This window comes from Phyllobacterium brassicacearum (assembly GCF_003010955.1).
Taxonomy (GTDB): Bacteria; Pseudomonadota; Alphaproteobacteria; order Rhizobiales; family Rhizobiaceae; genus Phyllobacterium; species Phyllobacterium brassicacearum.
The window spans coordinates 1-57,671 of the sequence record NZ_PGGO01000010.1; the positions used below are offsets into that span (position 1 = coordinate 1).

A 57,671-nucleotide genomic window follows, 5' to 3' on the forward strand; every position below is an offset into this window, starting at 1 on the left:
ACGGGATTTCCTCTGGCAAGGAGGCCCTGCCGCTCCAGTCCATCGATCAGGCGCACCGCAGCCGGCTGGCTCACCCCGACAACCTCTGCGACCTCCGTCGTAGTCAATCCTGGCTTGAAATGCAGCATGGAAAGCAGAGCCGCCGCACTGGCTGACAAGCCAGCCAGTGCGGCCTCGCTCCGGTATGCAATCATCGCTCCCAGAGCGCCAAGTTTATTTCCGTCTAACACATGCATAGCTTATGCATGTGTTAGACGGATTTGCAAGAGGCGTTATTGCCCAAGGACGCTCCGACCTGATATTGCCGTTAAGAATGGGCTGAATATATCCTACGTTCGTAGAATGAGGAGCAATCCTAAGATAATGCCCATGCACATCGCCTGGAAACGCACTGTCATCGGCGGCGAGGAGCTGCGCTACGACTTCTGTGCCTATGTCGTTGGCAACATCAATATTGCGCGCATCTACCGGACGAAGGATCCGGACGGCCACTTCGTCTGGTCAGTGAACATGACGATCGGCGATTCCTTCAGCCGATTATGCAACACTCCCTTGTAGCCGGGTGGGTTCTATTTCGAAGCGCGACTTTGTAGCGATAACAATGGCTTATCGCTACAAAGGAATTGCCCATGAACCGCCCGTTTCGCCCCTATTCTCAGATCACGCTCGATGAACGTCGCAAAATCGAGCGCTGGCATGCTGCGAAGATCAGCGTCGATGTCATTGCGGAGAAACTCGGATGGCATCGTTCAACGATCTTTCGCGAGCTGAAGCGCAATCGCTTCGAAGATCCCGAGATGCGTGAACTTTCGGGCTATTACGGTGTGACCGCCGACGCCAGGTCAAAGGATCGGCGGCGCAATCTGCGCAAGTTGATACGGCTACCGCAACTGCGCGAAGCGATCATCGAACGGATCCGCCACGGCTGGTCACCTGAACAGGTCGCGGGCCGCCTCAAACTGGAAGGTGGACGCCATGGCATGACGGTCTGCCATGAGACGATCTACCGCTTGCCTATTCGAAGGACGGTCAGGCGATCAGGCTGTGGCATCACCTGCCGGAGCGGCGCGCCCGGCGCAGGCCACGCCATGCCCGACGTCGCCATGGCCGCAGATTCAGTCCGCAGCTCAGCATTTTGCATCGGCCGGACATCGTGCGCGAACGCCAGCAGTTTGGCCACTGGGAGTGCGATCTGATGCAGTTCAGGAAGAAGTTCGGCGAAGCCAATGTCACCTCGCTGGTCGAACGGGTCAGCCGCTTTACCGTGTTTCTGCGCAACAATGACCGGCAATCGCGACCGATCATGGAGCGCCTGATCCGGACGCTGGAACCCCTGCCCCCTACGGCCCGCCGCTCGATCACGTTTGACCGTGGCACCGAATTCACCGATTGGCCCTATCTGCAGGCCGGACTTGGCGCACAGACCTGGTTTTGCGACCCGCAGTCGCCCTGGCAGAAAGGCACCGTCGAGAACACCAATCGCCGGGCACGAAGATGGCTTTCGAGAGAGGTTGATCCGCTCGCTGTCAGCGACACTGAACTGCGCCGCGTCTGCGACCAGCTCAACACGACGCCGCGCAAATGCCTCGGCTACAAAACCCCCGCCGAAGTGTTCCGGCAAAAGATCATGGCGAGGACGCGATGACTACGCTAGCTTGCCGATGCTCCAAAGTCGCGCTTCAGCGAGAACTCACAGGAATCGTCTGCGATTACCCTGATGGCCGTCTCGAGGTGATACACGCGTGGATCACCCTGCCCTACCGGGCGCAACCATGACCAGCTGCGCCGTTCGGTGGCTGGCGTTGCTCCTCTACGATAAGAATATCTCCAGAAAAATTCCAGTAATGAAGCCAGCAAGATCAGACCGTCTTCGGGACAATCCAGTCTCCCTGACATGAGCGACACGCCAATCCTTTGGATTAACTCCGCCTAGCCCTATTTCGGCATGCTGCCGACCGCAATAATGCTGGCGTCGGTATCCCAGAAACGGCACATTAGGCGCGGGGATGGGAAATCTTGTGATGGACATCGCACTCTACACACATAAGAAGCGCGTCATCGTCTTGGACACGGCGACGACCGGGGTACAACCTAAGGATCGAATAGTCACAGTTGGAGCTGTTCGACTTGAAGGCCATGAACTGCAAAGGCAGTCGCTATACCTGATATTTGACCCCCGCAAGGATAGTCATCCAGAGGCCGCGGAAATCCATGGCTATGATGATTGGATAACGCGCTTCCAGGATTTGTTCTGCCATCTTGCACCGCGAATACGTTCCTGGCTATCGTGGGCAGATGAACTGGTCATGCACGATGCGGCATTTAATTTGCCTTACTTGCAGCGTGAACTTCGCAAAGCCAAGCTGGAGCGTTTAGACCAACCGACTTTCTGTACCATGGAACGCGCTCGGGAAGTGTGGGGAGACGAGGCAAAGAGCCTCGACGATTGCCTCAAGCGAATAGGACGTTCTCGCATATACAGGGTTCACGGGGCGTTGGAAGACGCATATTTGACAGCTGCGTTGTATCTCCAACAAAACGGGTCAACCCGACCCATCGCGCGCGTAAACTCGTGGTATCCGCCGACCAATCTCAAGCCCTGCCCACCTCATCCCATCGGAGAATTACCGCGTAGGCCCCGCAAGAAAACGAGTTGTCGAAAGATATGAGCGGTTCGGAACATTGACTCATATGTTCGCCAGAAGGGATTAAACTACAAGATCAAATAAGGAGGAACCGCCCTCGGAGCATTCTGCAGCGCTCGTGCCTATAACGCTACGCTATTTACCTTCGGAGGTTTCCCAGGCATTGATTGGTGTCTCGGTAAACAGTTTCTGGATGGCTCATTTACTGCATTGCGATACTTTGTGCAAAGTGATGGGAACATAACATGATCTTTGGTAGCGCCGACGCTGAACTTGCTGTGTTGGATGTATGTATCGTCGGCGCTGGTCCGGTCGGTCTTGCCCTCGCTTTGAAATGTGAAGAATTCGGTCTCAAGGTCGCGCTTTTGGAGGCAGGGTCATCCGAAGGCTTTTCGGACGCCACCCAGAAGTTCGGCGAAGTGAAGTTCACCAATAATCGCCACGCCGTGGCCACTGCTGCCACAAGCCGCGGTATAGGCGGAACGACTGCACTCTGGGGCGGGCGGTGCGTTACCTTCGATGACCTCGACTTCGATCGACGAGAACACGTACCATTTTCTGGATGGCCGATTAAACACTCGGAGCTGCACAGGCATTATCGTGAAGCCCTCACATTTCTCAACTGTAGCGAGAGCGAGTTACAGTTAACCGGCACTGAGTTCGAGGATCAAGATGTGCTCACATCATCGATCGAACGCTGGAGTGTCTATCCTGCTGTCGGACCTTTTTATAGAGAACATTTACGTGCCTCCAAGAATGTCACGGTGATTGCTGGTGTGACAGTTACAGACATCGTGCTCGACGCAACGGGCATTCATACTGACCATCTCCGGGTTCTTTCCGGTGGGCGGATATCCGAGATTCGCGCGAAAGCCTACGTGCTAGCAGGCGGTGGCCTGGAAAATGCTCGTCTCCTTTTGGCAACCCAGCAAGGCTGGCCGGAAAAATTCGGTGGAACAGATGGCCCTTTGGGGCGCTTTTATCAGGGCCATCTGACGGGCTACATCGCAGTTATTCAATTCGATAATCGAGAGGCTGAAAGAGCCCTTACTTTCCAGAGGGATGCCAAAGGATATTATTTCCGACGCCGGTTGCAGATAAGCCCGCAAACTCAACGCAAGAACGAATTACTTAACTCTGCCTTCTGGTTGGATCCCATTTCAATTGCCGATCCAGCTCATGGCTCCGGCTCACTTTCTGCACTTTATTTGTTGCTTACCTTTTCAGGGCTTTATGAAATATTCTCCAATGGTTTAGCGCCAAGAACAAAGCCAGGACGCGCCGACCATGTGCGCCATTTGCACAACATCCGACAAAGCCGAATGATGCCAATGGGGCTTGTCAGAGTCGCTGCCAGCCTTTTCCATCGCCGCTTCAAAAGTTGGGTCACTTTGCCGAATCCCGCCGGAAGATACCTATTGCGATATCACGCCGAACAAATGCCTAGCCGGGATAGCCGTGTGTCGTTACTCGAACGACAGGCCGACACACCAATACCCGCGATCTTGGTAGACTACAGGATTCATGAGAAGGATGTAGACTCGGTCGTGCGCTCTCATACGCTTCTCGACCAATGGCTCCGCGACAACGCAATCGGACGGCTGGAATACCTGAACGACGCAAGGGAACGAGCACGGAGAGTGCTTGAGCAGGCCTTTGACGGCTACCACCAGATCGGCCTAACGCGTATGTCCGACAATTCGCGCGATGGAGTTGTGGACATGAACTGCCGCGTGCATGACCTATCCAATCTCTATCTTGCCGGCAGTAGTGTTTTCCCGGCCGGAGGCCAAGCCAATCCTACGCTTCCAGCTGTCGCGCTCGCCTGTCGGCTTGCACATCACCTCGCATTCGGAAGATGAAGAAGCTGCCATTGCGGGTAGTCAAGGAACGAGTACTTCAAAGAGTTCAATCGGTACATTGGAATTGCAGTCAGAGTTTCGGCTCGCAGCACACATAAGAAATGTTACTGGCGACTTAGGGGTTCTTTGTCGGAGCGGCATCTCGGATCATGCAAACCGTAGATTCGGGAAACTGGCAGAGCGAATTCTGCGGAGTAAACGCGAGCCAATCGATTTCCAAATTCAACGGCTTGCCCGGATATTCGAACTTGCCAAGCCAATCAGTAAGCGTGCTGGTTGACCAAACGCTCAAATAGATCTTCTGCGGTTCTTCAGGTACGCTGCCTTCCTTGATTTCTCGAACCATTTTACCGTCGACATACCATCGAATACTGTCCGATCCCCAAACAAATGCATAGGTTCGAAATCGGCTGTCGGCATCGGGGATGTCAATGACAGCCTCGTGCCCACCAACACCATTTACAAAGTAATTTGTCTGCAAGGCACCGGCGTACTTACCAATGAATTCGAAATCAATCTCATTGTGGGGTCTCTCCTGCGGCGCTCCGATATGACTGAAAAAATTTGAGTTAGTCCCTGAGGCGAAAGGAATTTTCATCCGTGCTTCATAGGTGCCGTAGCCAAATCGCGCCTTGGTTTGGATCTCGGCGCAACTGTATGAGAGATTTTTGCCAGGCTTGTCCGTAAGCGACAAACGCAATATCCCTTCATTGATCGATAATTGCTGGGCAAGCCATAGGCAATTCTGATGATCTCCGTTCGTCCAGCCGTCGGAGATAAACCACCGATCCGAGTTCAACAGGTTGAAATCATCCCGAAAAGCTTCAGCGCCAACGTCATTCGCGCGAACGGGAGTTACAAACGCTAATAGCCCGATAGTTGCGTAGACATAATTCATTGATGAAGTTCCTTACGATGTCCTGAAAGTCGTGGGGCCCAGGTTTTCTCAAGATTGGATTGTTGTGTTTACTGGAGAACGTTGCTGTAGAGGGAATCAAGTACAGACGACTGCTTGTAGGAATCAAAGCGCTCAGCAGCAGTCTGGCGTGCATTCGTCTTCATTTCAGTCAGCTGTTGCGGTTGCTCAAGCATGTGGGTGATGGCGTCTACGAGCTGACCAGCGATATCTTCCATGGTTTGGCGATAGATTTTTCGGTATGTTTGACCCGACTGATCGAACTTGAAAAGATGGCGCCATTCACCCATTTCGTCAGTGTCCAAATGCAGTAAAACGCCGGTCTTTCCCTGCTCGAGCAGTTCCGGGAGCGCTGACACCTTTGTTGCAATGACGGGAACTCCCGCTGCAAGCGACTCCAACACACTATAGCCGAATGTGTCACAAAGCGTTGGCAAAACACTGACATCGCATATTTGCAACAGTGCTAGGAGTTCGTCGTTGGGCATCTTGCCATGGAGCTGCACATTGGGAAGCGAAAGCAGCGGTCTGTATTCATCAAAAAAGGCTGCTTCCGGCGGGTCGGTCCAAACCCCGTTTTCTCCGCCAACAATCAATTCCGAAACAATATGAAATTGGACCGGCCATTTCATATCGTGGAGACGTTTGGCCGCAAGGAGCAATGCTGGCCCACCCTTTCTCGAAAAGTGCGCCCCGACGAAGAACACGCTCAATTGCCCTTGGGTTCGATTGTCCTGATGTATCTCGGCCGGTACCTCTACCGAGGGATAAATAACGTCGGACAACCGCTCTTCCAGCTCGCGACGGTACGCACTGGCCTCATGCTGTTGTAGGAAAACCCTGCGCGAGAAATGGGATATGGGAATGATCTTACGGCAGCGATCGTCCTGCAACCTTTCGGAGAAATACCGGAAAGCAGCCGTTTTTTCATAGTTGAAAAGGCGGGGCAAATGGCTTTCGAAGGAAATAACGAACGGTTTTCTTCCGAGGGGTATGCGGTTGAATGTGGCGATTAGATCAGCGCCATGTGCGGGCATGACCAGGGCCACCTCAAATGGCCGCCAAAGCCAATGAGCAGGTACCCACCAGCGTGTGGTGATCCTGTGTTGGGAGTGGCGCGGGGTATTAAAAACAGAAGGATAGCCGATTGGCCTTACGACGTGCATGAGAGAATGGCCTTTCGTGTGCACGAGTATTTTCCAAATGGTCGCTGCCAAAAGGATTGTTCTTAAAGACGGTTTAGATCAACCTAATAATATGTGTTAATCACGCGGGCCGGATAATCAGATCTATGTGGTGCGTTGGATCGACGCAATCCTTTCTGCAGCAGACTTCCAACCCGAAAACATATTGCGCAGACCCATCAGTTGCACTTACTTCAATGCTTCCCAAATTTTTGGCCGACGCCGCCCTACGGCCCTTCTGAAGTATTGGCAGCATCGCCTTGGAATTAAGACTACCTAACTATAATTTAGGAATTTGTCGCAGCGGCGATTAAGTCTACACAACGTAATTGGTCTGCGTTTCACGCTGTGTTAAATAGATCGCGGATCAGCTGTGTTCTGCGCAATCTTATTGAAGGACCGGAATGTATAAAAATGAATTGACCGAACGTTTGGGCCTGATCGCTCTCATCAAAGAGGATTTCAATTGTCACCGGCGGGACTGGACACTTCCCGGGTTCCGCGCCCTGGCACTATATCGCTACGGAACATGGGCGCGCAGCCGGCGCCCTTATCTCGCACGTGCATTCTTTTCGATAATCTACATTGTTCTTAATCGGTTCATCCGAAATACCTACGGAATTGAAATCTACCACACAGCCAGGATTGGCCGCCGCCTGCATATCGGTCATCAAGGGTGCATCGTGATCCATCAATACGCAACGATCGGAGATGACTGCGTCATTCGACAAGGAGTCACGCTTGGGATTGCTGGCATTGAGCGAGGCGAAACTGGAAGCGAACATGCGCCCGTTCTCGGTGACCGCGTTGACATCGGCGTTGGCGCTGTCATCATCGGTAAGGTGAGTATTGGGAATGACGTCAATATCGGACCTAATGCCGTTGTGTTAACCGATGTTCGGGCCAATATGACGGTGATGGCGCCGTCGCCACGCATGATGAGTCGTACCACATTGACCAGACCAAATATTGATGATGAAAAACTGGAAGAGTGATCTTCTAGTTTCTGATATTGTTGTATCGGAGCCGAGATGAACAGGCAGCAAGTACGGGAGAAGATCGTAGAGGCCTACCACGAGGTAATATCAACGTCAAAATCGTTCACCAAGGTTGAGCTTGGTGACGATACAAAGCTTTTCGAAAGCGGTCTCGATTCACTGGGATTTGCTATCCTGTTTGCAAAGCTGCACGATGATTTGGGTTGGGACCCATTCTCGCTGACCGATGCGCCGTTTGAGCCGGAAACTTTTGGTGATTTCGTTGCATTCTATGCGGACAATCAACCTTGATCGCGGACTTGAAGACGCTTTGCCAGCTGTGACCCCGAGAGGTGGGGCGTTGCTGCCGAATTTCGCATCCCGCTTTGAACAGTGCAAATTCGGTATCAGATCACCTCTTCGAGCATCTGTGTAAGTGCCCTGCGATCTACCTTGCCATTCCCGTTAAGAGGCAATGCATCGGTGATGTAGACTTCATTCGGCACCATATATGCGGCAACCTTGGTTTTCATCATCGCCCGGATATCTTCGGCCGTTGACTGGGGACCGACGACAAAAGTGATCAGACCATCTGCAGATCCGTGCGATATGGGCCAGGCGATCGCAGCGACGTGGTCAGAACCGCTGACCGCACGCAAGTGCATTTCGACTTCTTCCAACTCGACGCGATTACCCAGTATCTTTATTTGATTGTCGAGGCGACCAAGATGATGAAATACCCCGTGTTCATCTTCAACGCCCATGTCGCCCGTCAGATACCAACGTCGGCCATCAATCGTCGGGAAGCGGCTGTTCGTCAGTTCCGGTTGCTGAAAATATCCACTGGCAAGCTGGATGCCTGACAATGCAATTTCTCCTGGCGTTCCGGGCGGTACCGCGTGGCCATTCTGATCCAAAATGGCCGCCAGCATGCCTGGGTACGGTTTTCCTATCGCCACAACATCACGGTTGGGCGTGACTAAGACAGGACATTTAACCGGCTGTCTAAGGCAGGCGACGGTTGCCTCTGTTGGCCCGTAAATATTTTCGACGATGCTATTGGGTGCAGCTTCGGCCCAAGCTTGCGCAGCACGAACGGGAAGCGGTTCGCCGCAAAAGAACGACAACCGCAGACTTGGCAGGGTACCGGGTCCGAGCGTCTTGGCCTTGCGCATCAACGCAATAATGGATGGGACAGAGAGCCAGCTGGTAATCTTCCGCTCGCGGATAAAGCGCGCAGGAGCCAGCATCTGCATAGGTGTCATAATCTGAAGCGAAGCGCCCGCGCGCCAAGCTAGAAACATGTTGTGCACGGAAAGATCGAAGGTAATGTCGCAGGTTTCGGCGACCCGATCATCCCGAGTGAGCGGAAACCATTGCTGCATGACATTGAGATAGTTGTTTACGGCTGCAATCGGAACCATCACGCCCTTTGGCATGCCCGTTGTTCCGGAAGTGAATTCGATATAGGCGATGGCGCTGTCAGAGAGCGGCAGAGGCTCGGTGGGTTCAGTGTTGGCGATAAGCGACAACCGAACCATGCTGTGTTGGCCAGTCTGTTCTGGAAGAGTTGCGTCATCTGAAAGAACAATAAAACTGGGTGCGTAGTCGAGGATCTTCCTCGACAACAAAGTAGCGCCGCGCTGATCCACTACAAGCGCGTCCAGATCAAGTGTCTGCAACAGTTGGATCAGACGCTCTTCAGGCAGTTTGAGGCTGAGCGGTACATATGTTATTCCAGACCACGCCGCTGCCAAAATGCCAAGACAGGCAGTAGCGCTTCTCGATCCTAGGATGCCGATACGGCCACTTCTGTTCGATGTCAGGAGTTTTTGGGCCAAACCGCTGACTGTCGTGGCTACCTCGCGATAAGTCCAGTCACGCCCTACCGTCGAGATTGCAATATCATTCGGGCTATTCGCAGCATGCTCAGCTATTGGTCGAGCAAGATTGGCGCCTATAGTGGTTTCTTTCATCCTGTGTACACCGGTTTACACTTCTACCCAACGAGATAAAGAGCGGCAAAGTCGAGAGACGACGCAAGTTATATGCTCGCAAGTGCGGTATATAATATTGTCATACTCAGTCATCTTGGTTTAATTATAAGAACTTCTTAGAGTGTTGTATTTTACACCCGCCCAATCTGATCAAAACTTCTGTTACGACTTCTTCATTCTATTGAATAGCGTATTTCATTTTTTACGCCTCCGGTATCAGTAATAAGAGTTACATGCGATGTATTTCTAAGCGGTGTTTGCGATCGCCAGGCTGTTCGTTCAATCTCGCAAACGCGGACGTCGACATTTTTGGCCCGTTGTAATGCCACCGGCCACTCACAATTGGCGAATGTCAGGATTGAGACTCAAGAATCTGACCTGTTTGGCATGCGTCCAATCCGCGGCTTGCGGTGATGGTTGTTGAATTGCGACCACGCCTTGCGCACTTCGGCCATAGGCATACCTGGATCGATCTGCTCAGCCAGCACAACGAGATCAACAAGCTTTGACGCCTTCGGATTTTCGGCAATCACAAGAGCAACGAGCCGCTCGACACGGCTATAAGATGGTGGCTTATCCATCGCTGCCGCCGCCCGGAAGATCAACTGCCCGGGCAGCTTTCATCTTGCGCCTACATCGAATCCTGACGCAGTTACACACGAGACACTCCTCGTCGCTGCTTCGTAAAAGTCATCATGGAGACACTTAAATAACAAGGTTGGACCGTTGTTGTTGCGCGGCATCGAAATTACTGTGGTCTAGGAACGAATGAAAGAAGACACGCATCCGGCATGACTGCATCGTGGAGGAGTGAGGCCTTGTGCTCAACCTAATCATTTTAATTAGCAATATCAGGACAATTAAATCGCTATGTTGATTACGTTTCTAAAGTCTTCAATGTAGCTTGTAATAGAATAGGGTTGCAGTTCGCCGTGGCGGAGCGTTACCCGAGAAATCCGATCGAATTGGGTGCCGGCGCTTGCAGTTTTTATTGAGAAGCAGGTTCCCGGTCACTGATATTGTTCTCAGATCAAGCGTACTTTTCACGACACCAAGGTAATAGAAATGACCGACACGACCTCTCCTGTTTCACTGCCGGTCCCCGTTGCGACAGAGCAATCCGGCTCCCAGCGACAGAACCGGCGACTGAACAGGATATTGTGCCTCGATGACTTCGAGCCGGCCGCCAGGAAACGTCTGCCACGTCCGCTTTTTGGCTATATAGCTGGGGCGAGCGAGACCAATTCGTCTCTTGCTGATAACCGGCTGGCTTTCTCCGAATACGGCTTCCGCCCGCGGGTTCTTACGGACGTTTCCCGGCGAAGCCAGGTCACAGAACTTTTTGGGATTGAGTACGCAAGCCCGTTTGGTATCGCTCCGATGGGTATCAGCGCGCTTATGGCATATCGCGGCGATATTGTGCTTGCCTCTGCCGCACGGGAAGCCAATATACCTATGATCATGAGTGGGTCGTCTCTTATTCCGCTCGAAAAGATATCAACAGTTGCACCGAATAGTTGGTTTCAGGCGTACCTCCCGGGGGAGCCGGAGCGCATTAACGCGCTGCTTGATCGCGTAGCGGCCGCCGGTTTCAAGACGCTGGTCCTTACCGTAGATGTGGCAACCTTACCCAGCAGGGAGAACAACGTCCGTACGGGGTTTTCTACGCCCCTTCGTCCCAGCGCGCGGCTCCTTTGGGAGGGTGCATCCCATCCGTCGTGGTTACTTGGGACATTTGTTAAGACAATCGTTCGACATGGCATTCCGCATTTCGAGAATTCCTATGCCACACGAGGTGCACCGATTGTATCGCGTTCGCTTACCCGAGATTTCGGCAAGCGCGATCACCTGAACTGGCGCCATCTCGAACAGATACGGCAGCGCTGGAAGGGCCGGCTCATCGTCAAGGGCATTATGAGGGTCGACGATGCCGCGCAAGCTGCCGCGACTGGCGTCGATGGCGTCATCGTTTCTAATCACGGTGGACGACAACTCGATTACACGGCCTCGCCCTTACGTGTGCTATCGGGCATCGTTGAAGCGGTCGGTCATTCCACTGTTGTGATGATAGATGGCGGAATCCGTAGGGGCACTGATGTAATGAAGGCCCTGGCTCTGGGCGCCAAGTTTGTCTTTATCGGGCGCCCTTTCCTTTACGCGGCGGGTATTGGGGGCCAGACCGGCGTGGCAAAAGCGATAGACCTTTTGTCGAAGGAAATTCATCAGGATATGGCGCTTCTCGGCGTCAATACCTTGGGCGAGATCACGCCGGATCTGCTCATCAGAATCTGAAAGTTAGACCTAATGGTTAAGCAACGAGGAGACATGCATGGAGACAGTTTGATGACTAACCTTACCTCCACCCAGTAACGTTTGTAACTGCGCTCAATATCAAACATTCGAGCGCCGGAGGCCGACTACGTGAAAATTCAAGGTATCATCGGTCCTGTAATCCGCTTATGCGGATCTAGGGTCGCGAGGCCGAGCAGGCGTCGTGAGACAATAAGTATCTCTGGACGAGCAGTCTACGTCATCGGAGATGTTCACGGTTGTCTGGACGAATTATTAACTTTGGAACGCATAATTTACGCTGATGCAGAGGCGTTGCCAGGAAAAAAGCTCATCATTTTGCTTGGAGATTATGTCGACAGGGGCCCCGCATCAGCGCAAGTCGTTGACCATCTGATCGAAAGCTGTCCCGAGGGCTTCGAGCGCCTTTGCCTCACTGGCAATCATGAGATGGCGATGCTCGATTATCTGGACGGTAGGCTTGCCCTTTCGACATGGCTGCAAATGGGCGGCGAAGCGACCTTACTTTCTTACGGCATCGATATCGAACATTTGAAACTGATTTACAAGTCCCGCCGAAGGCTGGATGAGATTATCCGGGCCGCGATCCCTGAGCGGCACACACAATTTCTGAGAACCTTACCGATTTTAATCGCGGCCGGAAATTTCCTATTCGTGCACGCCGGTATAAGGCCGTCGCTGAGCGTTTGGGAGCAAAGCGACGAAGATCTTGTCTTCATCCGCAGTGCGTTTTTTGACAACAGCCATTTGTTGGAGCACTGGGTTATTCATGGCCACACACCGATCGACAAGCCAGTCCAGGTTGGAAAGAGATTTAACCTCGACACGGGTGCCTACTTCACAGGAAAGCTCAGTGCCCTTCGACTGTGGAAGCAGAAGGGCCGCGTATTCACAACGTCAATCGATTATGCCGAGTCGACCGGTACTTTGGGCCTCGGGGGCTTTGCAGACGGCGCTTGATCAATATAATAGCTCGTATACCGCTCCATGAAGTGCTCTGAACTTCCGTAAGACGTGTACTTGGCCAGCTCTTTCATATCTGTTTTGTTGAGGATCACACCCAGCACCTTTGGTGTGATATGAGTTTCGGACTGGAGCACGGATTTGACCAGAGCGCGCGGTGTCGCGCCCCATTCCGCCACCATGATGAATCCGTCCGCGAACGGTGCGAAGGCTTTCGCGTCAACGACGGGGCCTAATGGCGGAAGATCCACAACGATGTAGTCATACATCGTGCGGGCTTCTTCAAGAAGCCTGCGCATCGCCTCGCTAGACAATAGCTCGCTTGTGTACTGAAAATGTTTGTGAGGAACCGCTGGAACAATGGCGAGTTTGGTTCTCTTGTCAATCTTGACTGAATTCTGCCACGGCTGGTCTCCAAGTACTGCCTGCACGAGGCCACGGTTAGGCGTGAGCGACAGCGACCTGGTCAGCCCCGGATTGCGCAGATCGGCATCAATGAGAAGCGTTTTGCCACCCATGACCGCCAACAGCGAGGCGAAATTCGCTGCTATCGTTGATTTTCCTTCGTGGGGAAGGACAGATATCACCCCCAAAACCTTGCCTTTCTGACCGTGCAAAACCACATCGGCTGCAATTTTAGCATTGCGCAATGTTTCAGCGAATATCGATGACGGATTTTCAATAGCCAGCCGGGTAATATTAAAGGGGGCCGGAGGTTGCTCCAGTCCAATAGCCGTTCCTCGTGGGGACACGGTATCGGCCGGCCCATGAAAAGCCGATACGTAGCCAAGGAATTTGAGCCCGAGAAGCGACCTGACGTCGTCACCTACCCGGAAAAACCGCTCGCGATATTCGCGCCATGCAGCGATGACCATCCCGGTGAAGGTTCCAAGCAACACAGACAAAACTAAAACCATCGTTCTGTTAGGGCTGGATGGGCTACTGGGCGTGGAGGCAATCGAAATGACCCGGGCCTTGGCGATTGGGAACGACTGTTGTTGTGAGGCTTCCTGATAGCGGGTCAAAAAAGTCCTATAAAGATTGCTTAATGCTTCGGAATTCTGCTCGAGTTCCTTCAGGTGAACGAGCGCTTCATTAGCTGAGGAAGTCTCTCCGGTCACTTTACCCAGGCCCTGGCGCAGTGAAGTTTCCCGTGACTGGGCGACCTCGTACTGATTGCGATAGCTTTCAGTCATTTGCTTCAGCTCCTGGAAAATCTGCTTTCCAAGATCCTGTTGCTCGGTGCGAAGACTGACCGCCTGGGGGTGTTCCTGACCGAAACGTGCCACAATCTCCTGTTCGCGCTTGCTGACTGACAGATACCGTGTTCGGAGTGTTTCGAGGACGGACGTTCCATTGTGGTCCGTCACTACAGATGCATTCTTAACAGCCTCTTCCAGGCCCCCGCCGACGATTGTCTTAAACTGGTTGTATAGGGCAAGTGCGCGAGCTGTGTCCGCTTGAGCCAATATCAGCTGACTGTTGATATCTGAAAGCTGCTGCTCAGAGACGAGGGCTCCTTTTGCGGCCGTCAGACCGTTGGCAGCCCGAAACCGTTCTACCTCGAGTGCCGCTGCCTGAGAGCTTTCCTGCAGGTCCCTCAGCCTAGCCTGAAGCCAAATGGTTGCCCGTTCCGTTGCTTCGAAATTCGCATCCAATTGGTCTGACAAAAAGGCGTCGGCATAAGCCTTGGCAATCTTTCCGGCCAGAATATCATCATTTGAAGTGTAGGTAAGGTCGATAACAAAGCTCCGCCCCTGGCGTTCAACGTAAAGGCCATTCTCAAGCAGCGAAGCAGCATATCCAATTCGGGCGTCCTTGTTGGTCAGGTCCAGTTCGGAGACGCGCCCTCCACCAAACAGCCCGATGACAGTTCTCAGGACAGATTTTATACGGGAGGGCAATGAACGCGGCGGGTTCATAAAGATCTCATTTTCATCGAGCTTTTCCCGTGTGGCAACTTTCGTGGCAAGCTCGGCCGATTTCAATATTGCGATCTGGCTGAGAATGGTGGTGTCGGATTGCATGTTCGATGGCGCCGGCGAAACGTCATCGGCAAATTTGCCCAGACTGTCGTCCAGAAGAATGCTCGTGGAAGCGGTATAGTTGGGCGTTGCGATGATGATGTAGATTGTTCCCAGTAAAAGACCGATCCCGGCCGCCGCGGCAACGACTTTAGCCTGCCGTCGCGCGATTGCGATAAGGCGCTCGAGATCTATGAAATTGTCAGACTCCTGTTCAGGGTCCGGGGTGATCCCAATTCGGCTGCTAAAAGGAAGATTGGCCTGGTTCATCTTACCGCCGCTTCAATGGGTTGGAATGTTGACAGTTTGCCAGCAAATTTCGGGTTTGTTTAGCAATTAGCTCGAAGTGATTAGACATGTTCAATCTTCCGGACTTCACTCAGACGCCTGACTGCTGCTTGGTTCGACCATGTTTCGGAAATGGGTTCCGCGACATGAAACTTGGGATAAGGCGTTTGATGCGGACCCCAATGGGCATGTACAGAAAGCGAAAAGCTGCCGGATCGTCAAACGCCATCTTGACGATGTTGTGAACTGATCCACGCTTGATGTGATCGACGAGGATAAGGAAATTGCGGACTTCCTCAAGATTGCGCGTTCGGCGCGCTTGAGCGGACTTTGCTTGGCTATCGAATTGAAATCGCGAGAGAAAAAGAGCATCGGCCTCGATCATCGATGAAACGTGATGATGCTTCAAAGTCCGCGATATCGACCCGGCATGCACGTGGTACGAGTAGCCGGCAGCCGGTTCGACAATGCATTCGCCGCCGCTAGCAAGCATCGAGGCCAGGAAGAGATAGTCTTCACCGATCCTCAAATTCTCGTCGTAACGCAGATGGCTGTCCTGGACAAAGTCCCGGCGAAAGACGGGCTTCATATAACCGTAATTGAACGTCGAACCGAAAACGAGGTTCGACGCAATAAACATGGGCAACGTAATCTTGCCAAGCTCTTCCAGCCTGGAAGTCGGGAACATCTGGTACGATTTGCCATTTCCGTTATCGATGACTCCTATATTGTCGACAGCAATCACGGCACCAGCATTCTCCGCTCGCTTCAGCATGGTCGAGAGTCTGTCCGGGGACATTTCATCGTCAGCATCGAGAACTGCGATCCACCGACCCCGCGCCGCATCGACTGCAACATTGCGCGCATGTCCAGGACCAGCGTTCTTGGCCAGTTGCAACACCTTGATGTTTGGTTGCGAAAAGGACCTAGCGACGGCTGTCGTGCCGTCTGACGACTTATCGTCAACGACGATGACTTCCACGCTCACGCCATCCTGATCAAGTGCACTGCGGATTGCTCGACCAATGGTATGTTCCGCATTGTAGGCGGCTATGATGACGCTGACATCAGGATACACGTCGGTTATCTCCACCGGTTGCGAGCAAAACGTCTTGACCATATTGCTGTATTTCGCGCATTCCCAACAGGCCGCAAATTACACCGACATGCAGGAGGCCACGTAGGAATGACCTATTGCGATAAACAGCCGAAAAGGAAAGGATGACTGCGGCGCAGAAACAGTAGACTGCCTTGGTAATGGCGAGAAGTACGTGCCCGCAAAGTTGGAGGAAGCTTGCATTTCCTGCAAGCAGATGCCCATGCGTCTGTCCAAAACGAAAACGCCTCTTGCAAAGCCAGGAAAGCGTAGCGCGCTTGGGAGGAACGACCTCACTGACATTTGCATGAGCAGCGAATGCAATTCGCCCGCCTGCCCTGTGAATATCGGAGAAAAATTTCGTGTCTTCACCGCCACTTCGTCCGAGCGAGAGGTCGAAACGACGCCCATTAACAGAAGGGCAAAAGCGCGCCAACAAGACGTTGCAGGTGTAGCCTGTTTGAATTTCTCCGTTGACCCAAACGGGGTCAGTCGAGTGAAAATCCCCTTCTTCCATCCATTTTGGAGCACCTTTGCCGTACAACGCTTGCACTGGTCCGAGTACGGCGGCGGCAGAAGTCGTGCTCGCCACATCCAGAAGCGCAGTGAGCCAGTTTTGCGAAGCTGTTTCATCGTCATCGATGAATGCAACGTAGTCGCCGGTAGCTGCGTCAAGGCAAGCGTTACGGGCAAGCGATATGTTGGCGGCCGGCGCGTGGATATAACAAACGTCGATGGCCAGCCCACTTGCGAGATCGGTCACCACATCTTGCGCCGTTGGTTCAAAGTCATTGTCCGCCACTATGATACGTATGCGACAGTTATTGGGTACATCCATGGCGCCGAGCGAGCGTAACGTCACAGCAAGCTCCGGGCGACGGAATGTGCAAACACAAACGGTGATTGCTATCTCCGGTAAGCCAGTTGGCAATTTGACGATATCTTTGGTCATGACGGAACGTCCTGCCGTCCGCCCAAGCCAAGCAATTGTAACCAGAACCCGGTTGACCATGCCAAATGCATTATCATTGCCGATATTGAAGCCAATGGACCGTACCGGTTCCCCTCACCGACCGCCAACCAGACACCGTAGCCAAAGCAAAATGTTATCCAAAGCACGGCTGGCACGACTGCATACCAGTTGATGGTTGCGAGAAGGGAGACCGCAACGACGGGAAGCACCATGAGTGGAATGGCTTGGCGAGCTCTGGGTATCATGCGATGTTTTAGCAGATTTTTGGCCCTACCGCGCCCATATCCCAGATATTGCTGGAAAAGAGGCCAGGCCGAAGATCGGGGGAAGTAGACCATATGGGTCTGGTCAGTCATCCATATTCGAAATCCTGCAGCCGTGAGCCTGCAATCGAGTTCGGCATCCTCGTTGTGGGTGAAACTTTCGTCATAACCGCCGACCTGCTTGAAAGCTTCGATGCGCATTGCTGCGTGATGACCATGGTCCGTCCAGTGCCCCTTGGCTCCTTTCCGATGTTTTGCTCCGCCGTTACCGAGCTTGGAGTTTTGAGCCAGAGCCGTCGCCTTTTGGAACACTCCCACCCCCTCAGTTGCCATGGCTACAACGATAGAATCAGCGCCGGTTCTATCCATTTCGTGAAGGAGTACGGAACAGTAGTCGTCCGGATAATGACCGTGAGCATCGACCCGAATGAGGTAATTACAATCGCCACCAAATTCTGCAACGGCGAGATTGATCCCAGCACTTTGTATTGTCTTGTCGTTATGAAGCAGGATAAGGCGCGGATTGTTTTGCACCATTTTTGCCACGACGTTTTGGGAACCGTCGGTACTTCCTCCATCCACGACGATGATCCTCAGGCCAAGATGTTCTGCCTCCACATCCAATTTGGTTACAAGATCCTCGATGAAGTCAACTTCATCAAGACACGGCACGACAATAATGGCGCGGCCAAAAAACTTCTTATTAGCTGTTTGCGGCATTAACTGTTCCTGTTTTTGATAACCACCTGCCTGGGAGTCAGGCCGCCAGTTTGCAGATTCCATGTTTGTTTGTTGACCCTACGAGCTGGCGAAGCTGGTCCACAAAGCTGCGACAGTCTTTTTCGGTCCATTCCCAACTCTCACGGGGCAGCGCCGCCACGTTCGATCGCGCCTGGAGATAACTTTGCTGGTCCAGTTCCTTGAACAGACTGACGAGAGCGTCGACGGTTGGCCCAGACAATGAAAAGCCGATATTGCGTTCTTGCAGAAATGAAGAAGTCTGTGTTCCCGCCAGCCCAATCGGAACCGAGCCGTAAAGGCAGCCTTCGTAAAGCCTGTTTGGTAATAGCCAGTCAGAATTCTGTCCGGCCTCGAAAAAATCGATTGCCCAAGAAAAATGCACCTCGCCATAGATCGCTGCCAGTTCCTCAGGGTTTTTATAGGGACCGTAAAAATGCAAGTAAGGCTCGTGAGCAACGAACCTGTCGAAATCATCAAACTCTGAATAAGCCGGGCGCCCCCGGAGTATGACTTCGACTTGGCCATCCAATCTTCGTGTGAAGTCCGCAAGCAGTCCTAAGGATCGGCGACAGCGCAAAGCGCCGAACCAGCCAATTTTCCAAGGTTTTGTCGCCGTCATCGGCAAGGAAATCTCGTCTGGTGACGCAGCTGGCCGAAATACCTTATTCTCAAGCAGCAAGACGGGCATATGCAGCACCTTGAACGGATCGAAGTAATTGTCGACAAATGCTGGGGACGATGTGATCAGAAGTTTGGCGCTGCGCGCCAATGAACGTTCGGCCAAACGCAAGCATTTCCCGATCACATCTTGGCGAAGAAGCAAGCGGTGGATATCGAGGCATTCGTAGACGACGGGTGCATTCCAGTCACCGAGCGTCGATGCGCGATTTGCCAGGGCAAGCATTTCCAGATTTCGCGCGATGATCACGTCAGGTTTGGCAACATATCTCAGCGTTGAGGAAAGCTTCCACCATGCGCGCCCTACGGCCAACAATCGTTGAGCAAATTTACCATCACTTGTGCAGCCAAGTTCCACCGGGTCGAGACTCTCGATCCTGGCTGCTTTCGCCTGGCTCCGGGTGAAGCCGGCCAATGTCACAACGGCGCCACCGGCATGCAGCATACGGACCCTACGACTGACGGCGGGGTCGGCCAAATCGTGCACGAGGTATAAGATATGCGGCACCCGGTACATCCTATCCTAGAGTAAATAATCGGCTTTACGCCACGGAAGCTACTGTGGCGAACAAGTGACGAATTCTGGAAACTGACGGGGATTTCCCTTCAGCTTTGAAGACACTTCGGAGAACCTTTGCAGAAGCGGGTTTTGTCGGACTGGCGAAGGTGTCGGGCCCTTTTCCATCTGATCGGCGAAATATTCGTCGCAAGTGGCAGGCGAGCGGTAGCCTTTACAAACCGATAACCCAGGCGGTTGGCAACCATTGGTATGGTGTCCCCTCATTCCTTGACTGGAGTATTTCATTCGACGCGTCATGTGCGGCCATTGGACATAGAATCGACAGTCGCCAATGTAACGATGCTGCAAACATTGGGCTACCTGATGCACTAATTACATTGATTGGGGTAATGCTGAATAATTGTAGTTATACTTCGATGAAAGTGGCCATGCGGTCATGACAACGAACAATTGAAATCAGAAGAAGCCGACAAATCTTCGCAGTAGAGTGCGGAAGTCCGTCATTCTGTACTTCACACCCGGCTAGGTCTGTTGCGGCCGGACTGGAGGCGTCGCCGGTAAACTCACCTTTTCAATTCTACAGCCAGACGTCCGTCCCTCCCGCCAATGAGGTGCTTTCATCCCGCGATGCAATAACTGTTTTCATGCAGTCGTTAAACGAGTCGCATCTTCGCTGAGTTGTCGTGGTGGTTTATCGAACAGGAATCGTAGTCTACCTTCATCCCCCGACAGCACCGGCTCATTGCGCCAAAAGCGAGTGAACGCCTCATATTTGTCCATTACGATTGCGCTTGTTATAGGTAGCATTGTTGCTGGATCACGGACAAACACAGCCGCAGCGGCAGCAAGTCCCTCCCGGGCGTTCACATCTAGAAACTGGCGATGATAATATTTTGAGCGCACATGCTTTGCATGCGCTTCAACTGCTTTCGCAGCTTGATGTGAAAGTAATCCACTTTTGAGGAGCATTTCCGCAGCGTCTGCAAGGTTTTTGAGATCGTCTGCGGAGTGTCTACCGCTCAAAGAGTCAGACCGGACAACGGCACCGTATCCGCAATTGCTGATCACCTGAAATCGGGCACCAAACGCCAAAGCCCAGGCGTAAAGTTCATAGTCTTCGCCAAGCCGCAGTTTCTCATTGTAACGCAGATTGTTGCGCGTCAGAAACTCGCGCCGAATGAGGGGCTTCAGGAAGCCAAGTTCACCACGCTGTCGGTGACGCTTGGAAATGTTCCGTTGTGCAAATGTCGTGATATCCAGGGTCCAGGGAGCCCCTCCGAAACGCGGAATGGTGCGACTGTCAAAGTCGCGAATTGATTCCTCGCTGACGAATACGATGTTGTCGGCGATGATATCCCAATCGGGAACAGACAGGAGTTGCGAGAACCGGCCTTCGATAAAGAAATCATCCGCGTCAAGCACGCTGATGAGCGGAGCGGACGAGCATTCGATTGCGTAGTTGCGGGCAGCTGCCGGCCCCTTGTTTGTCTCGAAGCGCACAACTTTCAAACGCCCGCTGCCATCGTTCGATTCCCGGGCAGTGTCCGCAGTCGCATCGGTGGAAGCATCGTCGACGACAACAACTTCCGCAACATGTGGGTCGTTCAGGGCCGATGTTATAGCGGCACTGATTGTAGAGGACGCGTTGCGAGCAGCAATAATGGTGCACACGCTGCTCACGAATTCACCGCTGAACCTGCAATGTACGCCGTTGCCGTTGATGTTCGCATAGACCTGTTGCCTCAACGTGTGTGCCGCAGCCGTGATGCAAAAATGGAGCGGCGTTGCTTGTGAAAGTGGGCATCATCCGGATTTTTTTGCGCATCATCGCTGACCTGTGATTTGCGGCGACTTACGAGCCAAAGGATCACGACGAAATATCCAAGCTGGATCAGAAATGCACAGACAAGCGTCTGGCCAAGGGTACGCCAGACATTGCCGGTGATAAGATAGGTCGTAACCCCAAAGACAAGCAGCGCTGCAAGAAGCCCGATCAAGAAACGCGGAAATCTCATGCGTGCCCTCTCCCGCCTCACGGCCGATACTCTCAATACAGTACGCGACGCTATTTGAGCAGAACCTCAAGAACACATGCAAGCACTGAATGCATAAACATGATGTTAACAACATCTGCTACGAATATATTATTGATGCGCCCTTGGTTGCACAAGCGGAAACGCGAACTCTTTTGGCCATCCAAATCGGCTTGATTCGGAGTGCATTTTGCCCCGAACCACCAATTAAAGCGCCCGTTACTATGGGATTAGTTCGAATTGCTTAGCAAGCGCACAACGCCGACCCGACTAGGAATAGTCATTTATATTCCGATTGAATCTAAATAACTCAGTGGCATATTCGATAAATGTCAGTCATTTTTGAATAACGAAATTGAATTACCATGTCACATTCACACATACTTCACTGATAAGTATCGATTAATCAATTTTGATATTGTGTACAAGTTGATTTAGATCGCAACATCTCCAATCATATCAGATTAATTAGTGTGAGAAACGATGTTTTTACATTAGAACAGCCTCATGAAACACAATATCCCTGTCGATAAGTTAGCGTACGGTTCCGGGCATTATGTTGCGTCGCACAGCTTTTCTGGTAACGTTTTGTTAGCATTTGGCATGACTGATTTGGAGCGCAAAAATGAAGCCTTCGGTGAAGTTGGCCGCCTTTCCGTTCGTTCGAGAGACTGAAAGATTGGACACCCCTGCGGTCGGGGGGCCGCTGAAGCGTGCTTTTGATGTTGTCTCAGCGGCTTTAGGGCTATTTATGCTCAGTCCGTTGTTCATCATGATGATAATTTTAATAAAGATGTCGGACGGAGGCCCGGTTTTCTATCGCCACCGCAGAATAGGTCGTGGTGGGAGGCCGTTTTACTGCCTCAAGTTCCGGACGATGAAAACAAACGGAGATGCGATACTGGAATCGTATCTGCGCGAAAATCCGCAGGCGCGAGCTGAGTGGATTTCAACTCGCAAGCTGCAGTCTGATCCACGCGTTACCGATGTCGGTTCAGTGATCAGGAAGTTGAGCCTTGATGAGCTGCCGCAGCTACTCAATATTCTTCGCGGAGAGATGAGTATTGTTGGGCCTCGCCCCATTATCGGGGAGGAGCTTGAGCTGTACGGCCCGGCGGCAGCGTACTACATGAGATCTCGGCCTGGCCTGACGGGTATCTGGCAAATTAGCGGACGTAACGATGTGCCTTATGACAAACGCGTCGCTTACGACCAGGGCTATGTTGAAAACTGGTCGTTTCGTGGTGATGTCGCGATCATTCTCAAAACGATCCCGGTGGTTTGCGCAGCGCGGGGCTCGTATTAGTATCGTCGAAAATGGTGTCGGGTAGATTATGCCATCAACGATCTAATCCGATGTTATCGGTCGATATTCACGAGTTTTGTGCAATATTGATGCTGTTCAAACCGTCGGCGCCACGTAAGCGCGTGCGATGTCAGGCGCTTGGAATTTGCAGGGACTGATCGCTTTACCGGAGGAATTTCGTTGAGTAACTACTATCCGTTCCGTGACGATGCCTTGCCGATCCGGGTGTGGTGCCGCTCGCTGTGCTCAATTGCCGGATTCGTCGTCGGCATCACCATGCTTCAACTGCTCTTTGCGTCCGGCGCTAGTGCGGCGGACTACAAACTCGGTCCGATGGACAAGGTGAACGTCAAGGTTGTGCAGTGGCAAACAGCCGAGGGAACCTTCAGAGAGTGGCCCGCAATTACCAATACTTATATGATCAATGCATCGGGTAGCCTCTCGCTTCCGTTTGCCGGCGAGGTGCAGGCTGCTGGCAAAACTACGCAGCAAGTGGCCGCAGAAATCGCTCATAGTGTTCAACAGAAACTTGGCTTGATTGATCTTCCCGAGGCGTCGGTAGAAGTATTGGAATTCCGTCCTGTTTTTGTGTCCGGCGTCGTCCAAATCCCCGGAAAGTATCCGTTCGAGCCCGAGATGACCGTTCTCAAAGTAGTAAGTCTGGCCGGTGGGATGCGCAGATCCACCGACGAGGGTCAGCGCTTTGAGAGGGATTTTTTTAATGCGGAAGGTAGCTACGTGGTCCTGGTCGCCGAGCGCAACAGACTACTGGCGACACTCGCCCGCATCAAGGCGGAGCTCGAAAACGCGGGCAGTATAATAACGCCGTCAGAGCTCGCCGACGATCCGCAAGCCGATGCATTGATGTCGGCCGAAAAGGAAATCATGTCATCCAGGACAGATTCGGTAAAACTTCAGCTAAGCGCCTTGGACGAGCTGAAAACCCTATACGAGGCCGAGATAGTCTCGCTGGAGAAGAAAATGGTGGTGCAGAACCGCCAGATGGAACTGGCCAAGAACGAACTGGCCAGCATCGGGTCGCTTGCTGACCGGGGTCTGGTGGTGAATTCCCGATTGATGGACCTCAAGACAAGTGTAGCGGATATGCAGGGCAAACTCCTCGACCTTGATACGGCTTCACTGCGCGCCAAACAGGAGGTGAATAAGGCCAGGCGGGACGCGACTGACCTTGAGAACGATCGAAAGGCAGAGCTTGCCATTGAAAATCGGACCACGCAGGCGGCCTTGGATGAGAATAATCTCAAGCTCGCCATGTATAAAAAGCTAATGGCCGAAGCACTCGTGAACGCGCCGGAAGCGGCCGGCCTCGCGGCCGGCGGTGCCGCCGCTCCGGTGATGCGCTTCAGCATTGTACGGTCGGCAAACGGCAAAACACAGGAAATCGCTGCGCAGGAAAATACCGTTCTTGTGCCTGGCGATGTTGTAAAAGTTGCTGTAGCCCGAAATCCTTCGTGATAGTTTGGGCCATAATCAACGCGTGCGGGAGCAGACCTTATTTCCATGAAGATCAACAAATCTGCCTTCGTGGAACCCGGCAGGAACTTTGTGTTCGCCACAATTGCCATTGCGGTGTCGGTGTTTGTATTCGCCTATTCCATTATCTACGGCTTCGTGTCGATCCTGCTATTCTACTCTCTCTGGCTCCCTCTCACATTAATGAATTACCGCAAGGTGCTGGGGAACTATTCCCGATTCTATTGGGTTTTCGCTTTTGCCCTTCTGGCCTGCATGTCGTTTGCATGGTCTGCGGCCCCGTCGGTTACCTTGCGGGGTGGCATTCAGTACGTGACCACCATCGTATGCGCCCTGATTGCGTCCCGTATCGTCGACACTCGCACCTTCGTCAGTGGTGTAAGCATCGGCGTAGCTCTGGTACTGATTTACTCACTGGCTTTCGGTCAGTTTCAATATGATGAACTCGATGGAACGTACAATTTCGCTGGAGCGTTTTCCTCTAAGAACCAGCTCGGTTTTTTTGCTTCCCTCGGAATATATTTTGCGTTCAGCAGCTTTGTTATCCTGCACACAAGCAAGGTGTGGCGCGTTGCGTCATTGATGTTTGGGTTGCTCGCCGCCTATTGCCTGGTCGTTTCCAGTTCAGCTACGTCGATTGTAGCGACGATTGCAACGCTAGCAATTAGCCTGAGCCTCGGGGCCGCCTTGATGTTCTCTCCGAAGAACCGGAGAATCTTCTTTGCCGCCGGTGTGATGCTGCTGCTGGCGGCCGCAGCAATAGCGATAAAGGCCGGCGCCGTGGAATTGCTACTGGGTGCGTTCGGGAAGGACACGACGCTGACCGGCCGAACATATCTTTGGCAGGAGGGACTGAAAGCATATCAGGCGTCGCCTGTAGTCGGCATGGGTTACCAAGCCTATTGGGTTCAGGGATTTTCCGAAGCGGAACGGTTGTGGGACGAGTTTTATATTGACGGCCGCAGCGGGTTTCATTTCCACAATACATACATCGAAGTCCTGGTTGAGCTCGGATACTCCGGCTTAGTATTGATCAGCCTGCTTATCGCAGCTGTGATACTGGGAAACCTGCGCCTGTTGCTGGTCGAAAGTTATACCCCGCAGGCGCATTTGATGTTCGGCGTGGCCGTGCTCCTGCTTATCCGTTCGTTTTTTGAGATTGACTTCATCCAGCCTTATACGATCGGCTCGTTTCTGCTTTATTATTCAGCGGGCCAACTGGCAATTCCCCAACATGTGACGAGACGGCAGGCAAGCATTGGTAGATCACCATAAGATGTGTCATCGAGCCTCACGCGAGGACCTGGCTGGAATTGATATGAGAACACTTTACGGAATAACTGGCGCTGTGGACGGTCGGGCTTCCAAATCCAGCCTGCTGGCTCCCTGGTATGGGACAAGTGAACTATGTTGAAACGCAACGACGAAAGATTCAGAATATATGTGCTGTCCCTGAAAAGCTCGACGGAGCGGCGTGCAAGAATAGCGAACATGTTCTCCCAAATGGGGATCTCAAATTGGGAGTTTTTTACCGCACTTGGTCCGGAACTCATTCAGGTGCCCTATAACGCGCAATCGGCGTTCAAGACGAGGCAATCAGTTCTTTCAGCCGGCGAAATAAGCTGCGCGGCAAGTCACATTGGCATGCTTCAAGCTTTCCTGACCAGCGACGACAAACATGCGCTGATTATGGAGGATGACGTTTTTTTTGATCCATTTTTCAATGTCGGCGGCTTGCCGGATGTTCTGGCAGGACTGGAACTCGATTATCTGAAGCTCTATGCCCGGTACTTCGTACCCTCACGCTATGTTGCGAGTGTGGGAAGGTGGACGTTTTATCGAGGATCATGGCCTCTTCTTGGAACGCAGGCCTATGTTATCTCCCGAAGAGGCGCCAATCAGTTCCTGAAGCATCTGCTTTCGCAACCTGTACTTGATCGACCCATTGATGACTTGATGGACCGGTTCTGGGATACCAAATTGCCAATAACCTTCATCTACCCCTTCCCCATCATGGAACTTGGTTATGGCACTACAATCCATGGCGCTGCCAATCGAAATGCGATCACGGCTGAAAACCGGAAATATCGGGAACTCGGCAGCAGGATCGACGCAGCGCGCAGCTTCATCGCAAAGATTGTGGAAATATACGATAGAAAAAAATGGGACAGGCGGTTCCGCGCTTTCGATAACAGGCTGTCAGCAAGAATTGCCGGAAATGAAAAACAAATTTCCGATTCTTTAATTCGTACGGAACCTACGCGACAACCGCCGTCTGGTACGACCGGCCAGAACGCTATGTTGTCACGCCAGAGTTTCGGGAAGCCTTACTTGGAATGACCTCTGAGAAGCGCAATCCGCTCCAGCAACCAGGGGCGATGGAACACGGTGAGCCAGCCAAAATAGATGGCGACACCAGTGACGACACACACTGCCAGTCTGGCAGCGGAACTCCAGTCGATCATCCGATCGTGGATCCACGCCGTGGTACATCCCATAACAGCAGCTGCCATAATGGCCGGTATAAGCCCACGATAACTTTCCCAATGGGACAATTTCAGGCGCCTGTGAATGATCATGTTGCCCACAATGCCTGTTAAGAGCGCTGGCGCCGACATCAGCAGGAGGGCGGCCTCTGGCGTGGCGTCACGAGCAAGCAGGAGGACGGCAATACATCCCGAGACAGAGATCATGCTGAAGACTAGCGAAGTCCTGTTCATGTTCAATGCGTTCATAGCCAATGTGTTAAACCAGACGAAGGGAATCGTAAGAGAGACTATCGACAGGACACGCATCAGCGATGCAACTCCTGCGTAACGCTCCGGCAACACAAGCATTACAATATCATCAGCAACAACGATCAGGCCGGCGAAGGCGGGCATGGATAGAAACGCGGCGGTGCGGATGATGGCGATATAGATTTCCCGCTCCTTGTCGATCTCGCCACGTACGCGTGTCATTAGCGGGAGCCATAAGGCGTAGAGCGGGCTGACAAGAGGCGCCTGGACTGACTCGTTAATTCGGTCCGCAGCACGCAAGAGCCCGAGAACATTGGCACTGTAACGCAAGCCGAACACGAACGTGGCAACGCGGTGAAGAAGCAGGCTAAATGCTCCGATAGCCCAGAGAGGGAAAAAACGTCGCAAGATACTCATGGATCGATGGCCATCGGCATGCAATCCAGGATGCCAGCGGGTGTGCCAGTATTCGAAGACGAGCGTCACAATGACCGAGACACAGCGCTGGACAATCAGGGCCCAGATTGCCCAGTCGGAAAATGCGCAACCTATTCCAGCAGCGCCGGCCAACAGCGTGCTGACCATGTTGCGCTGTGTCATGACCTTGAATTCCAGGTTCCTCATGATAAGTGCATCCATGACCGATAGCCACGGAATGAAGAGGATGAGGATGCCGAATACTGGCATGAACTGTCCGATGAGCGGCTTGCCTTGCAGCTCTGCAAAATACGGCGCCGAGACAATCATCGCGGCTGAAAATATCGCCACGACGACCATGAGGCTATAGAAAGCTGAGTTGAGGCTTTTGCCGTCGAAGGCATTTTCCTGGATGATGGCATCCATTCCTGCCGTACGGCCTTCATTGGTCAGGACATCGGCAAAAACAGCAGCGAGCGCGACAAGACCAAAAACTTCAGGAGAGATCCTGCCGGCAATGATGATAAAGATTACAAACCCGGACAATTGCGTTGTCAGCAAATTCAAGGCATTCCAGACCATGCTGTTATGCAATGATTTCCCGATGGTCATTTCTGTCATTTTCCGTCTTTCTATTTAGACCAGGTCTCGGACCTTTTATGCTGGTTTTCAGCGTTATTGTATTTAGATTTCTTGGTCTGAGCGGTCCTGACAGTGAGGGGCTTGACAGTTACCGGGGCAATGGATCTCTCAATCTATTGGGCGCTGTGAAGGAGTCTGAATAGTTTCGGATGTGAATCTTTCGAAGAACCCAGTCGGCGATCGCATCGGCTATGAGCGAAATTCCGAAGGGCCTCCCTGCCCTCTCCAGCGCTCGAAAATGGCTTCCCAATTGCACGCCCTGCCGGTCTTCACGCCACCACATAAGAATCTGTCGAACATATATGCGCCGGAACCGGGTGAGTTGCTTGTCATAGTCTGAACCGAGCGCAACTGGTCCGTATTTCAGGAAAAGGTCAAAATGATCCCGGGTGTTTGAATGAGACTTTTCGCCATAGACCAGGTTCGAGACCGAATTGGAATGTGCCCGGGTAAAACCCAGGGTTTCGTGGATAAATCCAAACTTTGAGCGGGTCAAAAGGTCGAAAACCGTGTCCATATCGAAGGCACCACCTTCAATATAGTCGTCAAACAGCGGCTGCCGTTGATCAGCGACCGCTTTTCGCCACATCATCTGTACGGGCATAATGACCCCTTCCCCAAGAAGCGCTTTTGCGAGGGCTTCTCGGCCGTCAAAGATCTGCCGCGACTCGGGCCAGCGAAAATCCTTGAGGTGCCCATCGTCACGGGAGCCGACGACACCGATGGTGGGGTCTGTCCCAGCAAGTTGCACCATTTTCTCGATTGAATGCCGATAGATCGTATCGTCGTCGCACAGAAGGCGAACATACTCTGCCTCCAGAGGGGCAAGTGAAAACGCCTTGTTCCAGTTGTCGCGCTGCGCGAGGGGCGTGTCATTGCGAAAATACATCACAGGCACGCGTTTTTTGGAGTATCGTTTTACGATTTCGGGCGTCTCGTCCCTGCTATTGTTATCGAGCACAACATGGATGATGTTCGGCCATGTTTGCTGCTGGACCGACTCCATCGTGTCGGCCAGATACCGTGCGCCATTGTATGTCGGGGTGATCACAGCAACGAGCGGTTCCGGCATTTTGAGAGCTCCTGTGCTGGTCCCTATGGATTAAACGCTTCTTCACCGCCACCAGAGATGACAAGTATCGGTTGTCATCGGAATTTTCCTGGTATTGGCGCTCAAACCGGTATCACGGCGCAGGTCTGTCATCGCTTCAGCTCCAGACCTTCCAGGGAGCACGGCCACTTGACCATGCTTTCTCCAACACAGCTTTGTCGCGCAATGAATCCATGCTTTGCCAATAACCGTGGTGCCAGTGCGAGCCAAGCTTCCCGCGCTCGATAACGTGCTCCATTGGCTGCTCTTCCCAGACGGTCTCGTCTCCATCAATCAGGTCGAACACCTGTGGCTCGCAAACGAAGAAACCACCATTTATGAGACCGCCATCACCCGCCACCTTTTCGCGGAATGCTCGAACTTTGCGCGCATCCTCCGATAAGCCGAGTGCACCATAGCGCCCGGGCTGGGTGACGGCAGTCAGGGTAACCCAGTTGTCGCCTAGCTCATGCGTCTTGATGGACTCTAGAATGTTTGTGTCAGAGACACCGTCCCCATATGTGAGAAGAAACCGCTCCTCGCCAATCGTGTCCCGAGCACGCTTCAGACGACCGCCTGTCATGGTGTCGAGGCCGGTGTCGAGCACGGTGACTTTCCAATTCTCGGAGCACTTTTGTTTCCAGGCAATTTCGCCCGATCCGAGATCAATCGTAAAATCGCTGTTGATCATGAAGTAGTTCAAAAAATATGACTTGATCACCTCGGCCTTGTAACCGGCAAGTACAATGAATTCGGTGAAACCGTAGTGGGCATAGGTTTTCATAATATGCCATATTATGGGCCGTCCGCCGATCTCCACCATCGGCTTGGGCCGTGCTGTGGTCTCTTCAGTCAGCCGGGTGCCAAATCCGCCGGCGAAAATAACTACTTTCATTTGATCCACCCCTCATACAATAGTCTGAAATGCCAAATCGGCATTTTGTGCATTTGCCCTGGATGCAGCGGGGGGGACGGTGCGGCCAGGGTTAACCGGAAAAAGCATGTCCTGCTCATATCTGAGTGCGTGTACAATGCTACCAGCAGGAGCATCGACATCGTCGTAAGTTAGCGCCTCATCAATCGCTATATCGCGTTTCAGGCGGCAGTTTTCGGCAAGCCCCATTGGCAGCAGATTTTGCTGACGCGATGTTTCATAGTTTTCGCCGACACCATAGGTCATGTAGCCGCCGATGCCGTCGATGATCTCGCCTTGCTTCAAGGGCCGCTTGGCCGCAGCTATCACATCGACCGAGGGAGCATTTGTGGTCCCGATTACGACGTCCCTGCAGAGCGCGACGCGCGCAATGGATATGCCGAATTCAAGCGTTGTGAGATGCCAAGCCGTATAGAAGCTATAGAGCGGTCCCTTGCCGAGTTTGCCGAGGTTCAGGAAAAATGCCTGATTTTCATCCTGCGCTTCTGCCAGAATGTAGATTCCGGGGCTTGGCCGTGTACCGACGACGTAATCGACAATACCGCCGAGTTTGCGCAATTGATCAATGTCATAAAAATCGACGAGGTCATCGACGTGGCCATGATGCTCGCGTCCGATCATGCCTCTCTGCGAAACCTTCAGGCCAACAGCATTGGCAACGATTGCCTGCTCGGCGGTCATTTTCGTTCCATCGGCAAAGCTTGCGACCATGCTTGGTGTCTGGTTCCATTGCTTGGCGAATGATTCCTGCGTTGTGGGATTGCGGTAGCGGTCCTGAAGGCCTTTGATGTTGCCGCAAACGAGAGGCCGCAGCCCCATGGCTTCGATGTGGCGTACCAGATTCATCGTAACGCCAGGTTGGTCGCCATCAGCGCCGGAAAAGATAACCTTGGCCTGTTCGGCCTTGACGCGAAGCAGTTGCCCCACCGTGGCGTCCAGTTCAACGTTGAGCGAGACGATGTCCTTGCCGTTCGCGATGCACTCAAGGGTAATCTTCGCCCCATACTCCACGTGGCCCGTGGTCTCCAGGACAATTTCGATTTGCGCTGATTGGGCGATCAGTGACGGATCGTCTGTCACCACTCGTTTGCCAAGGCCGAGCGCGCGCGACATTGCTGAAGCTGTCGTGACCACGACGATATCATCAGGGTCAATCCCCGCAGCAACGAAAGCGTTGATTGCCCTTTCGATATTTCGGTTGCAGATCGCAGCTATATGCAGAACCTTGGTGTAGCGCTCGACGTTGATAAGCATGCCGCGGCCCATGAAGCCGATGCCATACATGCCAACCACAATGGGGCGCCCGGTCTGCAGGCGTGCCGATATCGCACGATCGACAATGATCATGATGGTGCTCCAATGTTCGTTGGACGTCGCGAAATCGCGGGTGAGCGAAATTTCTCAATGCCATGATATTCGGGATCAAAGCTTGGCCAGGACCTGTCCTTTGCGGAAATTTCGACCGGCTGTCTTGGCCATTCGATGCCAAATCGGGAATCATCCCAGCGCAGGCCGCGCTCGGATTCGGGCGCGTAGCGATCGCTGACCAGATATAGCGCCTCAGCATTGTCACTCAGGGTGACGAAACCGTGCGCAAACCCACGCGGGACATACATCATGGTCCGATTTTCCGCTGACAATGTTGCGCCAAACCAATTGCCAAAGGATGGCGAGTCTGGACGCAAGTCGACGATACAATCCCAGAGCGAACCGCGAATGCAGCGAACAACCTTAACCTCGGCAGAGGGGGACAGTTGGTAGTGCATCCCGCGCAAAGTGCCTGCAACGGCGCTCAATGAAGTATTTATCTGAACAAAGCCGGTCTCGAGGTTCTTTTCGGCAAATTCCTGATCACAGAAGACACGCGCAAAAAAGCCGCGATCGTCCCCCTTCTTGTCAAGGTCGATGAGCCATGCTCCGGGCAATCTGGTCTTATGAAATATCATTATATGATCCCCAAGCAATTGAATGACGCAAGCTTCGCCGAAAATCCGGAAACCAAAACAGACGAGCTTCAAAAAAAGCTCCGGAACCCAAGCAACCGGAACGATCCAAGCCAACCTGGCAGGCGGAAGATCGCATCACGACGCTAGGCAGCGTTGACCGCAATCCTCTCAACATTTTCTGCGTCGTGGTTTTCGGTCACCCAACGAAGATCCGGCTGCAACGCGCCCTCTTCCAGTAGCTCGCCCAGTACATTGAAACGGACCAGTGACGAGGGACGGTCGGCAGGGCTATTGAATTTGACCGCCGTCAGCCCGTCCCGCAAGTTTTCAATAGCTTCCTTGAGCATCACCTGCGGTTGATGGTTAGGCGCGAGTGATTTGAAGAGCGAAAAGTCTACCCGATAAGATCTTTTGTCCGGCTGAGCATTTCTGTTTATTTCGACTTCGACGCCTGGCATGGCCGCCTGCACAGCTGCGGCCAGTTCGGCGACCTGGTAGTTCCACACCTCGGATCCGGCATTCACGGCCAGAAACCTGCCATGGGAAGCAGGTCTGACGATCGCCCATTCAATGGCGCGCGCCATGTCACTTACATGGATGAGAGGTCGCCACGGAGTTCCGTCGCTCAGCACCGATACGCGGCCGGTTGCAAGTGCCGATGCAACAAAGTCGTTGAGAACGAGATCCAGCCTGGTCCGGCTCGAAAAGCCGCATGCAGTGGCAAAACGCAAGGCCGTCACAATCATTTGGCTGTCAGCACTGACTTGCTCCAACCCCTTTTCCGCGCCAACCTTGGAACGGGCATAGGCAGTCAGGGGATTGAGGTCATCACCTTCGGTACGGGCACCACCTTCGGCATATCCATACATCGAACAACTCGAAGCGAAAACGAAGCGGGCCACGTTCTTCTCGGCGGCAAGGGCGGCGACGCGAATGGTTGCTCGCTGGTTGATCTCCTCAGTCACATCTTCAAAACGCGAGCCCATTGGGTCGTTCGAAACAGCCGCGAGATGAACTACAGCATCGACGCCATCGAACATGTCTGCCGTAAGATCTCTTACATCGCGAAAGATCTGGATGTCAGTGATGGTTTCCGGCAAATAGCTGTTAGTAAGGCAATGGGCAAACAGCCCACTATCCACGCCAATGAGCGTTGCTTCTGGAAAGATCTTGCGAAGATGGCTTGTGACAACGGGCCCGATATACCCCATGTTACCCGTAATCATAATCTTCATGTCTGTTCCCCAATTTATGGCACAGGTGAAAGTATTGCGTAGCATGAACGCAATTTACCTGATGCAGATCATAATAGAAAAAGCACTTTCGCGAAAAACCGTACGATGATTTTGTCGCTTAAAACATTCAATACATGGATTTAGTTCATACACCATTTGACGTAGCGGCTCGGACGGCGATATTTCAATCCAACGCACTTCATCGACCTGGTCGGTCGCGGTTGGGTCGGCACATCGGCCCTACAGACCGACATCGCCCCTATTTGAAGGACGCGCTCCAAGGAAAGAGAGGGGTCGTGCTCGCGTTCAATCGGCCGAAGATACTGCGCTTGACGAGGAAGAGGATGCCGCCGACCGCTATGCCGGTGAGCTTGACTGGATCGCCCCCGATCAGGCTTGCGCAACCCCGACCAGCTTGCGCCCGATCAAGCGCTCTCGTCGGCGTCAGGAAGGCGCGAAACCGTCAGCCGCGACATTTCTGCTGTGATTGCCGCCCTGCCCAGACGCGTGATACCTGCCGCCACCGCGGAACCGGTCTGGGGTGAAGCCAGCCGGAACTGATCCATCGTGTCCATCGATGAGGCTGGCGACCACTCTACTAGTGACGGCTGCCAACGTCAGTCCCAAATGACCGTGGCCAAAGGCATAGATAATGTGATTGCTGTACCTGCTTCGCCCAATGACTGGTCGCGAATCTGGCAGCGACGGTCTGAAACCCAACCAACTACCTGAGCTGCGATCCAATTCAGGGAAATACTGCCGAACACCACGATCCAGAAGCTCGAACCTCGAAGCATTGGGGCCGGCGCTCGTCCCTCCAAGTTCCACTGTGCCGGCGACCCGCAGCCTGCCGGCCATCGGCGTCATGTAAAAACCGAGATGGGTGGGACATACCGGACGTTGTAGCAGCGGAACCTGAGTAGCAAATTCCAAATGATAGCCGCGCTCCGTCTCGAGCGGTATCTTGTCCCCTGCCTGCAGTGCCAGGTCCCTGGAAAATGCCCCCGCAGCGATCACCACATTCCTGGCCGTCACAGCTAGATCGGGTCCCTCAAGACGGATCGAACGCTCACCGATGTTGAGCTTGGTTACACGCGATCCGAGAAAGCTTGCGCCTTTTGCTTGACCTGCCGCAACCAGCTTCTCCATCAACGTGGCAGGATCTGTGACATTCATCGAGTCGGGGAAAAAGACACCTGATCCCGCGAAAGGCGGAAGTGTCGGCTCCATTGCGGCCACTTGTTCGGCGCTGAGCAGTTCCTGACGCACGCCGAGTTCGCTTCGCATTCTGTGTGCCCACGATCTGCCAAAGAGAAGATCTGTCTTTTGCAAATAGAGACATCCATTCCTGCGCATGAAACTTTCGGCGCCGGCTTCGACAGCCATTTCCTCCCATGCAGGTAATGCATCGGCCAGCAATCCGGCCAGCACAACGGCATTAGTCCGGGCGGCCGTAGGAAGCGACTGTCGCACAAACTGCACAAGCCACGGCGCGAGTTGAAAAAGCGCGGCCCAACGCAATGAAAACGGACTGTTTGAATCGAATAACAACTTCGGAAGATTCTTCAGTACATCCGGATTGCCAACCGGCACACAAGCATAATCTGCAAACGTCCCGGCGTTGCCAAATGATGCACCGGAGCCAGGCGGACTTGGATCGATCAGCGCAACCTCCCGCCCCGACGATGCCAGCCTTAACGCTATGGAAAGTCCAATGACCCCAGCGCCAACGATCGCGATCTCGACACTCTTCGGCTCGCCTGCCATAACCTAGACAAAGCCCGGAATCTGCAGATGCCCCGCCTCTAACAACTCGCGCATCGTCTTTAATGCACGCCGGAGGTCCTCCCGCGAGCGCGCGGCGCCGATATTGATGCGCACGCCATGCTGGACAGGTTCACGCCCTACCGCAAAGGCGTCTCCCGGCAAAACACCGACTCCACGCTGCAGGCACGTTCTTGCAAAGCCGGCACCTCGCCAGGGCTCGGGCAAACGCAGCCATGCATGAGTTGAGGTCGAGTCGGTTTGCAGATCGAACCCACCCAGCATTTCAGTGAGGATGAGTTGCCTCTGCGAAAGTTCATGCTTTTGAGCCTCGATAATGCCATTTGCGGTGCCCTCCTCCAGCAGGACAGTCGCGATCAGGGCCGCCATGGGATTGACGCTCCAGCAATTGATCCGCAGCGCGGCTGCAACCTGACCCATCATGAATCGGGGTCCAATGACAAATCCAAATCGTAGTCCAGGTGCTACGCATTTGGAAAAGCCACCGATATAAACCGTCAATTCGGGTTCAATGCTGGCGAATGATGGCGGCGGATTGTCGAGGAGCGGCCGGTAGACATCATCCTCGATAATCAACACGTTGTGGCGCCGCGCGATTTCTACAATGTCACGGCGCCGTTCTTCCGTCAGTGTGATCGTTGTGGGATTGTGGAGGCTGGGCACGAGGAAAATCGCCCGGGGCCGCCACTGCGCGCAGGCAGCTTCGAATGCGTCTGGCCTAAGTCCACCTTTGTCCATCGCAAGCCCCCGAAGCTCGATACCATGGGAGCGGCACAGTGCATTGATACCTTGATAAGTCACCTCATCGGCGAGAATGACGTCGCCCTTCTGAGCCACTGCACTAAGAACGCAGTCGAGGGCGTGCTGGGCGCCAATCGTCAGCACCACCCGTCCAGGATCGCCGTCACCGGCCACAGGCTTCAGCCATTCTGCAACCGCTGACCGTGCCCAAACCGGTCCTTCCGCGGGATGATAGTCTTGTATGGCGGCATAATGCCGATTCTTGGCGAGACGCGGCAGGAGCGCCGTGAAAGCATCCAGATAGGCATCCGTCGCCGGACGGTTGATGGAAAGGTCGACTACCCCCGCCTCGTCACTTGGAGCTGATATGAAACCGGATCCGCCATCGGACTTCTGTTCGGCGACGAGCATGCCTCTTCCGGGCCGCGCGTCGATAAGACCGCGTTCCTGAAGCGTGGAGAATGCTCGAGTTACAGTCGTTACGTTAATGCCCAAACTCTGTGCGATCTCGCGCTGCGGCGGCAGCCGGTCACCGACTGAGAGCACGCCGCTGGCGATCCGGGCGGCAATTGCGTCTGCCAGGCGCCGGTATACCGGACCATCACCACCGGAAAGTTGTAAATCTTGTATCATCAACAAGGGGCCATTCTATGCGTTACATCCGGCTTGTACCACACGAAAAACCATCAAACAATGGGTTATATACCAGACAATATCGCAATCAACAGTAAAAACGGCACCATAATGTCACACAATTAGGACTTGACATCAGATTTGTATGGGTCAATATCTCACTCTCGGAAAGTTGTATGGTCATATAAGTATGACGCAGCTCATTGGAGGAGTGGGATGCACCGTAAAGGTTCTTCGAGATGGGTCGCCGCCAATTCACATGGCGGCCGGCCAGACGTTTCCAAAGGTTGGATTGCGCAATGACGGTCACGGTCCAGACAACCCGGCAGATGGATGCAACGGCGGCGAGCCGCCCGAACACAGAAGCCGAACGGTTTGTCGAATTCATTGATGTCGAGAAATCCTATGACGGCCGCACTTTTGCAGTCACACGGCTGAACATGCACGTTGCGAAAGGCGAGTTTCTTACCCTGCTCGGCCCATCAGGATCAGGCAAGACAACAACACTCAATATGCTGGCAGGATTCGAACGGCCCACACATGGCAGCATTACGTTGAATGGACAGCCGGTTGACCGCCTTCCTCCCTATGAGCGCAATATTGGCATGGTCTTTCAGAACTACGCGCTCTTCCCGCACATGACAGTGGAGGAAAATGTCGCGTTTCCCCTATCGGTTCGCAAGTTCTCAAAGACTGAAACGACACAGCGCGTCCACAAGGCGCTCGATATGATCCAGCTTCGCAAGTTCGGTGATCGCCGGCCCGGACAACTTTCGGGTGGTCAGCAGCAGCGCGTGGCGCTGGCGCGAGCGCTGGTGTTTGAGCCAAGCCTTGTCCTGATGGACGAGCCGCTTGGAGCACTCGACAAGAAACTGCGTGAGCACATGCAACTCGAGATCAAGCAGCTTCATTCCATGTTGGGTGTGACCATCGTCTACGTAACACATGACCAGAGCGAAGCATTGACAATGTCGGATCGGGTCGCAGTGTTCAACAACGGCGGCATCGCCCAGATCGGCACACCAGACAGCCTGTACACCCAGCCTGCCAATCCCTTTGTGGCGAGTTTCATCGGAGAGAACAACACTCTGGAGGGGGTTGTCGACCACGTTTCTGGAACTGAATGCCAGGTGTCGTTGACAGGTGGCGGGCGCATTCGCGCCACCCCGATTGATCTGGAGGGTCAGGGAACCGCCTGCCTGGTGGCATTGCGGCCCGAATGTATCCAGATCGCTCGCAGCGGCACAAACGACAACGCATTCGAGGCGACCGTCGAAGGAAGAATTTACCTCGGTGACCATTTGCGGCTCCTGGCCCGACTTCAAAATGGCCAGCTGCTGACTGTCAAAGTCAGTCCCGAAACCATGATGATCACTGGGGAGACAATTTCACTTGGCTGGTCGCAACGAGACTGCCGAGCATTTCCAACACAATAAACGAAGCGTTTAGTCAAAAAACAAGAGAGGAACACATGAAACGCCAATTTATCAAATTCGTCGCCCTGGCGACGGTGGCGGCAATCGCCATAACCAGTCGTCCGGTCCTGGCTGCCGAGGAACTTTCAATCATGGCAAGCGGCGGCGCATGGCAGGACGCCCAGCGCAAGGCCTGGTTTGAGCCATTCACCGAGGAGACCGGGATCAAGATTGTCGAGCAGGAGTATCTCGGCGATCTGGGCAAGGTCAAAGCCATGGTCGATACGGGAAATGTCCCGATCGACCTCGTTACAGTAGAGACTGCCACGGTCCTGCAAGGTTGTGATGCCGGTATCCTCGAACCACTTGATTACTCGAAGATTGCCGATCAATCGAAATTCATCGAAGGCTCTGCACTAAAATGCGGCGTCGGGCTCGACGCCTATGGCGATATTCTTGCCTATGATCCGACCGTTCTCAAGGAGGCCCCTACTTCGGTTCTGGATATCTTCGATACAAAGAAGTTTCCCGGCAAGCGGGCAATGAGAAAATTCCCGGCGCAAAACCTCGAATGGGCACTGATGGCAGATGGTGTTCCATCAGATCAGGTTTACGAGGTCCTTGCTACGCCCGAAGGTGTTGATCGCGCCTTCAAGAAGCTCGATACCATCAAGAGCGATATCGTCTGGTGGGATGCCGGGGCACAACCTGCCCAACTACTTGCCTCACAGGAAGTCGTCATGACGACGGCATGGAATGGTCGCATCCAGAACGCGATCGATACGGATTCCAAGCCGTTCAAGATCGTATGGGACGGCCAGATCCTTGAATACGACATGATCAGCATTCCGAAAGGCGCCAAGAATCCCGATCTGGCTTATAAGTATCTGGCCTATATCAGCAAGCCTGAGAACAATGCCAAGCTTGCAAGCCATATCACCTACGGGCCAGTACGGACGGACGCCACTGAGTTCGTCGCGGCAGACGCGCTACCGAAATTGCCGAATGCTCCTGAGCATATGAAGTCCTATCTCGTTGCGGACACCGAGTTCTGGGGCGACTATGGTGAGGATCTGGTCAAGCGCTTCAACGCCTGGCTGGCCCAATAGAACGCCATGTCCACGATCCAGCCCACCGGCATTGGTCAGGAACAGTTCATGCGAACTGCTCCTGACACAGCCGATGCCAAGTCGATAGCAGCAGCCATCCGGCGATCTCAGACACGCGAGCGGCTGCGGTCGTTCGGGCTTGCTACTCCGCTCCTGGTGTTGTTGCTCCTCAGCTTTGGCATTCCAATCGCCATTCTCCTGTCGAGGGCGATTTACGATCCGACGATCGCCAATGCGTTGCCGAGAACCAGTGTCGCAATGCAAAGCTGGAGCGGAAACGGGATTCCTGACGATGAGACTTTCAACGCACTTGCGGCCGACTTGAAAGCCAATCAACAGCAGGGGAACATTTCGGAGTTTGCCAAGAGCCTCAACGCAAGACTCCCGGGTGCACGCAGCCAGATCCTCAAGACCGCCCGCGCACTCGACAAGGAAGGGGTGTCCGATCCCGCATCGGTCGTTAAATCCGTTCCATTCTGGACCAGTCCCGCCACCTGGTCGACGATTGAGAATGGCCGGCATGCACTGACATCGTTCTATCTTCTAAGCGCCGTCGATCTTCGCTGGACCGCCGACGGCAGTCTCGAGCGGGTGCCCCCGGAACAGGCCATCTTTCTTCGCGTGTTTGCGCGGACCTTCCTTGTGGCTGCAACAGTGACACTGGCAACGCTAATTCTTGGATTTCCCCTCGCCTATCTGATTTCCAGCGTGCCAAAAACGGTAGGAGCGATCCTGATCATTGCCGTTCTGCTACCGTTCTGGACGTCAATCCTGGTGCGCACTGCTGCCTGGACCGTGCTGCTGCAGAAGTTCGGATTAGTCAATGATGTGCTTTTGTGGCTTGGCGTGACCGGCACGAGGCTCGACCTCATGTATAGTCGGGTCGGCCTGATCATCGCTATGACGCATATTCAGCTGCCGTTCACTCTCTTGCCAATCTACAGCGTCATGCGAACGATTCAGCCTTCGCAGATGCGGGCTGCCTATTCCCTCGGAGGCAGGCCTCTGACCTCGTTCCTCCGTGTCTATCTTCCACAGGTCGTTCCGGGGATCATGGCGGGTTGCCTGCTGACCTTCATCCTCTGCCTTGGCTATTATATTACGCCCGCACTCATTGGCGGCGCTGGCGACCAGCTTATCAGCAATTTCATTGCCAATTACGTCAATGTCGAATTGAACTGGGAGATGGCCGCCGCGCTCAGCTTCATTCTGCTCGTCTTCACCATGGCGCTGTATGCGGTATTCGCCCGCGTGCTTGGCCTTGATCGCTTAAAGCCGGTGTAATCATGCTCTTGTCTCCTTATCCAACGATTGGTGAAAGAATACGTGTCACGCTATTGTGGCTCTGGGGGGCTCTGGTCATTGCCTTCCTGATGGTGCCTATCCTCATTCCCGTGCCACTTTCGTTCAACAGCGGCGCCTTCTTCGTATTTCCGCTGGAAGGTTTTTCGACGCGTTGGTACGAGGTGGTTCTCGGCACCGATCGCTGGCAAACCGCTATCGGCAACAGCCTGATTATTGCATTTGGCACCACTGCACTCGCCACAGCGCTTGGGACATTGACCGCGATCGCTCTGTCCAGCGAAAAATTTCCCGCACGGCGGATCGTGATGCCGCTTGTAATTTCGCCGTTGATCGTTCCGGTGGTCATAACGGCAGTGGGTTCCTACCTCTTTTACGCACGAGTGGGATTGGCCAGCACTTATGTCGGGATTATCCTCGCTCACACCGCGCTCGCCAGTCCCTTTGTGGTCGTCACAGTCGGAGCGAGTCTGACCGGGTTTGATCGCAATCTCATGCGTGCAGCTTCGATTTCCGGCGCCAAACCGGTCGTCGCCTTTTACCGGATCATGCTGCCCCTGATACTGCCGGGTGTCTTGTCGGGAGCAGCTTTCGCTTTCGTCACATCGTTTGACGAAGTCGTCGTTGCCCAATTCCTGGCCAGCGCCAACCAGAGGACAATGCCGCTCGAGATGTTTATTGGCTTGCGCGAGAGGCTCAGTCCGGCAATTACCGCAGCAGCAACGCTAATGATGCTGCTCTCGATTATCCTCCTCGTTGTGGCCAATATTCTTACCCGGCGAAGTGTCCGAAAATCAAAGCCGACCGAGTAACGTCAGAGATACAAAGGCAAAAGATGGGTGCGCACCGTCGATCTCTTGTGGATCCGGGCTAGCCTCGCTCGAACCGTCACTCAATGTTCACCGAAAGGCCGTAATCAAGCACTTGGCAGCACGCCGTACAGAAAGTGTTAATTGCTTTTGCGCGAGTGTGGAGGTCCGCACCAAGAAAGTCTGTAGGGCCTCAATATGTCCGATATCCGTCCGCGTAGTCTGCCTGCCATGAAGACGCGCCGTATAGCCGATCTGGTGGCGGAGGTCGTCTCGTTGATCAAGCAGCTCCGCGACGGCGGCGCCATCGGGCGTATGAAGGCAGAACTGGCGGCAAAGGAAGCTCATATCCGCGAGCAGACCGCTGAACTCGCGCATAGCAGGAAGATTTTCGATCGATCCTCAGCCGCCGCCAGAATCGGTGTGTGGGAATGTAGCTTGCCCAGTGAGACACTGCAGTGGACGGATGTGGTCTACGACATCTTTGACCTCCCACGGGGATCACCTCTCGATCGGTCTGAGATCGTCCGATATTACTCAGAGGATTCCTCGAAAGAGCTTCATATGCGGCGAAGCAAGGCACTTGAGGAGCGCAGCGGATTCAGCATGGATGCTGAGATCATAACCCCAAAGGGCAATCGCCGATGGATGCGGCTGACCGCCACCGTCGAATGCGAAGAGGGCATCCCCGTCCGCATCTTTGGCATGAAGCAGGATATCACGGAGCAGAAAATCCTGCTGGACCGGACACGCTATCTGGCGGAATTCGACATAATGACCGGACTGGCCAATCGAGGCCAATTCCAATCCAGGCTATCGGATCTGTGCAAGTATCAAGCCGGGCGGACTTCGCCGGGAGCTCTTCTTCTCGTCGATCTTGATGGATTCAAAAAGGTTAACGACAGCTTGGGGCATGCAGTTGGCGATGAGTGTCTGAAGGAAGCCGCACACCGCCTGAGGGACGTTTGTGCCGGGGCGGAGATCGTCGCAAGGATCGGGGGCGACGAATTCGCTGTTTTCCTCGGATCTCATTTTGACGGCAACGCAATTGCCACTCTCGCCCGTGAGATCGTCGAAGCGCTCAGCAGACCTATCGATTATTGCGGTCAATCACTCAAGCTCGGAGCCTCGGTGGGGATCGCACTGACAACAGATACCGGCACGCCGTCCGAACTCTTCAAGAAGGCCGACGCCGCGCTCTATGCGGCCAAGGCTGCCGGGCGAAACACGTTTCAGATATTCGGGCCTGACCATTCCACCAGCGCTGTCACGCAAGCGCTATCGCCACTCATTTAACGCACGGTACGGGTTAAGCCGATTGGCTCAGCAGGCTTGACCGCGTCGTCGGGCAGTCATTAGGACGTAACGCCGCCGTGCAATTCTGAAACCAGTGTCACCACAGGAAACTCCCGAAGGACCTCTGCAAGGGGAAGCCTACTCTGGAGCGTGAACGCCTTGTCCGTCATGACATGCCGGAATGTCAAACCCCTGAGTTCTCCGGGTACCAGCAGGGATGTTTTCTCCCACTCCGGGAGAGGCAAGAAGGGTCTGTTGAACGGCTTCAACATGTCAAAGCAGAGTCTGGGTACCGCAATCATCGCATATTGGTCTTCGAATTTGCGATAGAAAGCGACAATATGATCGGCTTGCTCGCCAGAGGCTTTAAGAGGAATGTACGCTCCCTCAGAAAAGAGTGCGTGCCTTGCTTGACGAGCTTGAAGATGGGATTTCACCAGTCGTTGCTTCACCCCTCCGGACTCCCAGTCTTCCAGAAGCAGATCGAGCGGTGATTGCTCAGCATTGGCAAGCTGATTCTTCAAGTCTTCGAAGTTGACCGAACGGCGGCCCAATGATGGGGAAACGAACAAATCCCATGCCTCAGCCCCGCTATAGATCACTGGCACGCCGGGAACGGTGAGCTTTAACACAGTCTGGGCAAAACTGTTGAGCGCGCCGGCCAGCCAGAATGGTTTCATCGTTTCCACAAAATCGGAAAGGAAACTTTTAGCCGCCAACAACCGGTCGAGATAATTTATGACGGCCTGCTCGTAAGGTTTGTTAACGCCAGTCCAGAAGGATTGTTTCTCGGATTCGCGGATTGCACGCACCATGAATGCAACCAGTTCCTCTCGGAGAGAAGCGATCCCGGTGTCGTCGTCAAGGCGCAATGCTACCGGCCAGATCGCGGCCAGCGTTTGATAGATCAACCATTCCGTCTTCGGATCGGGAACGACCACATCCTCGATCATCGCGAGGTTGCAAGCCTGGCGCTGCCGCCATCCATCGACTGCCCTCGCCCAGGAACCTGGCGCCTCCGATAATGCCAATAAACGCATTCGAGCGTCTTCCCCGAACTTGGTTGCATGGGAAAACGTAGTGGACAGCAGGCCGGATGGCACTGCCGAGGCCCTCTCGATCATCTTTTCATGAAAGGCTTCTATCGGATCGAGGGTCGGACTCGAATTCAGCATCAGTTCGTCGAGGGCGATTGGACCGCGAGCATAGCGGTACGATTTCTGAATTGCTTGAGCCATCACAGCTGCTGTCAGCTGCTGGAAACGGACTCTGAATGAACTGGCTGTTTCGGGGTGGGAGTGTGCATCTTCCGCTCCGAGCACACGTGCAATAAACGCTTGTGTCTCTGTCATATCGACTGTTTGACCGTCGCGCCCGGCCAATTGCATTACCGTACGCTGAAGCGTGTCACGGTAGAATGCTGGTAAAGTGCCATCTTTCAGATACGTGCGATAAATGGGCAACTCCACGATCAGTTCTGCGATGGCCCGGCGCAACAAGAACTCCTCGGCGTGAGGAGGCCTGAGCTTGGCCAAAAGCCTTACCAATGTTTCCAGCTCATCCGGGAAGGTGCGATGCAGAATGTTGGATTTCGCATGGCGGTAGTCACCGGATTGATCTGATCTCGGTTCCAATTCGTGCTCATACTTGTGCTCGAGTTTTGACAGCCCGGCATGATCAACGAAGAGGTCTGCCGCAGTGGAGATAAACTCGTAACCAGCGGTGCCATTTACCCTCCAGTCCTCACTGTATTTCTCGCCACCCAGCAAGATCTTGTCAGTGACTACGAAGGCATCCTCACCAATCTCCTCACGCAGCCGCCCGGTGTATTCCGCAGGGTCCGCCAGTCCATCTATGTCATTAACCCGAAACCCTCGCACCTGGGTCCTGTCCAGGAGTGAAAGCGGCACGTCGTGGAAATCCCCGAAAACATCGGGATCTTCGATTCGTAGCCCGACGGTAAGTTTTGAACCGGCGGAATGCCGGTAGTTGATTGGTTCCGATGCTCCCTCAGATTCCACCAGCGTCCAATGTTGCAAGGACATCAGTGCGGTCACCTCTCCCGGATCGCTGGCAATTGCGTTGAGGGCAGATGCGATGTCGAGTCGGTCCGCAATGTCTGCGCGGGCGAAAGCAGCTAACAGATCGGTGTGAAAGCTGGTGGATGTTGACGGCGTTGCTTCACTGGCTGCCTCGTTGGATTGCATGGCGGTTCTGTTACGGACGCTCTGAAGGGCCATGCGATAGCTGGATGGCGCAAGCGGGTAGAATTGGCCTCCATAACTCATGACCAAACTTGCGTTCTTCCGATCAAAGGAAATCTGAATTTTACCGGCATCGACTTCCTCGTTAATCGGTCGATCGAGAACAGGAAGTGTGATCGGCCTTGCCCAATCGATATCAAAGTGATTGGCATAGGTTGCACTGACGCCCCATTCGAGTACATCGAACCACCACGCATTCTCATGCGTTGCCGACATCTGATTTGGATTGAGATCGACGATCAGGTGCATCCCGGCGCTGGCCAGCTCGGAATCCAGCTGGACGAAACCGCTTTCGGCTCCCAATTGCCGGTCCAACTCGGTAGGGTCTGTCGCTGTCAGTATACCCTCACCTATTTGTGCCGATCGAAACGGCGACGAGACACTGACAGCATCGATACCCAAGTCCTTCAGGTACGAAATGGCATTCGCCGCCTCCTGGAATGTGGTGCCATTGCGTAGCTGGATTCGATAGGCTGAATTGGGGATGTACATACTTCCACTCGAGTTGGTTGTTGTTTCAGAACATCATGCGTTTTTAATGCCGGGGTCCAGACATGGTTCCGCGGCCTTCGCTCCAGGTCGAATGTGAAGATCTCATCGATTGTGGAGCAACAGTTTGGACAGCTCGAAGCGCAGCAAGATATTCATTTTGCCATCGCTGGACATCATACTCGGAAATCTGGCTCAAAAGGTTTCGATGCCGCGCTCTGCGCTCCTCCATCGACATCGTTGCGGCTCGCCTTATGGCTTGCGCAACTTCGTTTATGTCATAGGGATTGACGATGAGGGCATCATTAAGTTGCTCAGCGGCGCCCGCAAACTTGGACAATATGAGAATTCCCGGATCCTCGGCATCCTGGGCAGCGATGTATTCCTTGGCCACCAGATTCATGCCATCGCGCAGTGGCGTGATAAGGCCAATGAGGCTGCAGCGAAACAACAATGCCAGCTTCTCGCGCTCTATGCTGCGGTTAATGTACTGGATCGGAGCCCAATTGAAATCTGCATACTTGCCGTTGACAGCCCCTGTCAGCTGTTCCAGTTCAGCTCGAATATCGGCGTATGCGGTAACGTCTTCGCGTGAAGGCGACGCAATCTGCAGATATTCGGCGCGACCCAAATATTCGGGATAGGAATCAAGAAACTTCCTGAACGCTTTCATACGTTGCGGAAGACCTTTGGAATAGTCCAGCCGGTCCGCAGAAATGACCTGAAAACGCTTGAGAAGACTGCGCCGCATGCGCTCGAGTTCAATCCCCTCGTCTCTCTCATGTGCCATAGCAGAGAATTGACCGGCGTCGACGCCGATCGGGAAATCTCCAATGCTGATTGTGCGCCCTTGCCACCTTATAAGATTCGGTGAGAGAAATTTTGCCTTGGAATGCTCCTTCAGATAGCGGCAAAAGTTTTGAACGTCGTTCTTTGTCTGGAACCCGATCAAGTCATATTGCAGGAGGCACTCACGCAACCATCCGTGACGCGGCACCGCCGAAAAGACATCAACGGATGGAAACGGTATGTGCAGGAAGAACCCAATCTTGTGCGCACTCCCCCGCCGCCGCAATTCGGATGCGAACGGAATGAGGTGATAATCATGCACCCAGATCAGATCATCGTTACGAAGATGGGAATGAATGGTGTCGGCAAACCTCCGGTTAACGGCGGCATAGTGTTTGGCAAACTCAGTTCGGTAATCCATCAGGTCGAGGCGATAATGAAACGACGGCCAGAGAACTTTGTTTGCAAATCCAAGATAGTAATTTTCATGTTCCTGCTCTGACAGCGACACTGTCAGGGAAGTTACATTGCCGTGGGTCGTCAATTGGGCGTTAGATGTTTCCGGCTTGTCGACGACCTCGCCGTTCCATCCCATCCACATTCCGCCACTGCTCTTAAGAGCATCGACAATGCCGACAGCAAGGCCCCCGGTTTGTGTTTTCGTCCCCAAATCGCCTGTACGATTTGAGACTACAACCAGGCGTCCCATTTCAATGTCCCTTACTTCTCATGAGGTAGGTCTAACTTTTCGACAAAGCTTTTGTTCCAAGAAATTTTACAAAAGTGTTGATCGACCGGGGGCAACGGGGTCACAATTCGTTCGAACGAGAAAGAGCGAAATCACGTAAAAATGAATGAAATCAATGAGACACTTCCTACCGATCTGACATCATGCGCCGTCTTCCTCGACATTGATGGCACCTTGATTGATATCGCAGAAACGCCTGATCAAGTGATTGTGCCGCATCATTTGCCGGAACAACTCGCCAAAGTTTCGCTAAGACTGAATGGAGCTCTGGCACTCATCAGCGGACGCTCGATCGGTTCGATTGATGAGCTGTTCGCTCCTTTCCGGTTTCCCGCTGCGGGATTGCACGGGACGGAAATACGAACTCAGCAAGGTGGCGAAATTGAATGCGATATCGTTGACGAGGGTTATCTATCCAGTGCGCGGCAACATCTTGAACGGCTCGCGAAACAATGGCCCGGCCTCATTGTCGAAGATAAGGATGTCGCAATAGCGGTCCATTACCGGCGGGTCCCGGAGGCAGCGGAGCATGTTGATCGCGTCGTCGAAAGCGTACTCCTCGAACTTGGCAGCGGCTGGACGCGACAGGACGGCAAAATGGTCGTCGAAGTCCATCCGAGTGCGTCGAACAAGGGGGCGGCCATAGAGAAACTGATGAGCGCCGTACCATTCAAGGGCCGCCACCCCATCGCTGTGGGCGACGACCTCACAGACGAAAGAATGTTTGAATTCGTCAATGGAAAATCCGGTCGGTCGATCAAGGTTGGCGCATCATCTCATGCAAGCGTCGCAAATTTCGCTGTGGAATCGGCTGCAAGAGTGCGGGACTGGATTTCCCGACTTGCGAAAGCTAACCTGGACTGAAGGACGGGAAGCCGCCGGGTTCCAGCGGCTTCCCGGATCATTGTCGATCATTTCGGTGCATCCGGCACAGCCGGTGCGGACGTTGAGCCAGTCTTCATCGGATCGGCAATACCATCTGTGAAATTAGCCGATCTTTCAAATGAAGGAGCGGCGTTCAGCTGATCCTTGGTCGTGTTCAAGACCAGCCAGCTGTTACCGTCGCTTCGTATCGAAAGTTTGAGCTGGTCCGGGGCAACGGCCACATCTTTCTGGCCAACGCCGAGGAACCCGCCAACCCCGATCACTGCTGCCTGAACCATACCGTCAGGTCCAATGACTAGATCGTTGAGCTTTCCTATGGTCTCTGCATTGTCACCGTCACCACTATAGACGGACTTACCAAGGAATCCCGAGGCCAAAATCTGCCCTTCCGAAGCCGTGGTCATAGCCGATGCATCTGGTGCAGCGGGCATCGTACCTGTGGAAGGCTTGAACAATTCCTTGTTGGTTACGGTCAAGGGCGCGGGGGTTTCAGCGGGCGCCGGAGCCGTTTGAGCCAAGGCTGTCCCGGACATCAGCGCTACACATGCTGCAGTCGCAATCAGATTCTTCATCATGGTGCGTACTCCTTCGTTCACAACGAGAATTTTCAAAACGGTTGAAATTCTCCTTGTTATTTCAACAAAAAGAACGCGATTCGGTTCCAAAAAAGTTGTGAAATTCAGTAAGAGGAATTGGTTCTGCGTTATTAATTTTGTTCGCTTTTTTACCGCGAGAGGCAGCGCAACCGCCCTGCTATCATCGAGCTGTCATGCTTCTGGAGTACGCGTCCGGAGCGTATTCGGGCCGATCATTTTCCGGATGGACTTCTTTCTGAATCACCCTAGGCTGCCGCGATTATGCGTAACTCTAGAAGGAGTTGTCTGTGTCTTCCATCGTCGATTTGCATCCGATTTCGCGCCGTTCCCTGCTCAGCGGCATGGTTGCGACCTCTGCTCTTGTGCTGTTGCATCCATTCTCGGTCCGCGCAGCGGCCAATCAAGCGCATCTGCGGCTCATGGAAACGACGGATATCCACGTCAACGTTTTCCCGTATGACTACTATGCTGACAAGCCGAACGACACGATGGGCCTTGCGCGTACGGCAGCTATCATCGATTCCATCCGCGCCGAGGCCAACAACTCACTCCTGATCGACAACGGCGATTTCCTCCAAGGTAACCCTATGGGAGACTACATGGCCTATGAGCGGGGCATGAAGGAAGGTGATATCCATCCTGTCATCAAGGCCATGAACGTGCTCGGCTACGACGTTGGAACCCTGGGCAACCACGAGTTCAATTACGGTCTCGACTATATGTTCAAGGTTGTTGGCGGCTCGAATTTTCCGTATATATGCGCCAATTTGACGAAGGGCCAGCTTGCCTCGGATCCGAAGCGGGACGATCTCTTCTTCAAGCCGTATGTCATCGTCGAACGCAAAATCAGGGACGGTGCCGGGACAGAAAGTCTAATCAAGATTGGCTTTATTGGCTTCGTTCCACCACAGATCATGCTGTGGGATATCAAGAACCTTGAGGGCAAAGCGCAGACCCGGGATATCGTCGAGGCCGCCAAGGCCTGGGTGCCGGCCATGAAAGAAGACGGAGCCGATATCGTCGTCGCTCTATCTCACTCCGGCATCGATGGGGCTGCACCGACAGAGCGCATGGAAAACGCCTCGCTTTATCTTGCCGGTATCGACGGCATCGACGCGATCTTCACCGGGCACCAGCACCTGGTCTTCCCCGGCCCCAAGAGCTGGGATGGCATCGCGAATGCAGATCCGCTGAAGGGGACGCTCTCCGGCAAGCCCACAGTCATGGCCGGTTTTTGGGGCTCGCATCTTGGCCTCATCGACTTGCTGCTCGAAAGGGACGGGAATAGCTGGAAGATCGCAGATTTCACCGCTGAAGCCCGTTCGATTTATCACCGGGATGACAAGAAGAAGGTCGTTGCCGATGTCGCGGACAAGCAAGAAGTGATAGAGGCCGCCAAAGCGGAGCACCAGGCGACGCTCACCTATGTTCGCACGCCGGTCGGCAAGACCTCAGCCCCGCTCTATTCCTACTTCTCACTCGTCGCAGACGACCCTTCAGTCCAGGTCGTTTCTCAGGCACAGACCTGGTATATCAAGAGCATGCTGAAGGACACGGAATACAAGAACCTGCCTGTCCTTTCTGCGGCAGCACCCTTCAAGGCCGGCGGTCGTGGCGGAGCTGACTATTATACAGACGTACCCGCTGGCGATATCGCCATCAAGAACGTCGCCGACCTCTACCTTTACCCCAACACGGTTCAGGCAGTTGTTATCACCGGAAATCAGGTGAAGAACTGGTTGGAAATGTCGGCCGGTATGTTCAATCAGATCGACGCGGGCTCCAGGGATGCTACTCTCCTCAATACTGACTTTCCGTCATATAATTTTGACGTTATCGACGGGGTAACCTACGAGATCGACCTGTCGCAACCGCGCAAATACGACAATGACGGACAGACGATCAATCCGCATTCAAACCGTATCCAGAAGCTGCAATTCGACGGCAAACCCATTGACCCGTCGCAGAAATTTGTGGTGGTGACGAACAATTATCGTGCAGGTGGCGGCGGCAAATTTCCGGAAATCGCCTCCGATAAGGTGGTATTCGTGGCTCCGGACACAAACCGCGATGTCATCGTGCGCTATATCATCGAAGAAGGCACAATCAATCCATCTGCCGACAGCAACTGGGGGTTCAAACCTCTGCCAGGCACCACTGCAGTTTTCGAAAGTGGCCCAAAGGCAAAGCAGTACCTTGCCGCGGTGAAAGGCGTAAAAATCGAAGAAGCCGGCGACGGCACGGAAGGGTTCGCCTTGTTCCGGCTCGTCCTCTGACTGCCGGTCGATAAACGCGTCGAATAGACTGGCGAAGGAGCTCAAAAATACCGGCAGCTACATTCCCTGTGTTATAGTTGTCTCAAGAGGGGACAAAAACAAACACCGGCAGGAGTGGGACATGCCGCGCGAAGTTTCGGTCAGTAATACTGGACAACCACCCAAGTCTTCCCGGCGCAAGGGGCGCGCGTCTGAAGATGGCAGCGAAAGAAGGATCGTAACGGCTCTTTGCTATGATCTGGTGGGATCAACCAATCTTTTCCAACTCCTGGACATCGAAGACTACCAGGAACTGATTGCGGCGTTTCAGCGGGCAGCAAGGCAAGCCATCATTTCGCGCTCCGGCATCGTTCAGGTCGAAGCCGGAGACGGTGGTGTTGCGTTATTCCCGATACAACTCGGCGCGAAAGATGCCGCGTCACTCGCTATCAGAGCAGGTTTGGATATCGTTGAAGCCTGCCAGCGCGTCGGTATGGAGGCCAAGCGTGATGATCTGCATGTTCGCATCGGCATAGCGACATCGATCGCGCTGTTCCACGAGACGCATAAGGAAAATTGGGCGCAAGAGCCGGTGACCGGCGCTGCATTGGCCTTGGCCACCCGGCTGGAGTCCATCGCTGCTCCAGACAGCGTTTTGGTATCTCAAGAAACGCGTAATCTCGCAGGCAGGTCGCATGCTTTCATCTTTCAGGGTAGCAGGCTGCTAAAGGGCTTTGCCGAGCCCGAGAAAATTTGGCGCGCCGTTGCACACAAGCGGGAAGTGGATCGATTTTATGCTTTTGGGCGACTTGGTGGACCGTTCATTGGCCGGGAACGTGAGCTGAGTTCCATCGCACGCTTAAGGAAGATGGCCCTTGCCGGGCACGGGCAAGTTCTATCGATCGAGGGGAATCCCGGCATCGGAAAGTCGCGCCTGTTGCGTGAAATTCGCAAAACGACGCGCGATCAACGAGCAGGATCGTTCTTCTTTCAATGCTCACCCGGTGGAATACGCTCGACCCTGCACCCTTTGTTGCACAGCTTTCCCGGCGTCATGTCCGGCGCAGGCGGGCAGTCACAGTTGACGGCCTCAGCTGTAGCAACCCAGTTTAAGCGTCACGGCATACACGATGACGAGGTCATAGAGATCTTCTCATATTTGCTCGGCGTTCCGGAACGAAACCAATCCTTGTCAAACAGCGATCCCCAAGCAGTCCGGGAAAGAGCCCGCCACGCTGTGTTTCGTGCGTTGCAGGCAATGTGCCGAGAGGGGCCGATTATCCTCTCGATCGAGGATATTCACTGGATCGATCCCACATCCCAGGACCTTTTGATCGAAGCCGCCAGGGTAATCCACCAGCTTCCAGCCCTTCTCATCGTCACCTCGCGTCATGGTTCGCCGCTCGAGTGGCTGGATGCGTCAAAGGCAACGCGCATTTCATTGGAGCCATTTGACAGTGAGGAAACAAAAATCGCGATCAGGACACGGTGGCCGGAGCACCGGCTGGCCATGCTTCCTGATCTCTTTGACGTGACAGAACGGATATCGGGGGGAATCCCACTCTTCATCGAGGAGATCTGCCAGTGGGTTTCGGAAAGCATTGGGACCGAATCGATGAAAATGTCGGGAACTGTCTCATCCACCCATATCTCGGCCTTCGAAAGCATCCTCGATGCACGGCTCCAACATTTCGGCTCCGCCCGAGAGCTGGTTCGAGCCGGATCGGTTGCAGGGGACCGGTTCACACTTCCCTTGCTGCGCTCATTGCTGCCGGACTTCGGAAAGAAATCCCTGGCAAGTGCGGCCGACACGCTGTGCGAGACAGGATTTCTTACAAGAATCAGAGTTGGCGGGAGAACGACCTATAGTTTCCGGCACTCGCTGATTCAGGAGACCATCTACGATTCACTGCTACGCAAACAACGCCAGATATTGCATCGAAGACTGTTTGCCGCCGTAAACGAAAATCGCGAAACCGGTGCCTGGATCGATACCGGCGCGCTCGCGGAACATGCCGAGCGAGCGGGCCTCCTGGAGAGTGCCGCCGAGCTATTCGTCAAGGCTGGGAAGGAATGTTCAAGCCGGTCAGCAATGATTGAGGCCCGTCAGCATCTCGAACATGCGTTGGTGCTGTGCGACCAGTTGAGTGACGGCAGAGCGGTCGAGTCGTTACAACTCTCGGCGCTGACAGCGCTTGGTCCGGTATTGACCGGACTGGTGGGATTGAACTCCCCGCCCGCCCGCAAACTATATGAAGACGGTGTGGCGATCGCCCGTCGCCAGCCGATGGAAGATCAATCCAGGTGGTTCCCCATTTATTGGGGCTGGTGGCTTACCGGTTCAGATTTTCGCATCATGCATGACCGTGCTCTGCAGGTTCGGACGATGATGTCGGGAGTCGAAGATCCGGAGATAAGGCTCCAGGTCAATCATTGCATCTGGGCAATAGCTTTCAATATAGGCAATCATCGCGAGACACAGGACGCAATCACAGCGGGTCTGGCGCTCTATGATGAGGGCGTAGCAAAAACGAGCCGCATCCTGTATGGCGGACATGATGCCAAGGTCTGTGGTCTTGGACAGCTCGCACTCTCCCTGTGGCTGACGGGGCAGGTGAAGGCCTCGGACCAGGCTTTGTCAAAAATGGTCGCTTTCGTTGATCGGATTTCTCATGCTCCCAGCAAGGCGCATTCGCTCGACACGGAAGCCGTGTCGGCATTCTACCGGGACGACTACAAGCGCCTTGCCGACATTTCGGAACGGATGATGGATTTTGCAAAGAAGCATGAGATGCAAACTCTGTCTGGTCTTTCGCTTCTCTTTGGCGGCTGGGCCCGAGCACACCGCGGTGATCTCCCTGGAGGTCATGAGATGTTCCGCGATGGGCTATCGCTCTTGAAGCAGCTGGGAGCTGTCATCGATCTTCCCATTTATCTGTTCATGCATGCCACGATCCTCGGTCTGGCAGGTCAGCCTGAGCTCGCAACCAAGGTTGCAAATGAAGCAATCGACAATGCCCGGGAAACCGGACACGCCTACTGGCTCGCCGAGCTATACCGTTGCCGCGCCGTTGTTAATGCACAAGGAAAGGCACCAACGGATAGCATCGCTGCAGATTTGCGTTCAGCTCATGCAATTGCGCAAGAACAGCAGGCGAAAACGCTCGTGCAGCGAGCCAAACACACAATCCAGGAGCTCGGGGGCGCCATTGAGCTCTGATCGGACGCACCTGACAACAGATAACCCGTCGGATGATGGAATCCTCAACGATCTTTGCGGCGCAATAGCTTCAGATCTGCCTCTCCCCCGGCAAATGTGCTCCGAAGAAATCCAACATTGCTTTCGCGCAATTCTGCCGCTCTGCAGACAAGCCCAAATAACCCGGCTGGCGGACATCACCGGTCTTGACCGGATTGGCCTCCCTGTGGTTCAGGCCGTTCGACCGGCTGCCCTTTCTGAGGTCACTTCACTTGGGCGCGGTCTTTCCAAGACAGAAGCTGCTGTCGGAGCCATTATGGAATCGCTTGAGCGCTTCTATGCTGAACGAATACCGTCACATCGTGTTTTTCTCGCAACCGCTGACGAGTTGAGTGTACCAGACAAGCTCTTCAGGAATTTGGTCCTGCCGCATTGTAAAGATTGGCGCACGAATACTATCCCATGGATCAATGGGGTGAATGTAGCCACTGGTCATGTCCAACCGATTCCATTGGAACTCGTTCACACTTGCTATACCGATCCGCCACCCCCTTACGACGGGGTCTTCATACGCACGACAACCGGTCTTGCCTGCCACACCACCCTTTATGCAGCGTTCTTGCATGGACTGTTTGAATGTATCGAACGGGACGCTCTGGCTCGGGCATTTGCGACCCATGGATTTTTTGATCATATGCGGCTTGCACCCGTTGGCTTGGGCGACGCTGTCGATCACATCATCACGCTCGCAGCAGAATGGGGCATCTCACTTGGATTATGGTACGCCCCCTCTCCTGCGAAGGTTCCCGTAGTCTGGTGTCAGGCAATTGAAACCGGTCCCGGCGAACCGATCCTTGCGCTTCCAACTGAGGGGTATTCGGCAGGATCAACGCTCGCGATTGCTACCCTGAGTGCAGTTCTTGAAGCTCTGGCAACGCGGGCTGGAGCGATATCAGGCGCGCGTGACGATCAAACCAGGGAACACTATCGGAAAAGGACCGACGCCAATGTTGCGAAAGCCCGTCAGCTTATTCTTGGCCAGTCGTCCTTCAAACAGAGCGTGACGCCCGACTGGCTTGCCGTTCCCAGCATTTCCTCTCTTATCGATCGAGTTGTAAGTAGCCTCGGACCCGTGCTGGCGGTTTTATTAGGTACGGATACGGCAACGGGCGTGAAATGCGTGAGAACTGTTCTTCCCGGCGCCCTTCCCTTCTCTGTGCTGCGTTGAGGATAGATATGGCCCGGCCAAACTACGAAAATCCGATCCTGGTTTTTCTGGGTCCGACCCTCCGGCTGGCGGACGCTCAATCCGTGCTTGACGCGGTTTATCTGCAACCTGCGGCCCAAGGCGATATTCTGCTCGCGGCCCATGCGTTTCGTCCACGGGCGATGGTATTGATAGACGGACAATTCGAAGACAGACCCCCTGTCCGGCACAAGGAAATCCAATGGGCAATGGCGCAGGGCATCGTCATGATCGGCGCCGCGAGCATGGGAGCGTTGAGGGCAGCGGAAATGTGCGCCCTCGGCATGGTCGGTGTGGGACTGATTTACCGTTGGTACCGGCGGTGGCTACTCGCGCCGGATGATGCAGTGGCGGTTCACTCGGCACCGGCAGAGCTGGGGTTCCTCCCCCTGACAGACTCGTTGATTGACCTCCAGCGAACGTTCTCCAGTCTCATGCGCCACAGTGTCATCTCGCCGGCGGAACGCAATAAGCTCAGCGCGATTGCGAGGGAGATCAATTTTCGTGACCGTACGCTAGTAGCCGTGCTACGTGCTGCGGATTGGGGCCCTGGGAGGTATTCGGAAGTTCAACAAGGCCTGATTGCCCAAAAACGAGCTGACGCCGTGCTCGCACTAAAGTTGGCACCATTAATATCTGTGAATACTAATCATAAAGAATTACATGAGTGGATATCAACTAATACTTTTGATCGAGACCTTACTGCGTCTGGCATTGACAAAAGCCTGTTATACAATTATAAATTTAATGTATAGTTGTGGGGCTATTCTTCCCAAAAGAGTTATATGGCGATGGCTGTGCTTGAAAACACTGCCCGTGAACGTACGGCAGCGCGCGTGGGCACGCGATTCTGGATTTTTCCGCAGCCTCCGTTTATTGCGGGCTACGAACAGCCGGACCGCGTTTGGCTTTCAATATTGCCCGATGAGATCAGCGATGGTCCCAGCGACATATCAATGTATGTTGCAGATCCGCTCTTCGACAAAGAGCCATATGGTTTCGCCCGATTGCCCCCTTTTGAAGGAGCAAGGCGCGCGCCGGTGAGGCCGGGGCCGGACCGGCATTTTGATAATATTGACACGCGCTCCAGGGCATTTCTTGGCGTTCACGCCTATGCGTGCGTTCATTTCATACTCGACATCTGGAGGAGCTATCTCGGTCATCGCGTCCAGTGGTTCTTTCAGGAAACCCTACCGAAGCTTGAAATTGTCCCTCTTGTCGATTGGAGAAATGCCCAGGCCGGTTACGGATTTCTGGAGTTAGGTTATTCGAAAGTCGGCGGTGTCACGCGCCCATATGCGCTGAATTTCGACACCATTGCTCACGAAGTCGGGCACTTGATCGTTTTCTCGGAGATGGGGGTTCCAGGAACGACATCGCGCGAAGCCGAATACTTCCCGTTCTCTGAAGCCTTTTCGGACCTTGTGTCACTCATTTCGTTCTTGCATTTCGATTCTGCGATCGATCGGCTGCTGCGGCGAACGAGGGGCAATCTATTGCTCTACAACGAACTTAACCGATTTGCAGAAACGAGCCCGGAAACGCAGATCCGTCTCGCAACCAATTCCCGGCGAATGTCCGACGTTACCCGCGAAGTCCATGATCGCGCACTCCCGTTCATAGGTGCCATATTCGACAGTATTGTCGAATTGTATCATCGCGAACTGGTGGCAAACGGCTGCGCTGACAAGCGACTTCTGGAGACCGATCTGCGCGAGCTGACACTGGACGAATTTGACCGGTTTCGCCAGGTGACCGAGGACGCCTTCAGCTTGAAGCCGCTGTTTTTCAAGTTGGCGCTCATCAATGCCCGAGATGCCGTAGGCGGCGCACTCGCGCAGTCGTTGCGGACCATTGATCCGACCACTCTGCACCTTGATCAGGCCGCAAGCGCCATCATTGCAGCAGCAGACGGAAGGACCGCCGAAAGGCTGGAAGCAAATTTTGCATGGCGTGAAATTATCGGCTCGAGATGAGCCTCAACGGAAGGGGGAATGGAAGATGAGCAAATCATATGGAAATCCGAGCGTCGGGCCCGGTCCAGTTCAAGGTCGAGGTCTGCCAGATGACCTCGATTACAGTTCCTATAATCCAAGTCAGGTCCTGTTATACGGCCGCCCTGCGCTCCCGCTTACAATAGAGAGCGACAGGTACCTTGAAGAGAAGGTTAAAAAACTGCTCGATAAGAACGCAATAATCAACGAAAAATTTTCCGAAATTAAATCCGAAATTGGAGACATTATAGAGGAACTCATTAGGCTGTATCATGAGCGCCTCGGAAAAGAATTCACTTCAGGTGTATTTGGGCAGACAATTACTCTAGCAATATTTGATGGCACAGAAATAGTATCTCTTCCGATAGACATTAAACTTCCGATGGAAACGTCAAAAGGAGGAAGATATATTAAAAGTATCGGTGTAATATATGGCTATGCTTACGAAGGTCATTGCTACAAATTGCCGAAACCACAGATTATGTTTTTACCGGATCGAGCTCGAAACATCCGAGTCGGCGACTTCGATTGCGATTGTGGCTACGATCCGGAGCTCGGCTATGCCGTATGGCAAATCGACAAGCTTGAGCGGGTCGTAGCATTGGATGTTCGGTCGGATGATCTCAAAACACTCGTTCTGGACGAAAACATACCCGGTCGCCGGTCGCCCCAGGCATATGCCCAATCAATGCTATTGGCGCCGCAGCGGCAGCACGATTAGTCGACGTGACTGCGACGGCACTGACGTGACCCCGGACAATCCACGCCTTATGGTGTTGGTGGCGGCAAGTTTGCGTATGCGATCAACGGCCGGGTGAAAGCAGTCAATAACCGAGCATGTTCT

General features: G+C 53.7%; 47 protein-coding genes and 1 pseudogene (1 of these 48 running past the window's edge). 24 read left to right on the plus strand and 24 right to left on the minus strand.

The genetic code is table 11. The annotated features are described in order from the left end of the window. Positions 1 to 194: MarR family transcriptional regulator (locus tag CU102_RS14310; protein WP_245425344.1), on the minus strand; the 194-nt coding region annotated here is incomplete at its 3' end. Positions 195 to 369: 175 nt separating this feature from the next. On the opposite strand from CU102_RS14310, the gene CU102_RS14315 reads away from it, so the two are divergent. From CU102_RS14315 to CU102_RS14330, 4 genes and pseudogenes are all read left to right on the plus strand, one after another. After that, a complete protein-coding gene (locus CU102_RS14315; protein ID WP_106711793.1) occupies positions 370 to 558 on the plus strand; it encodes a hypothetical protein in 189 nt (62 codons plus the stop codon). Positions 559 to 629: 71 nt separating this feature from the next. After that, positions 630 to 1,645, plus strand: a pseudogene (locus tag CU102_RS14320) (IS30 family transposase). 361 nt (positions 1,646 to 2,006) lie between these two features. Continuing rightward, the gene (locus CU102_RS14325; protein WP_106711794.1) at positions 2,007 to 2,669 is read left to right on the plus strand and encodes a 3'-5' exonuclease; all 663 of its coding nucleotides are present in this window, start codon (positions 2,007 to 2,009) and stop codon (positions 2,667 to 2,669) included. A 221-nt stretch (positions 2,670 to 2,890) separates the two neighbouring features. Beyond that, positions 2,891 to 4,507, plus strand: a complete 1,617-nt coding sequence (locus tag CU102_RS14330) for a GMC oxidoreductase (protein ID WP_106711795.1) — start codon at positions 2,891 to 2,893, stop codon at positions 4,505 to 4,507. Positions 4,508 to 4,622: 115 nt separating this feature from the next. On the opposite strand, the gene CU102_RS14335 is transcribed toward CU102_RS14330, so the two are convergent. Next, positions 4,623 to 5,405, minus strand: coding sequence for a family 16 glycosylhydrolase (locus tag CU102_RS14335; RefSeq protein WP_106711796.1), 783 nt, complete (start codon positions 5,403 to 5,405; stop codon positions 4,623 to 4,625). Positions 5,406 to 5,473: 68 nt separating this feature from the next. Continuing rightward, on the minus strand, positions 5,474 to 6,460 hold the full coding sequence (locus CU102_RS14340; RefSeq protein ID WP_166648437.1) for a glycosyltransferase family 4 protein: 987 nt from the start codon (positions 6,458 to 6,460) through the stop codon (positions 5,474 to 5,476). Positions 6,461 to 7,011: 551 nt separating this feature from the next. Between CU102_RS14340 and CU102_RS14345 the strand changes: the two genes are divergently transcribed. Further along, positions 7,012 to 7,602 carry a serine O-acetyltransferase gene (locus tag CU102_RS14345; RefSeq protein WP_106711798.1) on the plus strand — a complete coding sequence of 197 codons (591 nt, stop codon included), beginning with the start codon at positions 7,012 to 7,014 and terminating at the stop codon, positions 7,600 to 7,602. A gap of 36 nt (positions 7,603 to 7,638) precedes the next feature. Next, complete coding sequence (locus tag CU102_RS14350; RefSeq protein ID WP_106711799.1) at positions 7,639 to 7,896, plus strand: acyl carrier protein; 258 nt, start codon at positions 7,639 to 7,641, stop codon at positions 7,894 to 7,896. A gap of 95 nt (positions 7,897 to 7,991) precedes the next feature. Here CU102_RS14350 and CU102_RS14355 read toward each other — a convergent pair whose 3' ends face one another. Next, positions 7,992 to 9,560: an AMP-binding protein gene (locus CU102_RS14355; protein ID WP_106711800.1), complete on the minus strand. Its 1,569-nt coding sequence runs from the start codon at positions 9,558 to 9,560 to the stop codon at positions 7,992 to 7,994. A gap of 386 nt (positions 9,561 to 9,946) precedes the next feature. Continuing rightward, a complete protein-coding gene (locus CU102_RS14360; protein ID WP_133624548.1) occupies positions 9,947 to 10,162 on the minus strand; it encodes a hypothetical protein in 216 nt (71 codons plus the stop codon). A 484-nt stretch (positions 10,163 to 10,646) separates the two neighbouring features. On the opposite strand from CU102_RS14360, the gene CU102_RS14365 reads away from it, so the two are divergent. Both CU102_RS14365 and CU102_RS14370 read left to right on the plus strand, forming a co-directional pair. Then, positions 10,647 to 11,873: an alpha-hydroxy acid oxidase gene (locus CU102_RS14365; protein WP_106711802.1), complete on the plus strand. Its 1,227-nt coding sequence runs from the start codon at positions 10,647 to 10,649 to the stop codon at positions 11,871 to 11,873. Positions 11,874 to 12,002: 129 nt separating this feature from the next. Next, the gene (locus CU102_RS14370) at positions 12,003 to 12,851 is read left to right on the plus strand and encodes a metallophosphoesterase (RefSeq protein ID WP_245425346.1); all 849 of its coding nucleotides are present in this window, start codon (positions 12,003 to 12,005) and stop codon (positions 12,849 to 12,851) included. Here the strand turns inward: CU102_RS14370 and CU102_RS14375 are convergent. The 7 genes from CU102_RS14375 to CU102_RS14400 form a co-directional block, all read right to left on the minus strand. Further along, positions 12,797 to 15,148 (minus strand): polysaccharide biosynthesis tyrosine autokinase, encoded by a 2,352-nt coding sequence (locus CU102_RS14375; protein ID WP_106711803.1) that lies wholly within the window; start codon positions 15,146 to 15,148, stop codon positions 12,797 to 12,799. The genes CU102_RS14370 and CU102_RS14375 overlap by 55 nt on opposite strands. 109 nt (positions 15,149 to 15,257) lie before the next feature. Then, complete coding sequence (locus tag CU102_RS14380) at positions 15,258 to 16,244, minus strand: glycosyltransferase family 2 protein (RefSeq protein WP_166648436.1); 987 nt, start codon at positions 16,242 to 16,244, stop codon at positions 15,258 to 15,260. Continuing rightward, entirely contained in the window at positions 16,234 to 17,214 is a 981-nt protein-coding gene (locus CU102_RS14385; protein WP_106711805.1) for a glycosyltransferase family 2 protein, read from the minus strand. Before CU102_RS14385 ends, CU102_RS14380 begins: the two co-directional genes overlap by 11 nt. After that, entirely contained in the window at positions 17,211 to 18,218 is a 1,008-nt protein-coding gene (locus tag CU102_RS29875) for a glycosyltransferase family 2 protein (protein WP_166648442.1), read from the minus strand. Before CU102_RS29875 ends, CU102_RS14385 begins: the two co-directional genes overlap by 4 nt. 37 nt (positions 18,219 to 18,255) lie before the next feature. Beyond that, complete coding sequence (locus tag CU102_RS29880; protein WP_166648435.1) at positions 18,256 to 19,425, minus strand: glycosyltransferase family 4 protein; 1,170 nt, start codon at positions 19,423 to 19,425, stop codon at positions 18,256 to 18,258. A gap of 654 nt (positions 19,426 to 20,079) precedes the next feature. Continuing rightward, positions 20,080 to 21,117 carry a glycosyltransferase family 2 protein gene (locus tag CU102_RS14395; protein WP_106711938.1) on the minus strand — a complete coding sequence of 346 codons (1,038 nt, stop codon included), beginning with the start codon at positions 21,115 to 21,117 and terminating at the stop codon, positions 20,080 to 20,082. Between the two features lie 62 nt (positions 21,118 to 21,179). Next, positions 21,180 to 21,452, minus strand: a complete 273-nt coding sequence (locus CU102_RS14400; protein ID WP_106711806.1) for an exopolysaccharide production repressor protein — start codon at positions 21,450 to 21,452, stop codon at positions 21,180 to 21,182. A 643-nt stretch (positions 21,453 to 22,095) separates the two neighbouring features. Here CU102_RS14400 and CU102_RS14405 point away from each other — a divergent pair. From CU102_RS14405 to CU102_RS14420, 4 genes are all read left to right on the plus strand, one after another. Continuing rightward, entirely contained in the window at positions 22,096 to 22,776 is a 681-nt protein-coding gene (locus tag CU102_RS14405; protein WP_106711807.1) for a sugar transferase, read from the plus strand. 180 nt (positions 22,777 to 22,956) lie between these two features. Beyond that, on the plus strand, positions 22,957 to 24,252 hold the full coding sequence (locus CU102_RS14410; protein WP_245425347.1) for a polysaccharide biosynthesis/export family protein: 1,296 nt from the start codon (positions 22,957 to 22,959) through the stop codon (positions 24,250 to 24,252). A 45-nt stretch (positions 24,253 to 24,297) separates the two neighbouring features. Next, the gene (locus CU102_RS14415) at positions 24,298 to 25,545 is read left to right on the plus strand and encodes an O-antigen ligase family protein (protein ID WP_106711808.1); all 1,248 of its coding nucleotides are present in this window, start codon (positions 24,298 to 24,300) and stop codon (positions 25,543 to 25,545) included. 132 nt (positions 25,546 to 25,677) lie between these two features. Then, the gene (locus CU102_RS14420) at positions 25,678 to 26,610 is read left to right on the plus strand and encodes a glycosyltransferase family 25 protein (protein WP_106711809.1); all 933 of its coding nucleotides are present in this window, start codon (positions 25,678 to 25,680) and stop codon (positions 26,608 to 26,610) included. Here the strand turns inward: CU102_RS14420 and CU102_RS14425 are convergent. From CU102_RS14425 to CU102_RS14460, 8 genes are all read right to left on the minus strand, one after another. Beyond that, positions 26,598 to 28,046, minus strand: coding sequence for an oligosaccharide flippase family protein (locus tag CU102_RS14425; protein WP_106711810.1), 1,449 nt, complete (start codon positions 28,044 to 28,046; stop codon positions 26,598 to 26,600). The genes CU102_RS14420 and CU102_RS14425 overlap by 13 nt on opposite strands. 109 nt (positions 28,047 to 28,155) lie before the next feature. Continuing rightward, complete coding sequence (locus tag CU102_RS14430; RefSeq protein ID WP_106711811.1) at positions 28,156 to 29,139, minus strand: glycosyltransferase family 2 protein; 984 nt, start codon at positions 29,137 to 29,139, stop codon at positions 28,156 to 28,158. A 136-nt stretch (positions 29,140 to 29,275) separates the two neighbouring features. Next, complete coding sequence (gene rfbF, locus CU102_RS14435) at positions 29,276 to 30,052, minus strand: glucose-1-phosphate cytidylyltransferase (protein ID WP_106711812.1); 777 nt, start codon at positions 30,050 to 30,052, stop codon at positions 29,276 to 29,278. Between the two features lie 12 nt (positions 30,053 to 30,064). After that, positions 30,065 to 31,438, minus strand: a complete 1,374-nt coding sequence (locus tag CU102_RS14440) for an NAD(P)H-dependent oxidoreductase (RefSeq protein ID WP_106711813.1) — start codon at positions 31,436 to 31,438, stop codon at positions 30,065 to 30,067. Further along, positions 31,435 to 32,037 carry a dTDP-4-dehydrorhamnose 3,5-epimerase gene (gene rfbC, locus CU102_RS14445; RefSeq protein WP_106711940.1) on the minus strand — a complete coding sequence of 201 codons (603 nt, stop codon included), beginning with the start codon at positions 32,035 to 32,037 and terminating at the stop codon, positions 31,435 to 31,437. Before rfbC ends, CU102_RS14440 begins: the two co-directional genes overlap by 4 nt. Before the next feature lie 143 nt (positions 32,038 to 32,180). After that, positions 32,181 to 33,272, minus strand: coding sequence for an NAD-dependent epimerase/dehydratase family protein (locus tag CU102_RS14450; protein ID WP_106711814.1), 1,092 nt, complete (start codon positions 33,270 to 33,272; stop codon positions 32,181 to 32,183). A 444-nt stretch (positions 33,273 to 33,716) separates the two neighbouring features. Continuing rightward, positions 33,717 to 35,039 carry an NAD(P)/FAD-dependent oxidoreductase gene (locus tag CU102_RS14455; RefSeq protein ID WP_106711815.1) on the minus strand — a complete coding sequence of 441 codons (1,323 nt, stop codon included), beginning with the start codon at positions 35,037 to 35,039 and terminating at the stop codon, positions 33,717 to 33,719. Positions 35,040 to 35,042: 3 nt separating this feature from the next. Then, positions 35,043 to 36,431 (minus strand): aminotransferase-like domain-containing protein, encoded by a 1,389-nt coding sequence (locus CU102_RS14460; protein ID WP_106711816.1) that lies wholly within the window; start codon positions 36,429 to 36,431, stop codon positions 35,043 to 35,045. A gap of 299 nt (positions 36,432 to 36,730) precedes the next feature. Between CU102_RS14460 and CU102_RS14465 the strand changes: the two genes are divergently transcribed. The 5 genes from CU102_RS14465 to CU102_RS14485 all read left to right on the plus strand — a co-directional run bounded on the left by CU102_RS14465 (position 36,731) and on the right by CU102_RS14485 (position 42,362). Next, positions 36,731 to 37,867, plus strand: a complete 1,137-nt coding sequence (locus tag CU102_RS14465) for an ABC transporter ATP-binding protein (protein ID WP_425351552.1) — start codon at positions 36,731 to 36,733, stop codon at positions 37,865 to 37,867. A 35-nt stretch (positions 37,868 to 37,902) separates the two neighbouring features. After that, on the plus strand, positions 37,903 to 38,955 hold the full coding sequence (locus tag CU102_RS14470; RefSeq protein ID WP_106711817.1) for an ABC transporter substrate-binding protein: 1,053 nt from the start codon (positions 37,903 to 37,905) through the stop codon (positions 38,953 to 38,955). Positions 38,956 to 39,003: 48 nt separating this feature from the next. Next, complete coding sequence (locus CU102_RS14475; RefSeq protein WP_245425348.1) at positions 39,004 to 40,239, plus strand: ABC transporter permease; 1,236 nt, start codon at positions 39,004 to 39,006, stop codon at positions 40,237 to 40,239. 2 nt (positions 40,240 to 40,241) lie between these two features. Further along, entirely contained in the window at positions 40,242 to 41,069 is an 828-nt protein-coding gene (locus tag CU102_RS14480; protein ID WP_106711819.1) for an ABC transporter permease, read from the plus strand. A 195-nt stretch (positions 41,070 to 41,264) separates the two neighbouring features. Next, positions 41,265 to 42,362, plus strand: coding sequence for a diguanylate cyclase domain-containing protein (locus CU102_RS14485; RefSeq protein ID WP_106711820.1), 1,098 nt, complete (start codon positions 41,265 to 41,267; stop codon positions 42,360 to 42,362). Between the two features lie 59 nt (positions 42,363 to 42,421). Here the strand turns inward: CU102_RS14485 and treY are convergent, their stop codons facing one another. Then, positions 42,422 to 45,118, minus strand: a complete 2,697-nt coding sequence (treY, locus tag CU102_RS14490) for a malto-oligosyltrehalose synthase (RefSeq protein ID WP_106711821.1) — start codon at positions 45,116 to 45,118, stop codon at positions 42,422 to 42,424. 43 nt (positions 45,119 to 45,161) lie between these two features. Then, positions 45,162 to 46,613 (minus strand): alpha,alpha-trehalose-phosphate synthase (UDP-forming), encoded by a 1,452-nt coding sequence (locus CU102_RS14495; protein WP_106711822.1) that lies wholly within the window; start codon positions 46,611 to 46,613, stop codon positions 45,162 to 45,164. A 141-nt stretch (positions 46,614 to 46,754) separates the two neighbouring features. On the opposite strand from CU102_RS14495, the gene otsB reads away from it, so the two are divergent. Then, positions 46,755 to 47,516 carry a trehalose-phosphatase gene (otsB, locus tag CU102_RS14500; RefSeq protein WP_106711823.1) on the plus strand — a complete coding sequence of 254 codons (762 nt, stop codon included), beginning with the start codon at positions 46,755 to 46,757 and terminating at the stop codon, positions 47,514 to 47,516. 47 nt (positions 47,517 to 47,563) lie between these two features. Here the strand turns inward: otsB and CU102_RS14505 are convergent, their stop codons facing one another. Further along, positions 47,564 to 48,112: a PRC-barrel domain-containing protein gene (locus CU102_RS14505; protein WP_106711824.1), complete on the minus strand. Its 549-nt coding sequence runs from the start codon at positions 48,110 to 48,112 to the stop codon at positions 47,564 to 47,566. Positions 48,113 to 48,420: 308 nt separating this feature from the next. Between CU102_RS14505 and CU102_RS14510 the strand changes: the two genes are divergently transcribed. The 6 genes from CU102_RS14510 (at position 48,421) to CU102_RS14535 (ending at position 57,548) form a co-directional block, all read left to right on the plus strand. Continuing rightward, a complete protein-coding gene (locus CU102_RS14510; protein ID WP_106711825.1) occupies positions 48,421 to 50,409 on the plus strand; it encodes a bifunctional 2',3'-cyclic-nucleotide 2'-phosphodiesterase/3'-nucleotidase in 1,989 nt (662 codons plus the stop codon). Between the two features lie 121 nt (positions 50,410 to 50,530). Continuing rightward, complete coding sequence (locus CU102_RS14515; protein WP_106711826.1) at positions 50,531 to 53,608, plus strand: ATP-binding protein; 3,078 nt, start codon at positions 50,531 to 50,533, stop codon at positions 53,606 to 53,608. 94 nt (positions 53,609 to 53,702) lie between these two features. Beyond that, the gene (locus CU102_RS14520; RefSeq protein ID WP_106711827.1) at positions 53,703 to 54,815 is read left to right on the plus strand and encodes a YcaO-like family protein; all 1,113 of its coding nucleotides are present in this window, start codon (positions 53,703 to 53,705) and stop codon (positions 54,813 to 54,815) included. Positions 54,816 to 54,823: 8 nt separating this feature from the next. Beyond that, positions 54,824 to 55,588 carry a TfuA-like protein gene (locus tag CU102_RS14525; protein WP_106711828.1) on the plus strand — a complete coding sequence of 255 codons (765 nt, stop codon included), beginning with the start codon at positions 54,824 to 54,826 and terminating at the stop codon, positions 55,586 to 55,588. 36 nt (positions 55,589 to 55,624) lie between these two features. After that, complete coding sequence (locus CU102_RS14530; RefSeq protein ID WP_106711942.1) at positions 55,625 to 56,809, plus strand: gluzincin family metallopeptidase; 1,185 nt, start codon at positions 55,625 to 55,627, stop codon at positions 56,807 to 56,809. 25 nt (positions 56,810 to 56,834) lie between these two features. Further along, positions 56,835 to 57,548, plus strand: a complete 714-nt coding sequence (locus tag CU102_RS14535; protein ID WP_106711829.1) for a hypothetical protein — start codon at positions 56,835 to 56,837, stop codon at positions 57,546 to 57,548. Positions 57,549 to 57,651: 103 nt separating this feature from the next. Here the strand turns inward: CU102_RS14535 and CU102_RS14540 are convergent, their stop codons facing one another. After that, positions 57,652 to 57,671: the end of an LssY C-terminal domain-containing protein gene (locus tag CU102_RS14540; protein ID WP_106711830.1), read on the minus strand. Its footprint extends 646 nt past the window's final position; the window shows 20 of its 666 coding nt (coding positions 647-666); its start codon lies beyond the right edge, outside the window — the gene reads right to left on this strand; it ends in the stop codon at positions 57,652 to 57,654.

Excerpts from the sequence above, each read along its gene's own strand:
- treY (WP_106711821.1), bottom strand. The coding sequence starts at position 45,118 with ATGTACATCCCCAATTCAGCCTATCGAATCCAGCTACGCAATGGCACC.
- CU102_RS14505 (WP_106711824.1), bottom strand. The coding sequence starts at position 48,112 with ATGATGAAGAATCTGATTGCGACTGCAGCATGTGTAGCGCTGATGTCC.
- CU102_RS14340 (WP_166648437.1), bottom strand. The coding sequence starts at position 6,460 with ATGCCCGCACATGGCGCTGATCTAATCGCCACATTCAACCGCATACCC.
- CU102_RS14520 (WP_106711827.1), top strand. The coding sequence starts at position 53,703 with ATGTGCTCCGAAGAAATCCAACATTGCTTTCGCGCAATTCTGCCGCTC.
- CU102_RS14475 (WP_245425348.1), top strand. The coding sequence starts at position 39,004 with ATGCGAACTGCTCCTGACACAGCCGATGCCAAGTCGATAGCAGCAGCC.
- CU102_RS14355 (WP_106711800.1), bottom strand. The coding sequence starts at position 9,560 with ATGAAAGAAACCACTATAGGCGCCAATCTTGCTCGACCAATAGCTGAG.
- CU102_RS14350 (WP_106711799.1), top strand. The coding sequence starts at position 7,639 with ATGAACAGGCAGCAAGTACGGGAGAAGATCGTAGAGGCCTACCACGAG.
- rfbF (WP_106711812.1), bottom strand. The coding sequence starts at position 30,052 with ATGAAAGTAGTTATTTTCGCCGGCGGATTTGGCACCCGGCTGACTGAA.
- CU102_RS14360 (WP_133624548.1), bottom strand. The coding sequence starts at position 10,162 with ATGGATAAGCCACCATCTTATAGCCGTGTCGAGCGGCTCGTTGCTCTT.
- CU102_RS29875 (WP_166648442.1), bottom strand. The coding sequence starts at position 18,218 with ATGCCGCAAACAGCTAATAAGAAGTTTTTTGGCCGCGCCATTATTGTC.
- CU102_RS14325 (WP_106711794.1), top strand. The coding sequence starts at position 2,007 with ATGGGAAATCTTGTGATGGACATCGCACTCTACACACATAAGAAGCGC.
- CU102_RS14470 (WP_106711817.1), top strand. The coding sequence starts at position 37,903 with ATGAAACGCCAATTTATCAAATTCGTCGCCCTGGCGACGGTGGCGGCA.
- otsB (WP_106711823.1), top strand. The coding sequence starts at position 46,755 with ATGAATGAAATCAATGAGACACTTCCTACCGATCTGACATCATGCGCC.
- CU102_RS14460 (WP_106711816.1), bottom strand. The coding sequence starts at position 36,431 with ATGATACAAGATTTACAACTTTCCGGTGGTGATGGTCCGGTATACCGG.
- CU102_RS14455 (WP_106711815.1), bottom strand. The coding sequence starts at position 35,039 with ATGGCAGGCGAGCCGAAGAGTGTCGAGATCGCGATCGTTGGCGCTGGG.
- CU102_RS14525 (WP_106711828.1), top strand. The coding sequence starts at position 54,824 with ATGGCCCGGCCAAACTACGAAAATCCGATCCTGGTTTTTCTGGGTCCG.
- CU102_RS14315 (WP_106711793.1), top strand. The coding sequence starts at position 370 with ATGCACATCGCCTGGAAACGCACTGTCATCGGCGGCGAGGAGCTGCGC.
- CU102_RS14375 (WP_106711803.1), bottom strand. The coding sequence starts at position 15,148 with ATGAACCAGGCCAATCTTCCTTTTAGCAGCCGAATTGGGATCACCCCG.
- CU102_RS14385 (WP_106711805.1), bottom strand. The coding sequence starts at position 17,214 with ATGACCAAAGATATCGTCAAATTGCCAACTGGCTTACCGGAGATAGCA.
- CU102_RS14365 (WP_106711802.1), top strand. The coding sequence starts at position 10,647 with ATGACCGACACGACCTCTCCTGTTTCACTGCCGGTCCCCGTTGCGACA.
- CU102_RS14485 (WP_106711820.1), top strand. The coding sequence starts at position 41,265 with ATGTCCGATATCCGTCCGCGTAGTCTGCCTGCCATGAAGACGCGCCGT.
- CU102_RS14405 (WP_106711807.1), top strand. The coding sequence starts at position 22,096 with ATGAAGCCTTCGGTGAAGTTGGCCGCCTTTCCGTTCGTTCGAGAGACT.
- CU102_RS14345 (WP_106711798.1), top strand. The coding sequence starts at position 7,012 with ATGTATAAAAATGAATTGACCGAACGTTTGGGCCTGATCGCTCTCATC.
- CU102_RS14430 (WP_106711811.1), bottom strand. The coding sequence starts at position 29,139 with ATGCCGGAACCGCTCGTTGCTGTGATCACCCCGACATACAATGGCGCA.
- CU102_RS14425 (WP_106711810.1), bottom strand. The coding sequence starts at position 28,046 with ATGACAGAAATGACCATCGGGAAATCATTGCATAACAGCATGGTCTGG.
- CU102_RS14465 (WP_425351552.1), top strand. The coding sequence starts at position 36,731 with ATGACGGTCACGGTCCAGACAACCCGGCAGATGGATGCAACGGCGGCG.
- CU102_RS14480 (WP_106711819.1), top strand. The coding sequence starts at position 40,242 with ATGCTCTTGTCTCCTTATCCAACGATTGGTGAAAGAATACGTGTCACG.
- CU102_RS14495 (WP_106711822.1), bottom strand. The coding sequence starts at position 46,613 with ATGGGACGCCTGGTTGTAGTCTCAAATCGTACAGGCGATTTGGGGACG.
- CU102_RS14415 (WP_106711808.1), top strand. The coding sequence starts at position 24,298 with ATGAAGATCAACAAATCTGCCTTCGTGGAACCCGGCAGGAACTTTGTG.
- CU102_RS14440 (WP_106711813.1), bottom strand. The coding sequence starts at position 31,438 with ATGATCATTGTCGATCGTGCGATATCGGCACGCCTGCAGACCGGGCGC.
- CU102_RS14400 (WP_106711806.1), bottom strand. The coding sequence starts at position 21,452 with ATGAGATTTCCGCGTTTCTTGATCGGGCTTCTTGCAGCGCTGCTTGTC.
- CU102_RS14530 (WP_106711942.1), top strand. The coding sequence starts at position 55,625 with ATGGCTGTGCTTGAAAACACTGCCCGTGAACGTACGGCAGCGCGCGTG.
- CU102_RS14515 (WP_106711826.1), top strand. The coding sequence starts at position 50,531 with ATGCCGCGCGAAGTTTCGGTCAGTAATACTGGACAACCACCCAAGTCT.
- CU102_RS14335 (WP_106711796.1), bottom strand. The coding sequence starts at position 5,405 with ATGAATTATGTCTACGCAACTATCGGGCTATTAGCGTTTGTAACTCCC.
- CU102_RS14420 (WP_106711809.1), top strand. The coding sequence starts at position 25,678 with ATGTTGAAACGCAACGACGAAAGATTCAGAATATATGTGCTGTCCCTG.
- CU102_RS14330 (WP_106711795.1), top strand. The coding sequence starts at position 2,891 with ATGATCTTTGGTAGCGCCGACGCTGAACTTGCTGTGTTGGATGTATGT.
- rfbC (WP_106711940.1), bottom strand. The coding sequence starts at position 32,037 with ATGATATTTCATAAGACCAGATTGCCCGGAGCATGGCTCATCGACCTT.
- CU102_RS14535 (WP_106711829.1), top strand. The coding sequence starts at position 56,835 with ATGAGCAAATCATATGGAAATCCGAGCGTCGGGCCCGGTCCAGTTCAA.
- CU102_RS14450 (WP_106711814.1), bottom strand. The coding sequence starts at position 33,272 with ATGAAGATTATGATTACGGGTAACATGGGGTATATCGGGCCCGTTGTC.